Source organism: Leptolyngbya sp. CCNP1308, from assembly GCF_034932455.1.
Lineage (GTDB): Bacteria > Cyanobacteriota > Cyanobacteriia > Phormidesmidales > Phormidesmidaceae > Nodosilinea.
Genome location: NZ_JAYGIH010000037.1, coordinates 57,045 through 100,764, shown reverse-complemented (window position 1 = coordinate 100,764; position 43,720 = coordinate 57,045). Strand labels below are relative to the sequence as shown.

At 58.5% G+C, this 43,720-nt stretch carries 45 protein-coding genes (1 of these 45 running past the window's edge); 21 read left to right on the top strand and 24 right to left on the bottom strand.

The window, feature by feature from the left end; translation table 11 throughout:
• Together VB780_RS11600 and VB780_RS11595 are read left to right on the top strand one after the other, a co-directional pair.
• A partial coding sequence (locus VB780_RS11600) for a transposase (protein ID WP_323351313.1) occupies nucleotides 1–111 on the top strand: 111 nt, incomplete at its 5' end.
• A 478-nt stretch (nucleotides 112–589) separates the two neighbouring features.
• On the top strand, nucleotides 590–1,888 hold the full coding sequence (locus VB780_RS11595; protein ID WP_323351312.1) for a glycosyltransferase family 4 protein: 1,299 nt from the start codon (nucleotides 590–592) through the stop codon (nucleotides 1,886–1,888).
• Here VB780_RS11595 and VB780_RS11590 read toward each other — a convergent pair.
• The 4 genes from VB780_RS11590 to VB780_RS11575 form a co-directional block, all read right to left on the bottom strand.
• Nucleotides 1,885–2,106, bottom strand: coding sequence for a hypothetical protein (locus tag VB780_RS11590; RefSeq protein ID WP_323351311.1), 222 nt, complete (start codon nucleotides 2,104–2,106; stop codon nucleotides 1,885–1,887). The two genes, VB780_RS11595 and VB780_RS11590, sit on opposite strands and share 4 nt — an antisense overlap.
• A 355-nt stretch (nucleotides 2,107–2,461) precedes the next feature.
• Complete coding sequence (locus VB780_RS11585; RefSeq protein WP_323351310.1) at nucleotides 2,462–4,153, bottom strand: transglutaminase family protein; 1,692 nt, start codon at nucleotides 4,151–4,153, stop codon at nucleotides 2,462–2,464.
• Between the two features lie 242 nt (nucleotides 4,154–4,395).
• Complete coding sequence (locus VB780_RS11580; RefSeq protein ID WP_323351309.1) at nucleotides 4,396–4,563, bottom strand: hypothetical protein; 168 nt, start codon at nucleotides 4,561–4,563, stop codon at nucleotides 4,396–4,398.
• Between the two features lie 198 nt (nucleotides 4,564–4,761).
• Nucleotides 4,762–4,902, bottom strand: coding sequence for a hypothetical protein (locus VB780_RS11575; RefSeq protein ID WP_323351308.1), 141 nt, complete (start codon nucleotides 4,900–4,902; stop codon nucleotides 4,762–4,764).
• 196 nt (nucleotides 4,903–5,098) lie between these two features.
• On the opposite strand from VB780_RS11575, the gene VB780_RS11570 reads away from it, so the two are divergent.
• A complete protein-coding gene (locus tag VB780_RS11570) occupies nucleotides 5,099–6,634 on the top strand; it encodes an alpha-amylase family protein (RefSeq protein ID WP_323351307.1) in 1,536 nt (511 codons plus the stop codon).
• 48 nt (nucleotides 6,635–6,682) lie between these two features.
• Here VB780_RS11570 and VB780_RS11565 read toward each other — a convergent pair whose 3' ends face one another.
• The 4 genes from VB780_RS11565 to VB780_RS11550 all read right to left on the bottom strand — a co-directional run bounded on the left by VB780_RS11565 (nucleotide 6,683) and on the right by VB780_RS11550 (nucleotide 10,944).
• Nucleotides 6,683–7,285: a DUF4126 domain-containing protein gene (locus tag VB780_RS11565; protein ID WP_323351306.1), complete on the bottom strand. Its 603-nt coding sequence runs from the start codon at nucleotides 7,283–7,285 to the stop codon at nucleotides 6,683–6,685.
• A 99-nt stretch (nucleotides 7,286–7,384) separates the two neighbouring features.
• Nucleotides 7,385–8,155 carry an SDR family NAD(P)-dependent oxidoreductase gene (locus VB780_RS11560; RefSeq protein ID WP_323351305.1) on the bottom strand — a complete coding sequence of 257 codons (771 nt, stop codon included), beginning with the start codon at nucleotides 8,153–8,155 and terminating at the stop codon, nucleotides 7,385–7,387.
• Between the two features lie 36 nt (nucleotides 8,156–8,191).
• Entirely contained in the window at nucleotides 8,192–9,622 is a 1,431-nt protein-coding gene (locus VB780_RS11555; RefSeq protein WP_323351304.1) for a 1-acyl-sn-glycerol-3-phosphate acyltransferase, read from the bottom strand.
• A 428-nt stretch (nucleotides 9,623–10,050) separates the two neighbouring features.
• Nucleotides 10,051–10,944, bottom strand: coding sequence for a type II CAAX endopeptidase family protein (locus tag VB780_RS11550; protein WP_323351303.1), 894 nt, complete (start codon nucleotides 10,942–10,944; stop codon nucleotides 10,051–10,053).
• Between the two features lie 281 nt (nucleotides 10,945–11,225).
• Here VB780_RS11550 and VB780_RS11545 point away from each other — a divergent pair, with 281 nt between their 5' ends.
• The 4 genes from VB780_RS11545 (at nucleotide 11,226) to VB780_RS11530 (ending at nucleotide 17,390) form a co-directional block, all read left to right on the top strand.
• A complete protein-coding gene (locus VB780_RS11545; RefSeq protein WP_323351302.1) occupies nucleotides 11,226–12,455 on the top strand; it encodes an adenylate/guanylate cyclase domain-containing protein in 1,230 nt (409 codons plus the stop codon).
• Nucleotides 12,456–12,607: 152 nt separating this feature from the next.
• Nucleotides 12,608–14,770, top strand: a complete 2,163-nt coding sequence (gene glyS / locus VB780_RS11540; RefSeq protein WP_323351301.1) for a glycine--tRNA ligase subunit beta — start codon at nucleotides 12,608–12,610, stop codon at nucleotides 14,768–14,770.
• Nucleotides 14,771–14,777: 7 nt separating this feature from the next.
• Nucleotides 14,778–16,124 carry a UDP-N-acetylmuramoyl-L-alanine--D-glutamate ligase gene (gene murD, locus VB780_RS11535; protein ID WP_323351300.1) on the top strand — a complete coding sequence of 449 codons (1,347 nt, stop codon included), beginning with the start codon at nucleotides 14,778–14,780 and terminating at the stop codon, nucleotides 16,122–16,124.
• A gap of 459 nt (nucleotides 16,125–16,583) precedes the next feature.
• The gene (locus VB780_RS11530) at nucleotides 16,584–17,390 is read left to right on the top strand and encodes a hypothetical protein (RefSeq protein WP_323351299.1); all 807 of its coding nucleotides are present in this window, start codon (nucleotides 16,584–16,586) and stop codon (nucleotides 17,388–17,390) included.
• A gap of 61 nt (nucleotides 17,391–17,451) precedes the next feature.
• Here VB780_RS11530 and VB780_RS11525 read toward each other — a convergent pair whose 3' ends face one another.
• Nucleotides 17,452–17,952, bottom strand: a complete 501-nt coding sequence (locus VB780_RS11525; RefSeq protein WP_323351298.1) for a DUF427 domain-containing protein — start codon at nucleotides 17,950–17,952, stop codon at nucleotides 17,452–17,454.
• 60 nt (nucleotides 17,953–18,012) lie between these two features.
• A complete protein-coding gene (locus tag VB780_RS11520; protein WP_323351297.1) occupies nucleotides 18,013–19,959 on the bottom strand; it encodes a caspase family protein in 1,947 nt (648 codons plus the stop codon).
• A 241-nt stretch (nucleotides 19,960–20,200) separates the two neighbouring features.
• On the opposite strand from VB780_RS11520, the gene VB780_RS11515 reads away from it, so the two are divergent.
• The 3 genes from VB780_RS11515 to VB780_RS11505 all read left to right on the top strand — a co-directional run bounded on the left by VB780_RS11515 (nucleotide 20,201) and on the right by VB780_RS11505 (nucleotide 21,394).
• Entirely contained in the window at nucleotides 20,201–20,602 is a 402-nt protein-coding gene (locus VB780_RS11515) for a hypothetical protein (RefSeq protein WP_323351296.1), read from the top strand.
• A 116-nt stretch (nucleotides 20,603–20,718) separates the two neighbouring features.
• Nucleotides 20,719–20,895, top strand: coding sequence for a 50S ribosomal protein L32 (gene rpmF, locus VB780_RS11510; protein WP_190698029.1), 177 nt, complete (start codon nucleotides 20,719–20,721; stop codon nucleotides 20,893–20,895).
• Nucleotides 20,896–21,040: 145 nt separating this feature from the next.
• Nucleotides 21,041–21,394: a DUF4870 domain-containing protein gene (locus tag VB780_RS11505; RefSeq protein ID WP_323351295.1), complete on the top strand. Its 354-nt coding sequence runs from the start codon at nucleotides 21,041–21,043 to the stop codon at nucleotides 21,392–21,394.
• A 4-nt stretch (nucleotides 21,395–21,398) separates the two neighbouring features.
• Here VB780_RS11505 and VB780_RS11500 read toward each other — a convergent pair whose 3' ends face one another.
• Nucleotides 21,399–23,267 carry a hypothetical protein gene (locus VB780_RS11500; RefSeq protein WP_323351294.1) on the bottom strand — a complete coding sequence of 623 codons (1,869 nt, stop codon included), beginning with the start codon at nucleotides 23,265–23,267 and terminating at the stop codon, nucleotides 21,399–21,401.
• Nucleotides 23,268–23,405: 138 nt separating this feature from the next.
• Here VB780_RS11500 and VB780_RS11495 point away from each other — a divergent pair, with 138 nt between their 5' ends.
• A complete protein-coding gene (locus VB780_RS11495) occupies nucleotides 23,406–24,113 on the top strand; it encodes a hypothetical protein (RefSeq protein WP_323351293.1) in 708 nt (235 codons plus the stop codon).
• 9 nt (nucleotides 24,114–24,122) lie between these two features.
• On the opposite strand, the gene trxA is transcribed toward VB780_RS11495, so the two are convergent.
• The 3 genes from trxA to VB780_RS11480 form a co-directional block, all read right to left on the bottom strand.
• Nucleotides 24,123–24,473 carry a thioredoxin gene (trxA, locus tag VB780_RS11490; protein ID WP_323351292.1) on the bottom strand — a complete coding sequence of 117 codons (351 nt, stop codon included), beginning with the start codon at nucleotides 24,471–24,473 and terminating at the stop codon, nucleotides 24,123–24,125.
• Nucleotides 24,474–24,595: 122 nt separating this feature from the next.
• The gene (locus tag VB780_RS11485) at nucleotides 24,596–24,967 is read right to left on the bottom strand and encodes an alr0857 family protein (RefSeq protein ID WP_323351291.1); all 372 of its coding nucleotides are present in this window, start codon (nucleotides 24,965–24,967) and stop codon (nucleotides 24,596–24,598) included.
• Nucleotides 24,968–25,254: 287 nt separating this feature from the next.
• Nucleotides 25,255–25,590 (bottom strand): hypothetical protein, encoded by a 336-nt coding sequence (locus tag VB780_RS11480; RefSeq protein ID WP_323351290.1) that lies wholly within the window; start codon nucleotides 25,588–25,590, stop codon nucleotides 25,255–25,257.
• 249 nt (nucleotides 25,591–25,839) lie between these two features.
• Between VB780_RS11480 and VB780_RS11475 the strand changes: the two genes are divergently transcribed.
• The 3 genes from VB780_RS11475 to era all read left to right on the top strand — a co-directional run bounded on the left by VB780_RS11475 (nucleotide 25,840) and on the right by era (nucleotide 27,627).
• On the top strand, nucleotides 25,840–26,163 hold the full coding sequence (locus VB780_RS11475) for a hypothetical protein (protein WP_323351289.1): 324 nt from the start codon (nucleotides 25,840–25,842) through the stop codon (nucleotides 26,161–26,163).
• 71 nt (nucleotides 26,164–26,234) lie between these two features.
• Nucleotides 26,235–26,672 (top strand): secondary thiamine-phosphate synthase enzyme YjbQ, encoded by a 438-nt coding sequence (locus tag VB780_RS11470; RefSeq protein WP_323351288.1) that lies wholly within the window; start codon nucleotides 26,235–26,237, stop codon nucleotides 26,670–26,672.
• Between the two features lies 1 nt (nucleotide 26,673).
• Entirely contained in the window at nucleotides 26,674–27,627 is a 954-nt protein-coding gene (gene era / locus VB780_RS11465) for a GTPase Era (protein ID WP_323351287.1), read from the top strand.
• 160 nt (nucleotides 27,628–27,787) lie between these two features.
• Here era and VB780_RS11460 read toward each other — a convergent pair whose 3' ends face one another.
• Nucleotides 27,788–28,807 carry an AI-2E family transporter gene (locus VB780_RS11460; RefSeq protein ID WP_323351286.1) on the bottom strand — a complete coding sequence of 340 codons (1,020 nt, stop codon included), beginning with the start codon at nucleotides 28,805–28,807 and terminating at the stop codon, nucleotides 27,788–27,790.
• Nucleotides 28,808–29,355: 548 nt separating this feature from the next.
• On the opposite strand from VB780_RS11460, the gene VB780_RS11455 reads away from it, so the two are divergent.
• The 3 genes from VB780_RS11455 (at nucleotide 29,356) to VB780_RS11445 (ending at nucleotide 31,547) form a co-directional block, all read left to right on the top strand.
• A complete protein-coding gene (locus VB780_RS11455; protein ID WP_323351285.1) occupies nucleotides 29,356–29,514 on the top strand; it encodes a YqaE/Pmp3 family membrane protein in 159 nt (52 codons plus the stop codon).
• 399 nt (nucleotides 29,515–29,913) lie between these two features.
• Complete coding sequence (locus VB780_RS11450) at nucleotides 29,914–30,738, top strand: DUF1206 domain-containing protein (protein WP_323351284.1); 825 nt, start codon at nucleotides 29,914–29,916, stop codon at nucleotides 30,736–30,738.
• Nucleotides 30,739–30,893: 155 nt separating this feature from the next.
• Complete coding sequence (locus tag VB780_RS11445; protein WP_323351283.1) at nucleotides 30,894–31,547, top strand: phosphatase PAP2 family protein; 654 nt, start codon at nucleotides 30,894–30,896, stop codon at nucleotides 31,545–31,547.
• A 157-nt stretch (nucleotides 31,548–31,704) separates the two neighbouring features.
• On the opposite strand, the gene VB780_RS11440 is transcribed toward VB780_RS11445, so the two are convergent.
• The 3 genes from VB780_RS11440 to VB780_RS11430 all read right to left on the bottom strand — a co-directional run bounded on the left by VB780_RS11440 (nucleotide 31,705) and on the right by VB780_RS11430 (nucleotide 34,414).
• Entirely contained in the window at nucleotides 31,705–32,949 is a 1,245-nt protein-coding gene (locus VB780_RS11440) for a DUF445 domain-containing protein (protein WP_323351282.1), read from the bottom strand.
• Nucleotides 32,936–33,676 (bottom strand): bifunctional demethylmenaquinone methyltransferase/2-methoxy-6-polyprenyl-1,4-benzoquinol methylase UbiE, encoded by a 741-nt coding sequence (gene ubiE / locus VB780_RS11435; protein WP_323351281.1) that lies wholly within the window; start codon nucleotides 33,674–33,676, stop codon nucleotides 32,936–32,938. The genes VB780_RS11440 and ubiE overlap by 14 nt, the downstream gene beginning before the upstream one ends.
• A 213-nt stretch (nucleotides 33,677–33,889) precedes the next feature.
• A complete protein-coding gene (locus tag VB780_RS11430) occupies nucleotides 33,890–34,414 on the bottom strand; it encodes a type IV pilin protein (protein WP_323351280.1) in 525 nt (174 codons plus the stop codon).
• Between the two features lie 218 nt (nucleotides 34,415–34,632).
• Here VB780_RS11430 and VB780_RS11425 point away from each other — a divergent pair, with 218 nt between their 5' ends.
• A complete protein-coding gene (locus tag VB780_RS11425) occupies nucleotides 34,633–35,658 on the top strand; it encodes an NAD(P)-dependent oxidoreductase (protein ID WP_323351279.1) in 1,026 nt (341 codons plus the stop codon).
• Nucleotides 35,659–35,722: 64 nt separating this feature from the next.
• Here VB780_RS11425 and sppA read toward each other — a convergent pair whose 3' ends face one another.
• From sppA to VB780_RS11395, 6 genes are all read right to left on the bottom strand, one after another.
• The gene (gene sppA / locus VB780_RS11420) at nucleotides 35,723–37,558 is read right to left on the bottom strand and encodes a signal peptide peptidase SppA (protein WP_323351278.1); all 1,836 of its coding nucleotides are present in this window, start codon (nucleotides 37,556–37,558) and stop codon (nucleotides 35,723–35,725) included.
• A 30-nt stretch (nucleotides 37,559–37,588) separates the two neighbouring features.
• Entirely contained in the window at nucleotides 37,589–37,786 is a 198-nt protein-coding gene (locus VB780_RS11415; RefSeq protein ID WP_323351277.1) for a Sec-independent protein translocase subunit TatA/TatB, read from the bottom strand.
• 109 nt (nucleotides 37,787–37,895) lie between these two features.
• Entirely contained in the window at nucleotides 37,896–39,101 is a 1,206-nt protein-coding gene (locus VB780_RS11410; protein ID WP_323351276.1) for an aspartate aminotransferase, read from the bottom strand.
• Nucleotides 39,098–40,285, bottom strand: a complete 1,188-nt coding sequence (locus tag VB780_RS11405) for an iron-containing alcohol dehydrogenase family protein (protein WP_323351275.1) — start codon at nucleotides 40,283–40,285, stop codon at nucleotides 39,098–39,100. The genes VB780_RS11410 and VB780_RS11405 overlap by 4 nt, the downstream gene beginning before the upstream one ends.
• A 42-nt stretch (nucleotides 40,286–40,327) precedes the next feature.
• Entirely contained in the window at nucleotides 40,328–40,840 is a 513-nt protein-coding gene (locus VB780_RS11400; protein WP_323351274.1) for a Ycf51 family protein, read from the bottom strand.
• A gap of 177 nt (nucleotides 40,841–41,017) precedes the next feature.
• Nucleotides 41,018–41,146 carry a hypothetical protein gene (locus VB780_RS11395; protein WP_323351273.1) on the bottom strand — a complete coding sequence of 43 codons (129 nt, stop codon included), beginning with the start codon at nucleotides 41,144–41,146 and terminating at the stop codon, nucleotides 41,018–41,020.
• Nucleotides 41,147–41,268: 122 nt separating this feature from the next.
• Here VB780_RS11395 and VB780_RS11390 point away from each other — a divergent pair, with 122 nt between their 5' ends.
• From VB780_RS11390 to crtD, 3 genes are all read left to right on the top strand, one after another.
• Entirely contained in the window at nucleotides 41,269–41,850 is a 582-nt protein-coding gene (locus VB780_RS11390; protein WP_323351272.1) for a hypothetical protein, read from the top strand.
• A 600-nt stretch (nucleotides 41,851–42,450) separates the two neighbouring features.
• Nucleotides 42,451–43,380, top strand: coding sequence for a heterocyst differentiation control protein (hetR, locus tag VB780_RS11385; protein ID WP_323351271.1), 930 nt, complete (start codon nucleotides 42,451–42,453; stop codon nucleotides 43,378–43,380).
• 167 nt (nucleotides 43,381–43,547) lie between these two features.
• Nucleotides 43,548–43,720: the 5' end (the start) of a C-3',4' desaturase CrtD gene (gene crtD, locus VB780_RS11380; protein ID WP_323351270.1), read on the top strand. The gene runs 1,357 nt beyond the window's last position; the window shows 173 of its 1,530 coding nt (coding positions 1–173); its start codon is at nucleotides 43,548–43,550; the stop codon falls past the right edge of the window.

Genomic DNA, 43,720 nt, shown 5'->3' with positions numbered 1-43,720 from the left:
ATCAACAATCGCTTGAAGCTCATCAAACGCTCTGGCTACGGGTTCAGAAATTTTGAGCGATTCAAATTACGCTGCCTCATTAGCTGGCATTTTCCTACTGCAACTGCATAATCAACCCGGTAGAGCCGATTTTTCTCAAGCATTCACTACAGGTAGCGTTGTGCCAACGCACCATTGCCTCGGCGTTAGCTACCGTTCAGTTTGTGGCGACGGGGCAAATTTAGGGAGCTATCAAAGCCAACACCGGGGCGAACTGCCTCACTACTGCCGTGCCAACATTGCTGTCTTTAGCTTGTCTTTACAAGAAAGAGGGTAGCTACATTCAAACTAGACGCCAAACCCTATCTAAAGGCATAGGATTCGGTCTTAGAGTTCATATATTCTTAATTCAGTTCATAACTCCTCTAGGCAGGCCACATTTAAATATTTATCTCGTCACAGTAAAAATAGAGTTCTAGCGTTAAAAGCTGTATCTGTCAATCTATAGGTCGCTACGCTAGAACCAAATGTTGCATGGCTAACATACAAGACAATGTGTAACCAGTAGCATAAAATTCCCCGGCTAAAACTCGTCATTACTATTGCTACCATGAGCCCTAATAAGCAGTTGAAAATAGTATATTCTTCAGCGCCTGTAGATGCCACGAGCGTTTATATGCATTGGGTTTCAGGTCAAGACGATCCTTCCCACTTTGCCATCACCTACGCCCAGCATTTTTATGAACTAGCCAAAAAATTTAATGCAAAGTCTTGGCTGATCTCGGCAAGAGACAAAAAGGGTTTTATACGAGATGGTGACTTTAAAGTTGAATTTAGATCCCTGAAACATCAGTTTAGAAGCAGCATTGCTTTCTTTGCTGGTCAGTTTTGGTCAGGCTTAAGGCTAATTTTTTCAGCAATTTTTTTCAAGACTGATATTTTAATTGTTACCGAGGACAGAACCTTTTGGTTTCTGCTAAGTGTTCTTCCTTTGTTTGGCGTTAAGATTATTCCTACAATTCACTGCACCCTATGGCCAAAATATAAGCGGCCCACTACTGTGCAGGGAATCATTCAAAAACTAAACAGCTGGTTTTTTCGGTATGGCTGCGTAGAAATTTGCGTCGTATCTGAAGACATCAAAAATCAGATCATTAAGATCACCAATGGCCGAAGTCGCCCCATCCGAACTTTTGTCCCCGCCTATAGAGAAGATTTTCTTGACGATATCAAGGTTCAGGATTACGATGCCGGAACTGAAAAATTCCAGGTTCTATTTGCTGGCAGAGTGGAAGTAAGTAAAGGGGTTTACTTACTTTTAGAGGTCGCCAAGAGATTTGTATCTGTCAAACCCAACTGTGTTTTCAACATTTGCGGTACTGGTAGTGAAGTAGAAAATCTTAAGGCGGCTGCGCTTAAGGCTGGCATGGAAAAACAGTTCATTGTGCACGGCCACTGTCAGCGCGATCAGCTGCGCGAAATGTATGAAGCATCCCATGTAGTTGCTGTCCCAACAACCAAAGATTTTGTTGAAGGATTTAACAAGGTTGTTGCTGAGGGTGTAATTATGGGAAAACCAATCGTTACATCTCCTGTTTGCCCCGCTCTATCGATAGTCAAAGATGCAGCGGTGGAAGTTACTCCTGACGACGTAGATGATTACTTCAACGCTATTTTGAAGCTGGCAACAGACGGAGATTTTTATCGACAGAAGCAGAAAAATGCTGTAGCCCTGAGAAAACAATTTTTCACATATTCAAAAAGTTGGGAAGCCCAGGTAGAAGATGTTATTCGAAAAATATGTCGAAACAATCCAGAACTCAGGAAATGCGGACAGGAAGCAACTCATTATCCTGCTTTGACCGATAATTTAAGACCCATTTTTGTGCCGAAAGAGATAGACGGCTAAAATTCTAGCTGATCTCGATACAGTCCCTTGATTAGGTTGTCGAGCTGCTCCTCGGGGCAGCAATCGATGAGGATGTAGAAAGCCTCTAGAAGCTTGGCGGCGCTGTCGCCCATCAGAGGGCTGAGGCCCCAGACGTCTTGCACCCAGTCTTGAGGCGCGGTGGCGTCAAAAATCATGCGCTCCAGCAGCTGCTTGGCTTCGTCTTTGGAAATAGACATGAAGGTAAAAGGGATATAACTGGTCTGGCCTATCTTAGCGATAATTGAACAGCGAGATTGACTCACATCAGTTCAATTTGGGCTTGCAACTAATACTGCCTTGCAGGTCAAGGATTTCAGCCCTTTATTGGGTGCAATTTCCTCAGAGATTGGTATAACTTGGCGGCATACATTTACTCACTATGTGTCGGCTCAGGTAAGGGGCTTAATACTAGATCCTGCTTAGCTAACCCCAATTCCTCTGGGCAAATGTCATTTGCCCCTTACGGTTTCGCCCGTTGGAAATCGGGGTTGTGGGATTCGGATTTGGTATAAGTCTTTGGTCTATCGGTGGCTGAATTTTTGCTATGGATTGCTAGGGAGTTAGCTCACCTAAAATTTTGAACCGCATATGGTTGACGGCTAGATCACCCAGGCGGGCCTCTGGGCTACCGGCAGGGCGAATCAGCTTCTCGAAGGGAATGCCTTTGGCCATTTCCACGTGCCACCAGGGGAGGCCCATGAAAAAGCGAGTGGGGTAAGGGCCGCCCTCCTGCACGTCATCGGGGTTAGACTCCATGGGCACCCAACCAAAGCCGGGAACGTAGAACTCAATCCACACGTGGTTGAAGTCGGGCTCTAGGTAGATGCCGATCTGGTCGGCGTGGGCTGGGCATTTGTAGCGACCCACCGTGCGGCAGGCAATGCCGTTGAGGCGCATCAGGGCCAGCAGTAGGCCGACGTATTCGCCGCAGGAGCCACGCCCCCGCTGGAGCACGACGTCGGGGGTTTCGATCGCAGGCGTCACCGCATAGGACAACTTGTCGTAGACGTAGTTGCGAATGCTGAGCACCTGGCGCAGCAGGTTAGTTTCGGTGCCTACGCTCTCGCGGGCCGCAGCCTGGATTAGGGGAGTATCCATGGCCAGTTCGTCGTCGTCGATTAGGTAGCGGGGGCCATAGTCTTGGGGCAGGGGCGGGGCCGACTCAACCTGGCGGGGGGTGAGCTGGTACTTAATGCCGTAGACCTCGACGAGGGCTTTCCAGCCGAAGAGGTGGCGCTGGTTGGGGTCGATGCGGGCGAACTTAAAGCTGGCGACGCGATCGCCCGCCTGCTGCACCTCGGTAAAGGGCAACCCCACCGGCTCGACCGATTTCACTCGCTGGCGATCGGTGGTGGTGGGAAAGGCGATGCGCCACTCGATGTTTTCGAGGGGCTGGGCATCTTCAAGGGTGTCGATCTCTTCGACGTAGGTCATTTCGACCAGGTAGCCGGTGGTGCGGCAGTAGTTGGCCTCTTTGTACCAGCGGTAGCTGAGGGGATGGATCAGGGTGCGATCGCGAAAGGTCAGCACAAAGGGCTCGGCACCGTTGGGGTCTTCGCGCACGGAGGGCTCTTCGTTGGCGTAGGCCACCCACAGGGTGCCGCTGTCGGGGGTAGTGCCGGGCGGCACCGCTAGCCCCGTAGGGTTATCGAACGGGGTGAGCATTTTTACGACTAGCTGGCCCGTGGCGCGATCGAGGCAGTAGACGGTTTGCTCGGCCTGGTCGCAGGCCCACAGGTAGTCGCCCCAGACCGAGAGGTTCTCAACCCCAATGCCCGGTGCGGGAAACTGGGTAATGCGCTGCCCTGAGGTGCGATCGCAGACAAAAATGCAGCCCCCCTTTTTGCAGCTGATGTAGAGGGTATTTTCCCACACGGCCACGCCGTCAGCGGGGTAGGGCAGGGTCAGCACCGGCTCGGGCTGCATAGTGCTGAGGGCCGTAGTATAAACCGTATGATCGCGGCTAAACCACAGCTGATCTTGCCAACAGGCAATGCCTGTAGCACCGTAGAAGGCTTCGGCCTGGGACGTGTTGAGTACCTCCACCTGTTCGGTTTTGGGGTCAATGCGCAACAGGTAGCCGCGAAACGGGTCTACCGCCAGCAGGCGATTCGCGGAGCGGTCTGTGCCGGAATCGCCCTGCAGAGTCAGGCCGTAGAGCGCCTTGACGCCAATCGGCTGAAGCATCGAAACAGCACCCGCCAGGGGCAGGGCCGGGGATATAGGCGAAGGAGAATCAGGCATAACCAGCGGAACAACCCAAAACGAAGATAGCTAGCGAAGCCGCGACAGCCGCATCCGCTAAGGTCATATCCTAGGGGACTAAGACGGCAAAAAGTGTAGTTTTCCTAGCCCAACGTCGGAAAACTGTGGTTAATCCCCTTGATTGGAGAGGTGAGGGGGTGAGGAGATGAGAAAGATGAGGCGGGAAGAGAATGACAAAAATTTCCTTATCTCCCCCATCTTCTCTATCACCCCATCTTTTCCTACTCCCCTTCCTGACCAATCTGCTGCTCAACGGTACTGATCGCGGCATTGAGGGCGGCTAGGTGAGCTTCTAGGGAGTCGCGCCAGTATTTCATCATCTCTAGCTTGTGGCGCTGGTACTGACGGCGCGATTCGGCGGACGGCGGGGCACAGAAGGGTAAAAACATGGGGATAGGGGAGTTAGAGGATGGTGAAAGACGTACCTTTTAGCCAACGGAGAGGCTACGCCAAGAACCTTTCCAGAGGGCAAGACCGGAGGCCTACAGACCTGTTACCTTAGGCTTACTTTGAATTTAGCTCAGCTAGAAAAAGATCGCTTCCTCCAGGGGGGAGACCACCGGTTTCAGTGGCCCATGAGACATGGTCTAGCGGGCACCAGCAGAGCCGCCCACAGGGCCAGCACCAGCCCCCGGTAGCGGTGAGCCCACCGCCCGATGGTCGTAAATATCGATTCCTTTAGGCGATCGCCCCCTCTGTCGCTGGCCCACAGCCCCCTCCGAAGGCATCCTCCAGCTCCATAATGTCTATTAAATGAACGCACCTATCTGGATGACAGCCCTAGGCCAAATTCCCTTTAGCCAGGTAGGGCCTTGGCTGAGAAGGGTTATTTTTACAGGTCGGCGGTGCATGATAGCGGTGACAATGGCCAACGCTATGGCTCAAAATTGTTGATTTTTATACTGTTTTAGGCCAAACACCGCTATGTGGAAAATCGTCTTGGGTGCAGTCTCAGCCAGCAGCCTATTGGGCCTGGTGATGCTGTCAACCTCCAGTGCTTTAGTTCCAGCACTGTCTTCTGAAATCTCGCTGACCCCGGCTCCCGTTACACCTGCTCCGCCCACAGCCCTGGTGCACCTGTTTGAATGGACCTGGAGTGACATTGCCACCGAGTGCGAAACCTACCTCGGCCCCAGTGGCTATCGAGCCGTGCAAATTTCGCCCCCCCACGAGCATATTGTTCTGCCCGACTACGACTATCCCTGGTGGCAGCGCTACCAGGTGGTTAGCTATGAGCTAGAAAGCCGCAGCGGCAGCCGCGCTGACCTGCAAGCCATGATCGATCGCTGTCGGAATGCCGGGGTCGCCATCTACGCCGACGCCGTCATTAACCACATGACCGGGTTTGAAAATGGCGTGGGCAGCGCCGGTACCCGGTTCAGCAAGTACGACTATCCTGACCTCTATGCCCCCGAAGACTTTAACGACTGCCACCAACCCGTTACCAACTACGGCGACGCTGAAAACGTTACCCAGTGCGAACTGGTCGGCCTGGCAGACCTCAACACCAGCTCGAGTGCCGTGCAGACGACCATTGTTGACTACATGAGCGAACTGGTCGATATGGGGGTAGCGGGCTTTCGTATTGACGCCGCCAAACACATTCGTAACGAAGAGCTGGGGCAAATTTTGAAGCAACTGCGCGATCGCCACCCCGAAACCAATCTCTATATCTACCAAGAAGTGATTGACCCCGGCACCGAGGCCATTCGCAAGCAAGACTTCTACGACAGCGGCACCGTGCTCGACTTTAAATATGGCCGCTTTATGGGGGAGGCCTTTTTGGGGTTAGAGGGCCAAACCCTGGCTAACCTACAAACCCTGGGCGAGGGCTGGGGCTTGGCCCCCTCTAACCAGGCGGTGGTTTTTATCGACAACCACGACAAACAGCGGGGCCACGGCGGCGGCGGCGACTACCTCACCTACAAAAATGGCGACCTCTACGCCCTGGCCAACGTGTTTATGCTGGCCTTTCCCTACGGCAAGCCCCAGGTGATGTCGAGCTTTGCCTTTGACGACTCCGAACAGGGGCCACCCGCCTACGAGGACGGTACCACCCGCCCCGTCTACCAAAATGGCCAGTCCACCTGCTTTGGCGAATGGGTCTGTGAGCATCGCTGGCCCGCAATTACAGGCATGGTCGGCTTTCGCAACGCTACCCAGCCCGTGGCTGAAGTCACCGACTGGTGGAGCAACCAGGCCAACCAGATCGCCTTTGGCCGGGGCGACCTGGGCTTTGTAGCCATCAACCGCGAGGCTCAACCACTGACCCACACCTTTCAAACCCAGCTGCCTCAGGGCCGCTACTGCAACGTTATCCAAGGCGGGCTCAGCGCCGACGGCACCGCCTGCGCCAACGATGCCAACGTCGTGCTGGTCAACCGCGCCGGGCAGTTTACCGCCACGCTGCCCGAAATGACCGCCGTGGCTATCCATGTGGAGGCAAAGCTCCGCCGCTAGCTCAATAGCTAATGATTGGCAGCAAACGTAAATCTGTTAGGCAGTCTCTTATTCAGCTTCGGGAGCGGTTTTTTTCGAGCGATAAAAGGCTTTGATCGCAAACCGCACCAGCAGAATAAAGAAGGCTAGCACCAGCACAAACATGACGATTGGAGCAAACAGGGCCAGCAGGGAAATGACTACGGCTCCGATTAGCTCTACCCCGGCAATCACTAGATTTGTAGCCCCCCCGGTGGTGGCTGTGGAGACGAGCCGGGTCAAACCATTGAGTCCTTTTACCGTGGCGGCGGCTCCGCCCCCGGCTACGATCGCAATGCTCCACTGGGCAAAGGGGTCGAGCTGGTTAGCCGCGATCGCCATCAGCAGCGTGCCCGCCACCGCCGCCACCGGCAGCGCTACCGTATCGATTACGTTATCGAGCCAGGGCACGCTATAGGCCAAAATTTCGACCACTAGGGCAATGGAAAGGCTGACAAAGGCAGTGGAGCTACCGAGCCAGGTCATATTGCTGGTCAGCGTCAGGTGGCCAAACAGCGCAGCGGCACTTAGCACCCAGAAGGGCACCACTACCCGAAACCCAGCGGCAACCCCCAAACCCAGGCCCAGGCCAATGCTCTCCAACAGTTGCAGATCCACAAGGCTTAGATCCATTGCGCGTCCCTCACCAACGATTCCTAAATGCCGGTCATTGGCCTAAGAATAGCCCCCGAGTTAGCCTGCAACAACCCCAGGAGTCTGTAAAAGACCCCCTTACCACGGCAGGCGGGTACCATCCCAGCTAAAAAACTCGCCGCTGTCGGCGGGGGTGAGGCCATCTATCACCGCCATCAGCTGCGCCACCGTGCGCTCCACCGAGAACAACTTCTCCGGCGGCACCCCGCGCTGAAAGGGCTCCGACAGGCGGGTGTCGGTGGTGCCGGGGTGTAGCAGCGCCAGAATAGTGTTGGGGCTGCGGCGGGCGTACTCCAACGAGGCCGTTTTTATGAACATATTCAGCGCTGCCTTGGAAGCTCGGTAGCCGTACCAGCCCCCCAGGCGGTTGTCGCTGATGCTGCCCACCTTGGCCGACACGGCGGCGAAAACGCTGGGCTGGTCGTGTTTCAGCAGCGGCAGCAGGTGCTTGGCCAACAGCACCGCCCCAAAGGCATTGGTCTGAAACGATCGCATCAAGTTTTCGCTGGTGAGCTGCCGCAGGCTCTTTTCGGGCTGAAAGTCACCATCGTGGAGCACGCCCACGCAATACACCACCCGGTGCAGCTGAGGGGTATGGGCTTGGATGTGGGCGATCGCCCCCTCAATCGCGCCCTCGTCGGTTACATCCACCGGCAGGCAGATGAGCTGGGGAAATTGCTCTGCCAACGCCAGCAGCCCCTGGGCCGTCTCAGGCCGACGGTAGGTGCCATACACCCGCTCAAAGCGCCCGTCGGTCAGCAGCTGCCGCACAAAGCCTAGGCCAATGCCCTGGCTAGCACCAACTACCAGGGCAGTTTGGCGATCGCTTTGGAACAATTCAGTGGTCATGGCGGCTTAACCATCCCCCAGCGTTGAATTTCTGGATCATGATGCCTCTTCCCTAGCGGCATCAGCTGTCAGAATCAGCTCCTCTAGGGCGGCTTGAATATCTGCCGTCAGGGTCTCCACCGCCGCCTTGGCCGATCGCCGCGACTCGGCGTAGTCAGACCAGCGATCGCTAATGTTCATCGGCTCCCCCAGGCCAATCACCGCCTGACGGGTGCCCAACTGGGGACGTTTGGGCACCCTTGTCCCCTTCACTCGTTCCACCAGGTCAAAGAGAATTAGGGTGGTTTCGGCAAAGCGCTCAAAGGTGGGTTTGTCTTTGACGTAGGTGCCCGTCACCGCCACAAAGCTCTCCACCAGGCGCATGTGCCGCAGGTTCAAGGTGGCTTCCTCCGCCATCCAGTTGGCCAGGCCGCGATCGAAGGCCGAGAGCTGCTCCAGGTCAGCAATGTCTTCGCGGTAAATGTAGGCCCACCCTGCTTCCTCTAGGCGGCGGCAGCGGGTCACCAGCGACCCGGTGTGGGGCAGAGCAAAGAACCGCTCCCCGATCTTGAGGGAGCCATCTAACAGGGGGCTCAACCGCTGGGCGATCGCCACCACATCATCAGCTTGGGGATTGTCGGCATCAGATTTCACCCCATAGAACCGCTGGTAGAACTGCTCTAAGCGGCCCAGCAGGTGCTGCCCTAACGCTAAAAGGCGGGGATAGTAGTCCTCTGGCCCCATAGCCGTCGGCTCACTGAACAACTGCACCGGCAGACCACAGTCGGCCTCAAGCTGGGCCAGCAGCCGGTTGAGGGCCGCCCAGTCGGGGCGGGGGTAAATGTAGCGTAGGCCCACTGGCAACAGCACCACCTGCTCCGATCGCCCCGCCTTTTGCAGATCTTCCACCGCCCAAAAGGCTAGCTGGGCTGTGCCCGGCTCCAGATCGCTGATTACTTCGCCGTGGCCGTTGGTGGCCCCCTCGGGGGCAATGGTCACCGGCAGGGGCGCATTCATCATCCGTTCGCGCACCGCTTTCAGGGCTTTGAGATCGAGCCGCCGACCCCGATGCACTGGGATGCCCCCAATGGCGGCAAAAAACCAGCCCAGCCACCGCCCGGCCCACAGGGGCATACCCCGGTCGTACATAAAAAAGCTGTGCAGCGGGCGCTTGAGGCTAAAGCCTTTCTGCCGGGCCGCCCGAGGCACCAGCCGCGAAAACAGGTACGACAGACACAGCGGGTCGTCTACCTGGCTGTGGCGAAAGGCCATCATCAGCCGAATTTCACCCGCCTGAAACCGGCGAAAGCACTCGGCCAGTACCTCGGGGTTGTGGCAGGTCACCGGCCAAATGCCCGCCGGCAGCCAGGGCCGCAGCCGCAGCCGCAGCATCAGGGGCAGCACAATGTAGCATCCCTGCACCACCCATGGCTTGTAGCGAGGGGGAATAAAGCCCAAAGGCGGCTGGGCGCGATTCAGCTTAGGCAACGGCAGACTCCAAGGCAGTAGGCGGGTTTTCCATAGCCCACTGTAGGGCAGATTTTCCCCCACGGCGTTGGCCTTTGGCTAGTCTTTGGCGATCGCAGAACCGCCCCAAAACAGCAGCGCCCCCCTCCCGAAGGAGAAGGGCGCTGCTAGGGAACCACACAACCGAGGCGTTCACCGCTGTGAACTACCCCAAAAATAAAAGTGTCTGACCCCTGAAAGCCCCCTGGAGTCAGACACATTTACCTGTAAGGACGCTTCTCAAACAGACCAGCTCTCAGGTTCAAATGCCCCCAAGTGAGCCGCCGAGCTGAGCTGCATGCGTTCTTCAGAATTAAATTTATTCTCTTCGGTTTCGCCGCCAACGCCGTCCCGAGAATTACTGAACCCTGCCGACTTTCTACCAGCAGGCCATGGTGAGATCGGTGGTACTACCCAGGACGGCGGCGGCAGCCCTGGTTGGCGAAGTAGGGCAGCAGCGCCCGCCGCTCCGGCCAGTGGTAGACCACGTAGCGCAGCACCCAGGGGGCCGACACCAGCAGGCAAATCACCCCCAGCCACCAGCTGGCGCGGAACTCCGCCAGGGTGTCGATGGTGTTGGCGGCAGGCTGGTTGGCCAGAATGTCGATGCCCGAGGCGATCGCATTGTTGATGGCGTGGGCCGCCATGGGCACCAGCAGCGATCGCGTACTCAGGTACAGCAGCGACATCACCACCCCAAACACAAACAGCCCAATCAAGTTAGAGTGCAGCACCCCAAACAGCACCGAGGTCAGCACAATGGCCGGGCGCACCCCCCACTTCACCCCCCAGCGGTGCAGCAGCACGCCGCGAAAGATAAACTCCTCGGTAATGGGGGCCACCACTAGTACCGAAAACAGCATCAGCCCGTTGTAGAGACTTGGATCCGTCGCCTGGTCGGCAGACAGCAGCAGCGACTGCCGCAGTGTGGCCTCCACCAGCCCTGGGGCCACCACAGATAGGCCCAGGTACGACACCTGAAATGCCCCCAGCGAAAACAAAAATACCCCCCCTACCAGCCACAGCAGCTGCACCCAGGCCAGCCGTCTGGGCCAAGAACCGAGTAGAGCTGCCAGGTTGAGGGGCGATCGCCGCGTCACCAGCAAAATCGATCCGCACAGGCCCAAAAAAATTAGGCTGTAGAGAATGGGCGCCAAAATAGGGTCATCCCCCTCTAAGGGCAGCAGTTCTAGAGCACCCAGAGTGCCAAACACCAGAGCCAGGCCCGTGGAAATCGCAAAAAATGCCACCACCACTAGTCGGGCTTTAAGGGCCAAAAACGGATTGTTATCACACGCAGCCATAGACCCAAGCCCGTTCTAGGAACCGCAGATCAGCGCTATAAGCCCTCAGGCTAACCCAGTGATGCCGTTGATCCGGTTTTTCCCGATTCAACCATGAATTGCTTAGGGAGCGCTATAACTGAGGCACTATGCCCTTATTGCAAGGGCAACAGGGTTGGGTTAGACCCAACTAGGGTTTCAATCCTTTGCCCTACCGCAGGGTGCTTATCAAGGGTGACTGTTCTGCGCCTCCGGGTCAGCACCTATAGTGATGGGGGCTGTCATTCTTGCTCCAGGGCTCCATGACTAACGCTTCGCCAGATTCCGGCGCAATTCCCGGCATCGTTTTAGTGGCACCAGTGGCCGATAGCTCCCTGGGGCCTCTGGTGGAATTATTAGATGTCCTGCGAACAGCGGGCTATGAGGTACACCAGGTCAGCGGCGAAGACGACATCATTGCGGCGGCTGAAGCCAACCCCCCCGACCTGATTGTGCTAGCCGTAGAGCAATTCGACACGGCCGCCATGCGGCTGTGCCACCGCCTCAAAAAACGGCCCCTCACCCGCCAGGTAGCCATAGCCGTCATCGGCCAAGACAAAGCCCTGGCCCGACGGCTGCGGGCCTTTGAATTCGGCGTGGTTGACTACATAGACCAGGCCCTCTGGGTTGAAGAGGCCGCCGCCCGCATTAAAGCCCAGGTGTCTATCCACCGGATGCAGCGACGACTGCGACAGCAGGCTCTTCGGGCGGTATCGGCGGGCAGCGCCACCAATCTGCTGGCCGATCTGCAAAAGGCTCTGCGCCGCCAGGCCCAGCTTTTGCAGGCCCAAAACCTACAGCTTCAGCAAGAGATGCAAGAGCGCGAACAGGCCCAGCAGGCCCTGCGCCTAGAGCAGCAAAAGTCTGAGCAGCTATTGTTGAACATTTTGCCGAGGGCGGTGGTTGACAAGCTCAAGCAGCTAGAGGGATCGCTGGCGGAACGCTTTGACGATGTCACGATTCTGTTTGCCGACATCGTCAACTTCACCCCCCTGGCCGCTCAGATTAGCCCCCTGGAGTTGGTCAACTGGCTCAACCAGATCTTCTCCGCCTTCGATCGCCTAGCCGAACGTTACCAATTGGAGAAAATTAAGACGATTGGCGATGCCTACATGGTGGTGGGGGGGCTGCCCCTGCCCCGCTCTGACCACGCCGAGACCATTATGGAAATGGCCCTGGCCATGCAGGAGGCCGCCGCCCACATCACCCGCAACGATGGGCAAAAGTTTCAGCTGCGCATTGGCATCAATACCGGGCCTGTAGTGGCCGGGGTAATCGGCATTAAAAAATTTAGCTATGACCTTTGGGGTGATGCCGTCAATATCGCCAGCCGTATGGAGTCCCAGGGGGTGCCGGGCAAAATTCAAATTACCGAGGCGACCCACCAGCGCCTTAAGCACCGCTATGACTTCAAAGAAGTGGGTCAGGTGATGGTCAAAGGTCATGGCTATTTGACCACCTACCAATACAGCGGCCCTGGGCAAAAAGCTTGATAGACTAGGGAGGCTAAAAATTCGGGCAGCTGAGCTAGCTATCCTGTAGACACAACCTGTGGATACAGCTGGATATAGAGCAGCCCGGCTCAGCCCAAGGCTCAGACAACGGCCCCTAGGGGCACTACACGGTTAACTCACCCCTCTACTCTATGGCGACATTTTTGCTGGAAGTTGGCACCGAAGAGCTGCCCGCCAGTTTCGTTAGCGATGCCCTCCACCAGTGGCAGACGCGCATTCCGGCCGAACTGGCAGAGCAGGCTCTGACCCCCGAGGCGGTGCGCTTCTACGGTACCCCCCGCCGCTTGGCGGTGATGCTCGACGGGCTACCCCTGCGCCAGCCCGATCGCCAGGAAGAGGTCAAAGGCCCCCCGGCCCAGGCGGCCTTTAAGGATGGTCAGCCAACCAAGGCCGCCGAGGGGTTTGCCAAATCGCGAGGTGTAGAGGTCTCTGCCCTGGAGGTGCGCGACACCGACAAGGGCTCGTTTGTGTTTGTCAATCAAGACATTCCGGGGCGGGCCGCCACCGACATCTTGACCGAGCTGATTCCCCAGTGGATTTTGGGGTTAGAGGGCAAGCGGTTTATGCGCTGGGGCGACGGCGACCTGCGGTTTCCGCGCCCGATTCGCTGGCTGGTGGCGCTGATGGACAGCGAGGTGCTGCCCCTCACCCTAGAAAATGGGTCGCTGGTCTGTACGAGCGATCGCATCTCCCAGGGCCACCGCGTGCTGCACCCTGCCCCGGTTCCCCTGCGCCGTGCCCAAGACTACGTCGAGGCGCTGCGCAACGCCTACGTCGAGATCGACCCCGCCGCCCGCCGCCTGCTGATCCAGCACCAGGTCGAGGCGACGGCCAAGACCCTGGGGGGCGTGCCGATGATTTCGCCTGCCCTGCTCGACGAAGTCACCAACCTGGTGGAGTGGCCCACCGCCATAGTCGGCAAGTTCGACCCCGAGTTTCTCGATCTGCCGCCGGAGGTCGCCATCATCGAAATGGAGAGCCACCAGCGCTACTTTCCGCTAAAGCAGAAAGCCGACGGTTTGGCGCTGATGCCCAGCTTTATCACCATCTCCAACGGCGACCCCATCAAAGAGGCGATTATCACCGAGGGCAACGCTCGGGTGATTCGCGCCCGCCTGTCGGATGGCAAGTTTTTCTTTGACGCCGATCGCGCCCAGCCCCTCGACGCCTTTGTCGCCAAGCTCGAAACCGTCACCTTTGAGGAACGGCTGGGGTCGATGGCCGCCAAAGTGAAGCGCATTGGCACCGTGGCCGACCACCTCTGCGACCAGCTCAACCTGGGGGCGCAATCCCGCCAACACATTCGCCGCGCCGCTTACCTGTGCAAAGCCGACCTGGTCACCCAGATGGTGGGCGAATTCCCTGAACTTCAGGGGGTGATGGGGCAAAAGTACGCCCTCCACAGCGGCGAGCCCGAGGCCGTAGCCACCGCCATCGTCGAGCACTACCTGCCAAAGGGCGCGCAAGATAGCCTGCCTCAAACCCTGGCGGGTCAGGTGGTAGGCATCGCCGATCGCCTCGATACGCTAGTCGGCATTTTTAGCACTGGCCAGTTGCCCACAGGTTCCTCTGACCCCTTTGCCCTGCGGCGGGCTGCCAACGCGGTGCTAAATATTATTTGGGCGGCGGGGCTGCCCCTGAATCTGGCAAAACTCCTGGATACCGTTGTGCAAGACTTTGCTCAGGATTCAACCTTGGCGATCAATGCCTCTGAAGCGCTGCGCACCCAGCTCCATGACTTTTTCTTGCAGCGGGTGCAGACGCTGCTGCAAGACGAGCAGGGCATCGACTACGACCTGGTGAATGCGGTGCTGAGCGATGGCCCTAAGGGGCCGGCCCTTGGCCATCGCGCCCTCAGCGATCCGCTGGATGTCAAAGACCGCGCCCTGTTCTTGCAGGAGATGCGCCGCAATGGCCGCATGGACAAGGTCTACGAAACCGTAAACCGGGCCACCCGCCTGGCCGCTCAGGGCACCCTCGACACCGATGTGCTCGACCCCGAGGGTGTAATTGACGCGGTCAAGCTGGAGGCCAAGGCAGAGCAGGCCTTCTTGGCGGCGCTCAAAACCCTGCTGCCCCAGACCCAGGCCGCCCAGGCCAGCCGCGACTACGACCAGCTGGTGGCGGGCCTAGAGCAGGTGGCCCCGGTGGTCAGCGGCTTCTTTGACGGCCCCGACAGCGTGCTGGTGATGGCCGACGAACCGGCGGTGCGGCAAAACCGTCTCAACCTGCTGGGGCTACTGCGCAACCACGCCCTGGTACTGGGCGACTTTGGCGACATCGTTAAGGGATAGCGATGCCATGAAAAATGCCCATGTGATTGGTCTGGGAAAGTCTGGGGTAGCGGCAGCGCGGCTGCTGCACCGGGATGGCTGGCAGGTGGTGCTGAGCGATCGCGGCTCCAGCCCCGCCCTAGTCACCCAGCAGGAGTCCCTGCGCCAGGACGGCATCACCGTGCTGCTCGACTACAGCTTTGTGCCCGACAGCCGCACCAACCTGCTGGTGGTCAGCCCCGGCGTTCCGTGGGATAGCCCCGCCCTGGTGGCTGCCCGCGAGAATGGTCTAGAGGTGATTGGCGAAACCGAGCTGGCCTGGCGGTTTCTGCAAGATCGCCCCTGGGTTGGCATTACCGGCACCAACGGCAAAACTACCACCACGGCCCTCACCGCCGCCATCTTCCAGGCCGCCGGGCTCAACGCGCCCGCCTGTGGCAACATTGGCTATGCCGCCTGCGAGCTGGCCTTAGAGCCCACAGTGCCCGACTGGGTGATCGCCGAGCTGAGCAGCTACCAGATTGAGGCTTCGGCCACCCTGGCTCCGCAAATTGGCCTTTGGACGACGCTCACCCCCGACCACCTCCAGCGCCACGGCACCGTCGAGAACTATGCCCAGATCAAGGCCACGCTGATGCATCGCTCAGAACTGACGGTGTTTAACGGCGACGACCCCTACCTGCGTCAGCATCTGCCCGAGGAATTTCCCTCCGCCTACTGGACAAGCGTCGGGGGGAAGCGGGCGATCGCGCCCCTGCGGCCCAGCGCCTATATCAAAGACGGTTGGGTAAAGTTTGAAGGCATCCCCATTGTGCGGGCCGATGCCCTGCGCATGGTGGGCGACCACAATCAGCAAAACCTGCTGCTGGCGGTCACGGCGGCTTGTTTGGCAGAGCTGGATGCGGAGGCGATCGCAGCGGGAGTAGCCGCCTTCCCCGGCGTGCCCCATCGCCTAGAGCACATCTGCACCTGGCAGGGAATTGATTTCATCAATGACTCGAAGGCCACCAACTACGACGCGGCTGAGGTGGGGTTGCGATCGGTAGAAGCCCCAGCCGTGCTAATTGCCGGGGGCGAAGCCAAGGAAGGCGACGATGCCGGCTGGGTGCAGCGCATTCACGAACGGGCCGCCACCGTGCTGCTGATTGGCGATGCCGCCCCCCAGTTCGCCCAGCGGCTAGAGACCGCAGGCTATCGTAATTACACCATCGTTGAAAACATGGAGCGAGCGGTGGAGCGGGGCGCTGAGGTGGCTCCATCCCTAGGAGCCTCAGTCGTGCTGCTCTCCCCCGCCTGTGCCAGCTTTGACCAGTATCCCAATTTTGAGCAGCGGGGCGAGCACTTCCGCCGACTCTGCCAGGAGCGATTTTCGTAAGGCCTTAAACGTCAAATTGGGCTGAGAGTGTTCCAACTAATACGAATTCCGATTGATAAGACCCGATTCATAATCAGGAACCCCGTAGGGGCGTAGCATGCTACGCCCCTACAAATCGGGGGTATTCATTCGAGATTTGGTATAAATACTTATCTGGGAACTCACCGCGATCGGTCCAGCGGGGCGAGTTCACGTCTTTGGGAAAAATATTCTTTTAGTGGGGATAATCTGAGGAAACGTTCAAAAGCTAGAACAATTATCTGTAAGGTTTGCAGTTTGAAAGTTGAGAAACTTTATAACCTGCAAACCTTTTTGCTGGTCTAACCCTAAACTATTCAGGTATAAATTGAGGCAGATGGTGCCTAGCGCTGCCCTTCAAACCATTTGATCCAGGGCAATCATCCCCCAGTCAGTTCCTGATCTGCCTTCATCCGCCTGACTCAGTTTCTCTCACGCCCTATGGATACCTCGCCTGATTCTGCTGAATTTTCCGCAGCGCCCTCCCCTACCGTGGGTAATGGGGAAGGACGGTCTGCTCGACGGCCCGTTTCGTTCACCATTGGCGCTAGCCAGCCCTCTAGCGCTGACAGTACCCCGGCTAGCAGTTCTGAGTCCGAACCGGTGACTCAGACTGGGGGTGCCCCGGCCCATCTGGCTCCCTTTCCGGTACAGGCGCAGCCCTCGCATTTGCCCATGCTGCCGCGGCGCAAGCTGCCGACCTTTAGCCGCCATCGCCACGACGCCAACCCAGCCCTGGCGGTCAAGGTGCTGCAAGACATTCAAATGGCGGTGGAAGCCTGGCACCAAGACCTCAAACAGACGGTGCATCGTATTCAGGCTCTCTACATGGAAGGGCCCATTGTCGATGGCTGGCTGGAGACCCTAGACGAGCACCCTAACCAAGCCGCTGCCCGTGACGCTGCCCTACTGCGCCACGGCGATCCCCAGGCGCTGTCGGGCTACGTCGAGCAGCTCTGCCAATCATTAGAGTCTCCTACAGAGCCCGCTCCTGCTGGAACCGATCTGGGTCGTCCCGGCTATCGTCTGTGCAGCCTTGACTCTGATGGACGGGTGCAGTACTTCCCCTGCCCGCCCGAGCAGCTGTCTACGATTAGTTTGGCGATCGCCCGCCACCAAAAGCTGCGCCAGCTGCTCGACCACAAGCAGTTTTTAGAGGCCAAGCTCAAACGCACGGTGGATATCATGACCACCAGCCGCGACAACTTGGGGATTGCGCCGACGTGCAGTTCGGAGCCTGGGGAGTAAGGGGGAGGGAATCGGTGAGCAGGGAGTGATGAGTGGGTGGGTGGTTTGCCTAAGACTTGAACTACCAGCCCCAGGTGCCGGGGTCGCCTTTGAAGGGGCCAACGATGTCTGAGGTAATCCAGCCGCCGTAGAAATCGCCGGGCTGAGACTGCACCAGCTCATCGTCGACGTAGCAGGCCTCCATGCGGCTGGGGTAGAGGGCGATGTAGTTGACAATGCCCTCAAACGCCTCTGTCGGCTGAGGATAGGCCCAGGCAACCTGCTCGGCAACTTGTTCGCCCACCGCTACCGTAAAGTACACCGCTGCCCCTTTCCATTCGCATAGGGTTGAGCGGGGCACCGGCTGAAAATACTGCATCTGCACATCCTCGGGGGGAATGTAATAGGTCGGCGGATGGCTGGTCTCTAGCACCCGCTTGGTGCGCCGCGAGTCGGCAATCACCACGCCGTTAAACACCACGCGAATGTGACGAGTCGAGTCTTCTAACCGGGGCGGACGCGGATAATCCCAGACGGATTCTTGGCCGGGGCCGGGGGTAATGTGCTTGGGGGGAGAAAACATACAGCAACAAACCAATTAATGACGTGGTGGCCGCAGCCACCACGTCATTAATTGTCTCACCTACTGCCCTTGCCACTGCTGGATCTCCTGCTGGGCCTGGTCGTAGGCGCTGGTACCTGGAGGCACTAGGCCAGCGGCGGAGATCGCACCGGGGATCTGTCCAGAGGCGGCACGGGCGCGGGCGATCGCCAAAATATCTCGGCTCCACTGGTCGATGCGCTCCTGGGCGATCGCTGACTCGGGGTAGTCGGGGGGAATTTGCTGGGCGATCGCGATCGCCGCTTGAAACGAGGCGGCCTGGTCGGGCTGAAGTAGGCTCTGGGCCTCTTGCAGCAGCTGCCGGTTGACCCGGCTCTGCTCCCAGTTTTGAATTTGGGCCTGGGCCTGACCCCAGGTTTCGCCCTGGTCTTTGGGCACCAGGCGAGCCGCCGAAATGGCGGCATCTAAATCACCGGAGGCGGCTCGGCCCTCAGCGAGGTCTAAAATTACCAAACTCCAGCGCTCAATGTCGGCCTGGGCCTGATCGTAGGCCGGATCTCCAACAGGCACCTGGCGGGCCTGCTCAATGGCGTCGTTAAACAGTGAGGCCGAAACCGGCTCAATCAGACGGCGGGCCTGGTTGAGGGCGGCCCCCCCAGACAGCTCGGCATTGGTATAGCCGGTCTCGGCCTGGTTGACAAGGGCCTGATAGTCTACGGGGCGCTCATCCTCAGGAATTTGGGTCAACCAGCTCAATGCTTCGCCAAACTGACGCTGGTTGAGAGCGTTTCTGGCCCGCTGTAGAGCCTCGGCACCACTCGCCGCCGTCCCCGGAAACAGGGGTTCACCCACGGGTTCGGCAGGGGGCGCGGCAGGGGGCGCTTCTGCGGGAGGATTGCCCACGGACGGCGGCGTGGTGGCCTCAGGAGATGAGCCAGACCCCCACAGGCTATCTTGGTTGCGCCACAGCACACCAAGCAGCAGCAGTCCCGCCGCTAAAATTCCCCAGCGCTGCCAGGGTACCGGGGGAGTAGCGGGCGCACTTGTCCTTGGGGGCTTGGTCACCTCGGGTAGCCCCCCCGGCGGCAGCTCAGGCTCAGGCTGCTCGGTCGGGGGCCAGGGCTTAGCAGAACCGCCGTTGGGGAGATCCGCAGGCGTTGGTATCGGGTGACTGGGCCAGCCTGGGTTGGGCTCCACCGGCAGAGAAATCTCTGGACTGGGCGGGGGTGCTGGAAAAATCTCTGGCTCTGGAGACACGCCAACGGGCATTTGGCCCACCAGGCTGGAGGGCACCAGCATGATGTACTGCTGCCCAAGGGGCACCACCGCCACGGGGTTTTGCACCGGACGCCAGTGGTGCTGGCACAGCTCAGGGACGCGATCGCGCAGATACGCCACTAGCTGCGCCAGAGTCAAACAGCCGTGGAACCGCATTCCTTCGACTAAGGCTTCGGTAAACAGCCCGTGGCGCACCGCCAGCGTCTCCTGAGAAAACTGGTCGGGCTGGCAGGAGAGCACCAGGGGAATCCCTAGATTTTTAGCCAAAGCCAGGGTTTGGTCGCCCAGGTGGCCGCCCCCAGGGGCAGGGCTGAGGGCGCTCTGGGGCCGGTTCATATCGAGCATGACGATCGACTGGCGCTGATTGCCCTGGGCCAGTTGATTCAGCAGGGTTTCTACCAAAATGCCGGTTTGTTCAATGCGGTTGGGGTCGGCGTCGATGGGCAGCAGGTAGTCTTGCCCCTGCCACTGCACCCCGTAGCCGCTAAAGAAAAACCACACGGTATCTTCGGGGCCGGCGCGATCGCAGCTCTGGGCCAGCCGTTGCAGCATCACCTCGCGGGTCGGCGCAGCCGCCCCCTCGTACACCACCGCCGAAACATCCGTCAGCAGCGAGCAGTACTGGGCAGGCAGCCCCACCTCATTGACCAAAAAGTCCCGCAGTTCGAGGGCATCGAACTGGGCATACATCAAGGGCTGAAGCGATTGATATTGATTGATGCCAACGATCACGGGCCAGTGGCTTACCATGCCTTTGGGATGCCTCTCGTACTGTAAAATTGAAGAATGAAAAATCCCCTGCCATAGTAGCGCCTGCGGGGCTAAACGGAACTCAGACCGACCCTACCCAACGGCGACAATTCTTAATTGACGATTGGCGGCTCTATCGCTAGAGTTAAGGCACTTTTTGGGCATCCTGCGGGGATGTGTGGAGCAGCAGGCCATGACACTAATATCTCTTCTCAAGACTGGGCGCGCCAAAAGGCACAGCATGGCCACCATTGCGTCTCTCGGGGCACGACTCACCCTGGCCGCGCTGGTGGGATTGGGGGGCGTGGCCCTGCCGTCGCTCGTTACCCCGCCTGCGGCCCAAGCTTACACGTCACGAGTCAACCTCTACCTAGTGCGCGAGCAGGGCGAAAGTTTTGAAACCCTAGTGCAGCGCTCAGAAATCATCGCCCGAGCCGCCGTTCAGCGCAGCTTCGATGCCGACGTGCTAATGACCGATGTCATCGTCACCGTGATTGGCGATAATCAGGGCATTTCTGTCCCCATTCTTACGGTGCCGGTGAGCCGCAGCGAGTGGCAGCTCCGGCCCGATGTACCCCAGTGGGCCAACTACTTCGAGGCGGCTAGAGCCTTAGTCTACGATGTCGAGTCAGCGGCCCCCTAGATTGAGTAATACCATCTCGGGCATCCAAATAGCGCCGAGCCGACAAAATAAAATTGCATAGAATGGCACTCTTGCCCTATGCTTGGAAGGTTGTGAAGTCTTAAAGTATTGCTGTCATGGCGGTTCCCAAGAAGAAAACCTCCAAACAAAAGCGTGACCAGCGTCGCGCCACCTGGAAGCGCACCGCAGCGCTCCAGGCTAAGAAAGCGATGTCCCTGGGCAAGTCTGTGCTTACCGGGCGGTCTACTAGCTTTGTGTATCCCACCGATGATGAGGATGACGACGAAGAGTAAATCGCCGGGACAGCCCTATTGTCCCGAGGATTTTTCATCGTCTGCACTTCAGCAGTTGGAATACTACATTTTGTAAGCAGGATAGAGGCTCTATCCTGCTTTTTAAGTTAGCTTGGCGGCAGGTTATTCTAATTCTGCCACCACCATGAACCAGCTCGACTCCAACCCAGAATCACGCATGTGGGCCATGCTGGCCCATCTCAGCGCCTTGTCTGGATTCGTTATTCCCTTCGGGAATATTATTGGCCCTCTCGTCATCTGGCTAGTCAAACGCGACGAAATGTCCTTTGTCAACGACCAGGCTAAGGAAGCGCTTAACTTCAATATCTCTATGACCATCTATATGGTGGTTGCCGGGGTACTAATTTTTGTGCTGATTGGGATTCCCCTAATGATTGTTTTGGGTATCGCCTGGCTGGTTTTAGTCATTCTAGCGGCAGTTAAAGCCAATGAAGGGACGGCCTATCGCTATCCCTTGACGCTGCGGTTGGTAAACTAACAATCTAAATAAACGGACGAACTTCTGGGGCGAGGGGCGATCGCGGCCCACTCCTAGGCTGCTCAATGCCAGGCTGCTCTACGGATTCATCAGGCTCAGCCTCTGAAGGTTTTTCTTCAGGGGCTTTTTCAGGATTTGGCGAGCTTTGTGGGTCTTGCTCCTCATTCAGAGGGGCTGTGTAGGGCTCGACCACTTCGGGCTGTATGCGGGGCAATTCAGGTGCTATATCGGTTTCTGGACTAGTCGAGCGATCGGAGTCAGGCGCGACGACCTCGGGCAGATTCCCAAACGTATCCTCTGGGGTGGCCTCTGGCAATTGTGGATTAGCGGGTGCTGGCGCTACTGGCTGACTAACCTGGTCGCGCCACTGCTTAAAGCGATTGAGCATCCCCTTAGAAGCAGGCTCTTTAGCCGTAGGCTGTTTGGGGGCAGGCTGCGCGTCTGGCTGGGGAAGCACGGGGGGCACAAAGGGCTCTGCCGGGGGCGATATGTCCTCATCCTTGGCCCTGGGCTCTAGGAAAGTGGGTTCTTCTGTAGAGGGCTGGTAATCCTCAATGGCCTTTTCCGCCGCACTGCCAGCATCGGGGGTAATTTCATCTTCTCCAGAAGCCTCTGGCTCGGTAGATTTCTCAGGCAGTAGGAAGGGGTTAGCTGGGGTTTCATCGTCGGGTTCCGCTGGGTCTGGAGTATCCAACGGGGTTTGGGGTTCAGGAAGTTCTACCTCAGGTGGCTCCTGGGCAGGCTTTGGTACCACAATCTCGGGCTGGACGATGTCCGGCTCAGCGGCGTTTTGATCGGGTTGATCGGATGGTGCTAAGTCAGCCCCAGGCAGTTCTGGTTCCTGCGCGGGGATCTCAGCCTCTGGCTCTGGTTCTGGAACCGGGGGCGCAGGGGGGACATAGGTGGGGTCGATAATGCCTGCAACATCCTTCAGACCCAGTTCACCGCGCACTAGGCGAGAGAGGGTGTCGCTGCCGCCGGGCTGGTAGTCGATGATGCGCACGGTGTTGTTAAAACGGTTATCGATGGGGTTGCCGCTTTCGTCGATGAGTTCGAGCTGTACCCAGTTGCGGCCCGGCTTAAAGCCCTTGAGCCAGATGGGTTGCCACTGGTCGAACACAAAGCTCTGGTCGTTGACGGTGCAGCGAATGCGCCAGTCGTGCAGGTCGTCGTTAGTCTCGGCTTGGGCGCTCATGTGTAGGGGCGCGTTGGTGAGATAGAAGTCGAGCATGATCGGCTCGGCCCCGTAGGCCGCCTGGGGGCGGCTGTAGGTGAGCAGCGGCGCCTTGGCGTTGAGTTCGTTTTGGGGTGTGGGGGCGACCACATGGAAGGTGCGCTGGTCGAAGGCACCCTGGTTTTTGAAGCTTTCGTGCCAGGGGCGTGAGGCAAACACGCGCAGGGTGTGGGTTCCGGGGGAGAGATCGTCAAAGGTAATCGGTTCGGCCAGATCGTAGACAGCTTTGTAGGGTTCGTTGTCTAGGAACAGGTGCAGGTGGGGGCCGAGTTCGTAGGCGTCGTCTTTAAATAGCGGCAGGCCGCGCACCTGGAGCCGCACCGTCACGGCGGTATCGTCTAGCACTTCGCCAGGGCGGGGGCTGAGAATGCGCACTTGGGGGGTATACGCGTCGATAATTTGCTTCAGGGTTTCTAGGGTTTCGGGGGGAGAAACCTCGGCAATTTGCCCGGTGAGGCGGTTGGGCTGGGGGGTCGGCTCAGACAGCAGCTCGGTGGGCTGAACGGGTTTGGCGCAGCTGGCCGTGGTGACGAGGAGGAGGGCGATCGCCCCCAACGTTACAACCTGGGGCGCAACTCGGGCCACAAGCCGCCGTCCCAGTCCCATGACCTCGCGGATGAACCCTTGTGTCGTGCCCATGCTGCTGTTCTCTACGTCGTTGCACCTATTACCATAGGCCACTTTAGGGTCTTTACAGCAATCGCCACACAGCTTTTTGCGCGGGTGGGAGAGCTGAGCTACACTGGCTCGACGGTACCCAAGGGAGGGTTGTCTGACATGCGAACCAAACAGGCGGTTGTACTGGCATTGTCGCTGCTGATCGGCCTTTCGGCAGGGGTCGCCGCCGCCACTGCCTTTTATTGGAACCGGGCAACGGCATTGCCCACCTGGTACAGCACCAGCGGTGCCGATACCGTCGTAGCCGATGTCAGCACCAGCGGCAATCTGCTAGAGAGCAAGCTGGCCAGCGGCCAGGGAGTACGCTACAGCGGCAATAACCGCATCGAAATTTCTCTCACCGAGGCTGAGCTGACGCAGCTACTTGCTGAGGGCATAGCTCAGACTCCCCAGGTGGCCCAGTTTTTGCCCGCCACAGAAACGCTTAACGCTACTATTCGTGGCGATCGCGTAGCCGGGGGCATTGTGGTCAACCCCGCCGACCTGCCCACCCAATCGCTGCCGCCCCAGGCACAGCAGGCTTTAGACACCGCCCTAAGCACGGTGCCCATGCTGGGCGATCGCCCCCTCTACATCGGTATCGAAGGCAGCCCCCGCGTAGACAATGGCTGCCTGGTGCTGGGCAACGACACCCGCATTCAAATTGGCCGGGTCAACCTATCGCTAGACGATGTGGCTCGCCTCACCGGCCTCGACCCGGCCCAAATCACCGAGCGCATTAACCTCGCCCTACCCCAGGCCGGGCTGACCCTCGACGGCCTAGAATTTGTCAACGGCGAGGCGGTGCTGCGCGGCGTAACCCAGTAGCTAGAAACTCTAAACCGCCGAGTTGGCCGTTACCAGCGCCTCTAGGCGAGCCACCAAGTCATCCTTTGCCACCACCCCTTCGACGGTGTCAACCCGCTCCCCATTCTGGAAAAAGATCAGGGTGGGAATGGCCATCACATGAAATTGCAGGGCCAGGGCATCTTCTTCATCGACGTTGAGCTTGGCGACCTTGGCCCGCCCGGCAAAGGTTTCAGCCAGCTCTTCCACAATCGGGTTCATGATGCGGCAGGGGCCGCACCAGGCGGCCCAAAAATCCACCAGCACCGGCACATCGCTTTGCATCACCTCGGCCTCAAAGTTGTCGGCGGTGAGGGTGAGGTAGGTTGCATCGTCAGCCATTATTTTTTATCTCCTTGTCTGCGTCGAATTTTGAGGTGCGAATTCGGGATGCACAGCAGCGATTCGGCCCTTGTGTCTACGGTACTGCAAAGGCCGGACGATGGGAGCATGGCAGCCCAATTTCAGCCCCCCTGGGAGCAGGGGGCCGCTACCCAGCACAGGCTGCGCTGCCACAGGGCGACGATTTGCCGCTCTAGGGCGAAGCCGAGTTCGACCACCAAAATGCCCTCAGCGCTGCTGGCGCAGTCGGTTAGCCAGGTACCCCGCAGGGTGACCTCTAGCCAACCGTGGTCACAGGGGGCAATCTCTAGGCCGCTGCTGTCTAAATCTGTGGCCAGGTCGGCGGGTAGGGCAAAGGCTCCATAACCCGGCTGCACCACCAGGGGCTGCCCAGCGCGCAGGGCTACTAGGCTGCGCTGGGTCACCATCGCTTCTACGGTGAGTTCTAAATGCTCAATCAATAAATCTGCATCGGAATAGGTCAGCTTCAACATGATCCCTCATGCCTTAATACTTATGAACTAGTTTCGTCGCTTAAGTTTGTTGTGTCGAGGCGGCAGCGGCCCTAAAACGGTGGCCCAGCCCCAGGATCGCGCGGCGGGCCACGGGCAACCTGGGTAGCTTTTAGCGACCAAGCCGTGGGCGAATACCGGTGCGAACCCCTGGTCTGACAAAAGACCAACGGCGGCAGTACTGCTGCAACCCCAAATTTGGAACCCGATCGAAACAGAATTAGCCGAGAACGGCCATTCCTAGGCGCTGGGCCAGATCGGGGGTCGGGTTAATGCTGGTACACAGAATGCTGGGAGAAATAGTGGGGATAGGGCCGGCCGAGGCGATCGCCCCCAGTGAGGCATCCTACAAGCCCCAGGAATCGCCATAACGACAGCAAGAGATCTCCCCAAAGGCGATCGCCCCTCAAGGCATCCCCTTTAAGTAGATCGCTTGGATCGTCCCCATCAGAATCACCAAGGACTAACCCATCCATGGGGTGAATTAGTCGGGTAATTAGGCCATTAAAATACCCATCGAACCCCGCCACCATGCCTAGCTGGCCAGCGTCGCCCGTGGTGACGGCGATATTCATTGCGGTGCCAGTAGACAAGATGTTTACCATAGCGGAGTTCCTCAAGCGTAAAACAGCAAGGCTTAGGAAGGCATGAGGGCATCCGTTAGCTCAAAACCCCTCGCTCAGCGATGAGGCTTGACGGATACGCTCGAATAACGTTAATACTACACGTGTAATACAAACGTGTCTAGTCTGTCTAAACTGTTAGTTAGACACAACTCATTAGTGACAACCACAACTGAGCTGTGACACGTTCCAGAAACTATCTTTATGTTCCCCTTGGAGGTGTGCCCGCCGATGCCAACCCTAACTCGCGTATCGACCACTGATATGGAAGTTACCAGCATTCGCCTAGAGCGATCGCTGAAGGAAAAACTCAAATCCCTGGCTGGTAACCGGGGCTATCAGGCGTTGATTCGTGACATTCTTTGGCAGTACGTGGAGCAAGGGCCTAGCGAATGTACGACCCAGGTACAGCCTGAAGACATTTGCGCCAGCTTTGGGGCTGTGGCTGAGCGCGAGCAGGTGTGCGCCCTGACCGGCAATCCCATTCTGGCTAACGCGCCCATGCGGCTGGGTCTCACCGCCCAAGGTCGCCTCGTGCCCCTCTGTGTTGAGTAAAGAGCAACAAATTTCCCCGAGGGGGATTAATTCTGACAGAATAGAGAACGGTCTATTCTAATTATTTGCCGATGACACCCTCTACCGCCACCACCCGTCACCACCAGCAGGTGCTGACCCTGCGATCGCGGGGCAAATCGCTCCAGCGGTTTACCGCTGAAGTCGAACAGGTGGTGCGCGCCTCCGGCGTTGAGACCGGGCTGTGTACGGTGTTTTTGCGCCACACCTCCGCTAGCCTGATCATTCAAGAAAACGCCGACCCCGACGTGCTGGTGGATTTGGAGAACTTTCTTTCCAAGCTGGTGCCCGAGGGCAACCACTACATCCACAGCACCGAAGGCCCCGACGATATGCCCGCCCACATTCGCACGGTGCTGACCCACACCAGCGAGACCATCCCGGTGATGCAGGGGCGGCTAGCCCTGGGCACCTGGCAAGGAATTTACCTGTGGGAGCACCGGGCGCGGGGTGCAGCCCGCGAGGTTGTCGTCCACGTCACAGGCTATTAGCATGGTCGATATTTTTGACCCAGTTGGCTACAGCGCTATCCCCACCCCGCCGGAGGGGTTTAAGTCTGGGTTTGTGGGCATTGTGGGCCGCCCCAACGTGGGCAAATCGACCCTGATGAATGCGCTGGTGGGCCAGAAGGTGGCGATCACCTCCCCCACTGCCCAGACCACCCGCAACCGCCTGCGGGGCATTTTGACCAACGACCAGGCGCAAATTATTTTTGTCGATACCCCCGGCATTCACAAGCCCCACCACGAGCTGGGCAAAATTTTGGTCAAAAACGCCCGTATGGCCATCGACTCGGTAGATGCCACCCTGCTGGTAGTGGATGGCAGCGTAGACATGGGGCGCGGCGACCAGTTTGTGGCCGAGCTGCTGGTCCACAGCAGCGGCCCAGTTATCCTGGGTGTGAACAAAGTTGACCAGCAGCCGGAGGATGGAAATGCGATCGCCTCCCTCGACGCCAGCTACCAGGGTTTAGCCGACGCCCACGGCTGGCCCCTAGTGAAGTTTTCGGCCCTGCACGAAACTAGCCTCGACACCCTGCTGGCCAAACTGATTGACCAGATTGACCCTGGCCCCTATTACTACCCGCCCGATCTGGTCACCGACCAGCCCGAGCGGTTCATCATGGGCGAGCTGATTCGCGAGCAGATTTTGCTGAATACGCGGGAAGAGGTGCCGCACTCGGTTGCGATCGCCGTCGATCGGGTCGAAGAAGATACCAATATCACCCGCATTCTCGCCACCATCCACGTCGAGCGCGAGTCGCAAAAGGGCATTCTCATCGGCAAAAAGGGCAGCATGCTCAAGGTGATTGGCTCCGACGCCCGCCAGCAGATTCAAAAGCTGGTGATGGGTCAGGTCTACCTAGAGCTATTCGTCAAAGTGGTGCCCAAGTGGCGACAGTCCCGCAGCCGCCTCGAAGACTTTGGCTATCGGATAGAAGAGTAGTTCTAAGGCTTACCATTCAGCTGTTTGATTGAGGCTGCAAAGAAGGCTTAAGCCCGAAATTAGGTAGAGTTGCTGCTGCTAGGCCATCCTAAGATAAACAAACAGTCCAAGATTATAGGGTCTTTGGGGCTGCGGTTGCCTGTTGAATATAGGCAATTGGCTAATGCTGATCTAGAAAGCCTCTCACCCAAAATTCGTCTAGCCATTTTTGCATAATCAACGTTAGAGGTAGGGCCAACAGCAGTCCCAAAAAACCAAAGAATGCGGCAAAAATAACTTGAGATAGCAGCGTTACGGCTGGCAGCAGAGAAACCTGCTTTTTCATGACCAGCGGGGTCAAAATATTACTTTCAATCTGCTGAATCACAACATAGAGCACGACTACAGCGATCGCTTTCCAGGGGGCTTCGAGTAGCGCGATCGCAGCAGGGGGCAGCACGCTGATAAAAGGGCCTAGGTTAGGGATAAATGCTAGTAGCCCTGCCAATAGCCCGTTGGCAAAGGCTAGGGGAATGCCCAAAATCCAGAGGCCAATCATACTCGTAATGGCGATAACCGTCATGTTGAAGAGAATGCCGATAAACCAGCCTGCGAGCGCCTCTTCACAGTCATCGAGTACATGACTGACCTGTTTTTGGCGAGACGAGGGAAAGATAGCTAGAAAGAGTCTGCGGTAGGCGGCTGGGTTGAGCAGCACCATAATAATAACGATCGAGACTAGCAGTAGGTTAAAGGCAACGGTCAAAGTGCTTGAGAACCACGCTAAAAAATGCCCAAAAATCATCTCCAGATCTAGCGCCTGAAGTTGGCCTACGATAGTTTCGAGGCTTTGAAGATCTTGGAGAGCAAAACCGGGCACAAGGTCGCCCAGGTTACTAATCCAAGTCTGCGATCGCTCAATAACTTCGCCTGCAAACCCCATCAGATCCTGTAGTTGATCAATGAAGGGAGGAATAATAATGATCCCCAACGATCCCGCCACGAGCGCAACACCACCGGTCAAAAGAAACACAGCGACTCTGCGATCGGGAATTTTTTTTTGCAGCAGCCTGACGGCGCGATTAAGCACTACGGCAAAAGTAACAGCGGCCAATGCCAGCAGCAATACCGTGCGAATTTGCCAGAAAATGTACAGGCAAATTCCTAAGATTACTAGGCTTAGCCCCTGACTGAAGCTCAACGAAGGACTCCTACTATATAAACGCGGCGAGAGTTATTGGGGTGGGTTTCATTGCCCGTGCTAAGCATAAATTTATTGCCTGGCAGGCTAAACGTGTCAAAAAATGATTTTGCTGATGAGAGTTTTGGCAACCGTCCCTTAGGCAGAATCATAAAAAAGTCACTCTACAGAGACTGGAAAACGTGTCAGATTGGGCTTGGCTTTTTCTCTCTGGGAGACGCTTTACGTTGGCGCAACCCGTTTGCAAAACAGGCAATCCTAATTGCCAGCATAGAGCCGAGGCCGTCATAGGAGCTTTGTTATCGGTTGCCAATCGATTCTTAGATCAAAATGCTAGGTGAACCAGGCCTCAAGCACCTACGTAAAGCATTACTGCTTTGATAGCTTATTCAGAATGTATCCTCATCAAGATAAAAGATCATCCCTCTGAGGATTCATGTCGCTAGATTATGCCTTTCTATAGATAGGCATACTGTCGATAGACAGATGTTGCATCTGTCAGCCATGACCTTTAATCAGAGACTGACCAAGTTTTTTTAGGAGATTTTATGGATCTTTTGAGGATTATAGCGGCTATTTTTCTGCCACCCCTTGGCGTTTTTCTCCAGGAAGGGATAGGCACTCAGTTCTGGATTAATATCTTGCTAACCCTTTTGGGTTATATCCCCGGCATTATTCATGCTGTTTGGATCATCGTCAAGCGATGAGTTGACTGGGCCTATCTTGGCTCTACGTTGGATCCTGTTTTCGAAAGACGGGATCTTTTTTGTCTGTTTGTTTGACCGTTTTTCATGGCCTTGCGATTCTGGCTGTATCGTCAGAACAAGCCTTAATTTGCTTTCCGCTTGTAAGTGTACCTGTCAATACACTGGCTGAGCAAAGTCCTGGCTATTTTTCAGGTATCAAAAGATAGAGGTACGTCCTTAAAGAAATCTAACGGTGGAGGGATGGTTTGATTTGGTTTAAGGGCTATAAAACTACTACCTTCAGCAGAATTGTGTTCGCGTCAGTTTAGCCAAATCTTCATGCCGCTATCAATGCAATATACATCTGTTGGCAGATTCGTTTAATGCCAAAAAGCCAGCTAACCACAATAGGCAACATCAATGAACATTCAAGAGTTAACGCCCCAAGGACAAGAACCTGAGAAGTGGATCGAACGCCTAGCGCGGTTTGGCTACGCGGCTAAGGGGATCGTCTACATAATTGTTGGATTGCTGGCGGTGATGGCTGCCTTTAACTGGGGTGGAAGAATAACGGGCACCGAGGGCGCTTTCCAATCGATCGCATCTCAACCCTTCGGCAAAAGCATGCTTTTTTTAGTTGCCATCGGGCTGTTGGGCTATGTTCTCTGGCAGTTTGTGCAGGCAATTAAAGATCCAGAGCATCGAGACAGTGGTGCAGCCGCCATTGGCAGACGTCTCACCTACGCGGTTAGCGGTCTGATTTATGCAGGGCTGGCTTTCTCTGCCCTCAAGCTGGTCTTTGGCAATTCGTCGGGTGGTGGTGGGTCTGGCAGTGAACAGCAAACGGCCACGCTGCTTTCTCAGCCCTTTGGTCGGTGGCTAGTGGCTGCCGTTGGCGTAGCCAGTGTGGCCTACGGCTTTTATTCGTTTTACCGGGCCTATTCCACCAAGTTTCGCAGCAAGCTTAAGCTGTCTCAGATGAGCGCGCGCACCGAGAAGTGGATTACTCGCATTGGCCGATTTGGGCTTACCGCTAAGGGAGTTGTCGCTGTCATCATTGGCTATTTCTTTATTCAGGCGGCCCGTGCGGCGGATGCCAGCCAAGCCGGAAGCACCGAGGAAGCGCTGCAAGCCATTCAGCAGCAGCCTTACGGAGCGTGGCTAATGGGGATTGTCGCCCTCGGCCTCGTTGCCTACGGCATTCATCTTGGGGTGCAGGCGCGCTATCGCCGCATTTCCCCCTAGACATTCGCTGCTAGCATTAAACCTGCGTAGAGGTGCCACCACACGCCTCCTAAACCTGCTTGTGGCTAGGAATAGTTGAACTCGGCATGGCGCGTTGGGTAACGGCTCGAACTTTTAGATGGGGTTGGTATAGGTTTTGGCAAGACTGCCGCAAGGTGCCTTCAACCCACTGGCGACGGTGGACTGGCACCCTGGCGATTGGTCTAGGGCTGTGTGCGGTGGTCACGTTTGCGCTCACCGTTTGGGCCAAGAGCCATGTTGACCAGGGGCTTCAGGACTGGGATGCTCGGCTGCTGCCAGTGTTGGCCGAAGGTTTGCCGCTGAGTTTCTCTCGGTCTATTACCTGGGAATCGCCTGGCAACCTGCTCGGTATGTTGCCCATCGTTGGCGGATTTGTGGGAATTATGGTGGCGCGATCGCGTCCCCTGCTCGCCGCCACCATGATGGCCGCCTACGGGCTGCAATTTGCTCTGGTGTGGATTGGCTGGGGCTACTGGAACCGAGAGCGCCCCGATTTAGTAGCGGGCGGGGTGGCGGCTTCGGGCCTGCATTCGTTTCCGTCGGGGCATACGGTGGTGGTGATTACGGTCTACGGGCTGCTGGCCTACCTGTGGTGCCAAGCTTCGCGCAGCTGGGTTGAAAGGCTATTGATCGTTCTGGGCGTTGCGTTTTGGATTGGCATGATTGTCAGCTCACGCCTGGTGCTGGGAGCCCACTGGCCCAGCGATGTGATCATGGGCGTTGTCATTGGCCTGCTCTGGCTGGGGACGGTGATCGTGGCCCTCAAGCGGGTTGAGGATGCGGCGTAGGGCCATAGAGGGCAGGGGTTAGGGCCGGAGTAGATTGGCAGCTTCCACCGGGTTAGCAATGTACCGCTGAAACCTGGCGGCGGGGGATTTCTGCCGTAGGCGGTCAGGGCGATCGCCGCCCTCCTAGGAAGGTTTTCCAGCCAGGGTGTAGCCCTCCTTACGGCCCACCCGATCGCTGCCAGAAGAAAAAAGCCGCCTGCACAATGCCAATGGTAAAGCCCAAAATGCCCCCCAGGTTGACGATCGCTTGCAACTCGTTGCGCACAATGCCCTGAATCGCCAGTTCCAGCTCCTTGGCCGAGGTGCCCCGCACCCGGTCGATAATCACCTGGTCAATATTCAAAATCGGGATCACCTGGGCCACTAGCGACTCAAGGTCGCGCTCCAGGTAACGCTCTAAAATTAGCGCTAGCTCTTCGCTCACCGGGTCGAGCGACTGGGTGATCACCGCTGAGTTTTGCAGGCGGTTGAGCAGCTGGGTGGCCAGGGTGTCCCAGTTGACCGAGTTGCCCAGGTTTCTGACAAACTCTGGCCCCAGGGTGCGAATGTAGCCCTGAATCGACTCGCGCAGGTTGCGGCGCACCTGGCGCACCGTAGACACCGGCAAGTTTTGCAGCGATACCCGCTGTAGCGACTCTTGCAGGCGCTTTTTGAGCTGGAGGGCCACCACTAGTTCGGCGATGCGGGCGTTGCTCACCTCGCGTTCGTCGAGGCAAAAGGCCCGCAGGCGACCCAGGGCGTTGCGCACGCCAAACAGGTTGGCCACCACCCAGTAGGTGCCGCTAGTGCGCTCTCGAAAGATGGTGTCGATCACTTGAATGTTGCGATCGGTGAGAAAGTCCACCACCAGCTGCCGCAGCTTGTCGGGCGGAAACACCCCGCTCAGCAGCCAGGTGGCGATCTGGTCAGCCTGCTCAGCGGTGAGCCGAAAGTCGAGCAGCACCTGGTCAAACAGCTGGTTGAGCTGGGGCTCTAAAAAGTCGTCGCGCCGCGCCCAGACGCGGATCAGGCGGGGCAAAGACTTGCCAAACAGGTCTTGCAGAATTGCCCCGGCAATTTTGGCGGTGCGCTCCTGGGCGCGGCTCTGCACTTGGTCGAGGGCGAGCTGCAAGAGCCACTTGATCGCCGCCTGGGTGCGATCGGTCTGCAACAGCCGCCGAGCCAGGTTTTGTAACTCTTCGGGGGTGAGCAGCGACCCCATAATCGTGTCAGAAATGCGCTTGGCCAGCCGCTCCTGGTTGCTGGGGATCAATCCTGGGGTAAAGGGCAGTCGCCGCTTGCCCAGGTAGAGGGGGCGGTAGGGGCGAAACAGCATTTTGATGGCGATGTCATTGGTGAAATAACCAATGATGCCGCCCACAACGGGCGGTGCCAGCAGTAGCCACAGCTCAGACCCGGTCATAGCGACTCACCACCAGCACTCCCATCAGCCCCCCGGCAATGGGGTAGTGAACGGCCTGCCCAAACCCCGCCTGGAGAGCCAGCGCCACCTGTTCTGGCCCGGTCGGGAAGCGATCGACGCTGGGACCGATGTAGGCGTATTCGTCGGTCAGGCCCATATCTTTTGCGGTAGGCACCACCAGGGCGTCTAGGTACCAGCGCTGAAACTGCTCGGCCACCCAGCCCTGGGGCCGATGAAAGTCGAGGATGGCGGCGCTGGCCCCCGGCTTAAGCACCCGCCGCAGCTCGGCTAGCCCCTGGGGAATGTCGGTGAGGTTGCGCAGGCCGTAGCCCATGGTGGCCGCGTCAAAGGTATTGCCCTCGAAGGGCAGAGCCAGGGCATCGCCCTGTACCCAGTGAATGGGCGACACAGAATAGGTCTGGCCTGCTCGCTCCTCAGCTACCGCCAGCAGTTCCGCCGAGAAGTCTACGCCATAGACCGTGCCTGCGGCCCCCACCTGGCGGGCCAGCATCAGGGCCAAATCGCCGCTGCCGCAACAGACATCCAGTACCTGCTGCCCCGGTGCGGCACCGCTCCAGCGTACGGCCATGCGCTTCCACACCCGGTGCAGCCCAAAGCTGAGGCGTTCGTTCAGGCTGTCGTATACCGGGGCAATGCGGTCAAACAGGCCCTGAATGTCGGTAGCGGACGGGGGGGCGGTTGGCGGTGATGGCTGGGCGAGTCCCACGGCGGGTACAGCAGAGAAGGGCAACCTTTACTGTAGCGCTGCCCCTGACCCTCAGCCACGGCAATTCGTAGTGTTTGTTACATCTGCGATCGCAATTGGGTTAGCCATAGCAGCTTTGGCGTTCAAGGTTGAGGTCTGGAGGGACAAGACTCTGTCTCGCACCTCGAACTTTCTGCCTTTCCCCGCCTACCCTCACCGCCTTTTAGCGAAGCCCTACAGGGTATTGCAATTGCCAATCTGCACCTGCCCACCCACCGCTACCGGCGTTGGGACGGGAACATCGGCGGTGCCACCCTGGCAAATTACCGTTCCTAGCCTGGCCTGGCCGCTAGGGTCAACGGTGGCAAAGACGACCCCGGCGTAGCCCCGCAGCGCTGGGTTAGTCGGAGTGGCCCGGGTGCTGGTGATCTCTAGCCCGCCGCCCCCGGCGGTCACACTATAGGTGTAGTCGGGGGGAGCGTGGTTGTCGGCAAAGCCCAGCTCGTCGGTAGAGGCAGCGAAGCGCGAGTGTTCGACAAAAAACGCCTGTTGGGCTCGGTTCACCATACCGATGTACTTCAGTGCTCTAGCCTGTTTGGAGCGGGTCGCCTGGTTCAAAACGCTGGGAATAGCCACGATCGCCAACACGCCCATGATCGCGATCGCCACCATCAGCTCGATTAGGGTAAAACCTCGTTTACGCCGGACGGTAGGGGAGGACAGGTGGCGGGCAACCTTGGGGTTGTGGAGGTCAGCCATGGCAACGAGAATTACTGTAGAGAACGCAATAGGGTCTACGCAATTTCTCGGAGAAAACCGGGGAACTTAGCTGAACTTTATCTGACCTTTAAAGCATCGGCGAGCGGCTGCGAGGGTAAACCCAGAGGCAGAAATTGTTCTCTGGCGAGCCCCTCAGCTCTCAACAAACGCCTAGCTCGGCCAAAACCGTCTAAACTGTCTGACTATAGCTGTTGACCTTGAGCGATTTGGACACCTTTCCCCCGACTTCCCAAAGCCCCGATAGCCTGCGCGTATTTATGACGGGGGCCAGCGGTTGCATTGGCCACTACATTCTGGAGCTGCTGCTAGAGAGCGATCGCTACGAGTTATTCTTGCTGCTGCGCCACCCTGAGAAGCTGCGCCTGCCGGTGCAGGACAATCCTCGGGTTCACATTCTGCTAGGCGGACTGGAAAATATTGATCCCTTTATTGACCTGCTGCCCACCATCGACATCGCCATTTTGACCGCTGCGGCCTGGGGGGGAGATCCCGGCTACGTGGACGCCATCAACGTCGATGCCAACCTGGGGCTGATGGCCCACCTCAATCCTCAGCGTTGCCAGCAGGTGATCTATTTTTCCACCGCCAGCATTTTGAACCAGCAGAGCGCCCCGCTACCCGAGGCGGGTGAGCTTGGCACCGAGTACATTAGCAGCAAGTATGAGTGCCATCACCGTCTCCACGAGCTGCCGGTATACGACAAGATCACCACGGTGTTTCCCACCCTGGTGTTTGGCGGCGACAAAGAAAAGCCCTACTCCTTTATTTCGGCGGGGCTTCAGGATGTCACCCGCTGGGTGGGCCTGGTGCGCTTCTTTAAGGCCGATGCCGGGTTCCACTTTGCCCATGCCCAAGACATTGCCACGGTGATCAACTATCTGGTCGAGCATCCTTCGACCGAGGGCTACCGCGAGTATGTGCTGGGCAACCCGCCCCTCACCGTCAACCAGGCCGTGGAGCAGATCTGCGACTACTTTGGCCAGCGCATCTGGTTTCGCATTCCCCTCTCTATGTGGCTGACCGATGTGCTGATTAAGCTGTTTCGGGTGCAGATGGCCCCCTGGGACTATTTCTGCCTGCACTACCGCCACTTTGTCTACGCCGGAGCCGTCAGCCCCGCCAGCTTTGGCATGGAACCCTACTGCTCGACCCTGGCCGATCTAATGCGGGTGCACGGTCTGCCGGGGGCGGGGGTGAAGCGGAGGAAGAAGTTGAGGAGATGAGGAAGGTGATGTAGGTGGGGAAGGTAAGGAAGTAAGTTAAGTTCACCCTCATCTCTCCACAGTGCTACTTCACCACAAACCGATAGGGCATGAGCATATAGACGCCGCGAGGGTCGTTGAGGGCGCGCAGAACCTGGGCGTCGTCAACGAACTGGAGCACTTGGGTCGTCAGCGGGTCGTGGGCCTGGGTCTGGACGGCTTCGGCGCTGAGAAAGGTGCGCAGGAACTGCTGCCACTCGCTGGGTTCAGGATATTCTTGCAGATGCCAGTCGTCGCCCAGTTCGGCTAGCTCGGCGGCGGTGGCGATCGCATCGTTCACCCCTCCCAGCTCGTCCACCAGACCCAGATCGAGGGCCGCCTGACCCGACCACACCCGCCCCTGGGCCAGCTCGGCTACTGCTGGCCGCGTCAGGTCGCGCCCCTCCGCCACCCGGTCGAGAAAGCTGTCGTAGATGGCATCGACGGAGCGCTGCAAAATCGCCAGCTCAGCCTCGGTTTTGGGTCGTGTACTGGAGAAAATATCGGCCAGCTCTGAGGTTTTGACCCCATCCCAATTGACTCCTACCTTGGTGCCCAGCTCTTCGAGGTTGAGAAAGATGCCGAATACCCCAATGGAGCCGGTAATCGTCGTGGGCTGGGCCAGAATGGCGTCGGCCTGGGAGGCAATCCAGTAGCCGCCGGAGGCCGCCACGTTGCCCATCGACACCACCACGGGCTTACCCGCCTCGCGCACCAGCTGCATCTCGCGCAGAATTACTTCCGAGGCGGTAGCGCTGCCGCCGGGGCTGTTGACCCGCAGCACTACGGCTTTGACTTCGTCATCCTGGCGCAGCTGGCGCAGCTGCCGGGCCAGAGCGTTGCCCTCGATAATGCCGGTCTGGCTAAAATCACCGTCGCCGCCATCGACGATCGGGCCTTCGGCGTAGACCAGGGCCACCTGGTTGTCGGATCGGCGGCTGGTGAGGGGGTCGTCCACGGTGGCGGCGTAGCCTGCCAGGCTAATCTGGCGAAAGTCGAGGTCGCTGTCTTCGGCTTCCTGCTCTCCCTCGCCGGTCAGCTCCCGCAGGGCGGTGATCACTTCGTCTTCGTAGGCGATCGCATCGGCCAGATTCTGAGTTTCGGCCTCGGCCCCAAACAAAAACCCCTGGGTGTTGGCGATGGTTTGCAGCTGCTGGGGCGACAGGTCGCGGGGGGCGGCGGCGGCGGTCAGCAGGTTTTGCCACACATCCCCCAGCAGGCGCTGGGTTTGCTCGCGCTCCTCGGGGCTCATGGTGTCGCGAATCAGCGGCTCCACCGCCGACTTGTAGCGGCCCACGCGGGTGACCTGCACCCCTACCCCCAGTTTCTCTAGAGCCTCGGCCTGGTACATGGTTTCGGCGTAGAGGCCGTTCATCTCGATCTCGCCGAAGGGGTTGAGATACACCGTATCGGCCAGGGAAGCTACGGCGTACTCCCGCTCGGTCCAGGAGATGTCGTAGGCCAAAATTGGCTTGCCCGCCGCCTGAAAGGCCGCGATCGCCGGCTGAATTTCGCTCTGACTGGCCAGCCCGGTACCCAGATCCCCGCTGCCCTTGAGGTAGAGGGCAGTGATGCGATCGTCGGTGGCCGCCTCTTCAAGAGCTAGCACCGCCTGGCGCAGGGTCAGCTCGCTGGGAGCCTCGGAGCCAAACACAATGGCGCTGGGGTCGATCGCTTCTGGCGAGTCAGGAATTACCGTGGCCAGGTCGTAGACCAGCACCGTGTCTTTCTCGACGGTGGGTGCATCGCCTTCCTTGCCCAAGCCCGCCACAATCACGCCCACCAGCCCCACTGCCCCCAGGGTGAGCAAAAAGCCCAGCAGCAAACAAAACAAAATCGTCCCGGTCAGACTGGCCAGGGTGTACTTCAAAAATTGCCGCATGGGGATAATGCTAGGGGGGTAAAGGCAAACTTATCGATATACGTCAGCGTCTTCGGCGTCTTCGTAGGTGTCTATGGCCGCGTCGTCGGGGGCCTGACTCATCTCTTCTTTGAAGCCGCGCAGGGTTTTGCCCAGGGCGCTGCCCAGTTCAGGAATTTTCTTGGGGCCGAAGATCAGCACGGCCACTCCGATGACGAGAACGACTTCAGTCCAGCCGAGGTTAAACATGGCGCTAGGGGGGTGGAGGTTTGTCTAACTATACAGCCTGGGGCTAGGGGCCGGGGTGAGGCGGCGATTCCCCGAGGGAACGCTGCGCGAATCGTCCCGGCCTCTGGCCCTACACCGCTGCGGTTTCAGGGGCAAAGCGGAAGCCCGCCTGGCGAATGCGATCCATGGCGACGGCGAGGCGATCGCAGTCGGCGATTAAACTGACGCGAATGTAGCCCTCGCCGCCGGGGCCAAAGGCGTTGCCGGGGGTGACTACCACGCCGGTTTCTTGCAGCACCGCCAGGGCAAAATCCGTGGACGATGGCATATCGGGCGGGCACTGCACCCACAGGTACATGGTGGCCTGGGGTTTCTCCACCGTCCAGCCCAGGGAGGCAAACTCGTCGATCAAAAAGTCGCGGCGCGACGAGTAGCGCTGCTGCACCTCGTCCAGGTAGCGATCGGGCAGCGATAGAGCCGTTTCTGCCGCCCGCTGCAGGGCCGCAAAAATGCCGTAGTCGAGGTTGGTCTTGAGGGTGCGCAGCCCCTGGATAATGTGGGAGTTGCCCACCACGAAGCCCACCCGCCAGCCCGCCATGTTGTAGGTCTTCGACAGGGTGTGAAACTCCACGCCGACCTCCTTGCCGCCCGGAATTTCCAGCAGGCTGGTGGGCTGGTAGCCGTCGAAGGCCAGCTCGGCGTAGCAGAGATCGTGCACTAGCAAAATCTGGTAGCGGTGGGCAAACTCCACCGCCGCCTCAAAAAACTCGCGGGGGGCGGTGGCGGCGGTGGGGTTATTGGGGTAGTTAAAGAACAGCGCCTTGGCCCGCTGGGCCACCTCTACTGGAATGGCGTCAAAGTCGATCAGCCAGTTGTTGGCGGCGGTGAGGTGCAGGTTGTAGATCTCGGCTCCGGCGATCGCAGGCCCGCGAAAGTGAGCCGGGTAGGCCGGGGTCGGCACCAACACCAGATCGCCGGGGTTAATAAACGCCATGGCCAGGTGGGTAATGCCCTCCTTAGAACCCAGCAGGGGCAGAGCCTCGGCGGTGGGGTCGAGGGCCACCCCGTAGCGGCGGCCATACCAGTCGGTAATGGCGGTACGGAAGCTGGCGGTGCCCTCAAAGGGCGGGTAGCCGTGGGTCGAGGAATCGCCAATCGCTGCGCGGGCGGCCTCTACCACCGGGGCGGGGGTGGGGCCGTCGGGGTTGCCCATGCCCAGGTCAATCAGATCGAGGCCCTGCTCGCGGGCACGGGCCTTGAGTTCATCTAGGCGGGCGAACACATAGGGGGGCAGGGCGCTGAGGCGGTGGGCGGTGGGCATCCAGTCGAGGGTCATGGCTGCACCTCCGGGGCAACACTAGAGGACGAACGGGCAGGGGCAGAGGCGCGGGGTTTTTCGCGCAGTTCGGGGCACAGGGGCGACACCATGGCCGCCATCACCGCCTCGGGAGCCACCGTAAAGGGCAGGTGGTGAATGTCGGAGCCTTCTCGGCAGGCAAACTCGGCCACCTGCTGAAGCTGGTTCAGGGTAATGTCTCCCAGGCCCAGGTCTACCAGGCTTTGCGGCAACCCTGCCGCTTTGTAGAACGGCAGCAGCTGCTGACGGGCGGCTCGGGCCAGGGCGGCGTTGCCCCCCATTTCCTCCAGGCGCAGCTGCACCAAAATGCCGTAGGCCACCTTCTCCCCGTGGAGAATGCCGTGGCAGTTGGGCAGCTGGGTGAGGCCGTTGTGCACGGCGTGGGCCGCCACCGTTCGGCACTGGGCACCGCCGATGCCGCCCACGACGCCGGCCAGCAGCACTGTGGCATCCACCACCTCCTGCCAGTCGGGGCCGCCCCACTGAGCCAGGGCCGCCGGAGTCTTTTGCAGCAAAATGTCGCGCAGCACCCGCGCCTGCTGCACCGCCGCCACCATTAGGGTCTGCTGGCTGGTACCGCTGCTGATCGCCGCCTCGTACCACTTGGCCAAGCCGTCGCCAATGCCCGCCACCAAAGTGCGCCGGGGGGCCGTGCGAATCAGAGCGTAGTCGAGAATGAGCAGGCTGGGGCAGGTATCCAGAGCGACGTCGTAACGAAAGGCTCCCTGGTCAGAGTAGACGTTCGACAGCGCTGTCCAAGCCGCGCAGGTAGCCCCGGATGTGGGCACCGTCACCACTGGCTGATTGATCTGGTGGGCCAGCAGCTTGGCGGCATCGATCGCCTTGCCGCCGCCCATGCCAATCACCACATCGGCCTGGTGTTCGGTCGCCTCTGCCCGCAGGTGGTCCAGGGCCGCTTCGCTACAGTCGCGGCCATAGGTGGTGGTCTGAGGCTTCAAGCCCGCCTCTGCCAGGGCGTGGACCAGAGGTGCGGCTAGCTGGAGGCTGTGGCTGCCGCCCACAATTAAAGGACGTTGGCCCAATCGGGCAATTTGCGCCGCGACCCTGCCGGGAATCGCAGCCCCCTGGGCCGTCAAAATACCGTCTCCCCGAACAACCTGGGCCGGGGAGATGGCAAGGATGGGTAGTTGAGCGGTGGTCATAGGCGGGGAGAGGGTGGATGAGTAGGTGGGTAGAGTAGTGGCCTAGCTCTGGATGGGGAGCTTAGACCAGGAGTCGCGGTTGATCTGAACCTGAAACGGTTCTTCTGAGCCCTTGGGGGTGGGCTGAATTTGGCCAAGATACAGCAGCCGAGAGATGCCATCGGCGTCGTGGACGACGGTGCGGGCTCGAATGGTCGCCACCTGCCCCGGCAGGCCCAGACGATAGGGCTTAAACAGGTTGCTGGCGGCCTGGTGCAGGGTGGCATCCAGGGTTTCGGGGGTAATGGTGGGGGGCACCGTAATCACAACCTGGCTGGCCCCGGAGTCGTAGACCGTCGTGTAGGGGATGGCACCGGGCACAGCGGTGCTGCTAAAGGGCTCAAAGCTCAGGCCCAGCAGGCCCACGGTGAGCACGGCGGCAAACCCCGTGGCCCCCACCAGGCGAAACCGCAGACCCCACTTTAGGCCAAAGGCCAGTACCGTCAGCGCGGCCAGGGCCAGGGTGCCCAGGCCAGCCCACTGGGTGGCGGTTAAAAAATCAGCGGGGCTGAGCATGGTGCGATCGCATCCTATAAACTAAGGCGGCCAGAGTATTTGCCAGATTCTTCAAGATATCGCAGAAGCCCAGGCCCAATCTGAAACAGCCTCCCCCTGTGGCGATGCCGCCCAGACCTGAGGCCATTCCAAAACACAGCTCTGGTATCTAGCCATACCCTTCAATACTTGATCCTATCAGCAGTTTTCCAGTCTTTGCGGGGCGGGGGAAGAACTGGGGGCGGCGGCGGTGACTGAGGGGCGGTGGCGCAGCCTCTCCGGAGGAGAATCGCGATCGCCCCAGCAAGGCTCAATCCAGATGCCCATATGTCTCTCTAAGCCCTCCGTTTGTCGCTGTAACCCCCTGTCAAAACTCAATAAATTAGGTTGTAAACCTACCCAAGACAGGGTAAAACTTGAAGCCGTAGCAATAAATAACGGCGGCAGCGATGACACAGGTAGCAGCGACGGGCATGGGCAAATGGCGACGGGGCATGGGCAGGGCAGTGCTAGTGCTACCGCTGCTGCTGCTGGGCTGCGGGTCATCTAAAGTCGCTCAGTGCAACCAGCTGGCCGAAGTGGTCAACCAGACCCAGGGCTTTATGCAGGAGTTTGAAGCCGAGATTCAAACCTTTAGCGAAAGCGCTGCCCAGGTCAAAAATCTCGACGACATCAAGCTAGCCGCCAGCCAGTACACCACCGCCGTCGATAAAGTGGTCACCAATCTCGACGGGCTGGTGGGCGACCTCCAGGCCACTACCCTGCGGGACGAAGACCTCAGCACGTTTAGGGACGAGTATGTAGTGGTTGTGCAGGGCTTTAGCACCGCCCTCACCGACGCCCGAGAGGCCATGGATCTCGTCGTGCAGGTCGAGTCAGAGGCCGAGCTGCCCGCCAAAATCGAAGAGTCTCAGCAGCAGACCATGACGGCGGTGTCTTCCATTGAAACCCTCTCCCAAACTGAATCTCAGCTCATTACCGAGGTCAATGGCTACTGCGGTGCCGCCCAGCCCGCCGACACCGGGTCGTAGCAGTAGCGACTCGTGAATTGCGGCGAGTATCCGCTCCAGAGTTGCCCATCCTCCCGCCTTAGGTTAGAAGCGGTCGGGTTAGAAGCGGTCGGGGCGCACATAGACCACATTGGGCTGGTCTATGCCCCAAGCCGTCTCAGTCTTGCGACCCTAGTTTTTTCAGTTGGGCGCTGCCCAAGGCCAATCAGCCTGGCCTCAACTCTAATTTCCTGGTCGAAGAAGATTAACTTCTGAAGGTTTTGCTCCCCAACGTGAAGCATTTTCTCTAACTAAACCTATACTTTGAATTCTGATTAAACCTCCTGATGTAGAAAGCCTCAGAAACTGTGAGCTTGGGCTATGTTAGGGACATAGTATCGGTCTATAGCAGGGGCTGCGGCTGTAGAGACTAACTGTGTCTCCCTGGCCAGGTCAGTGGTCGGCAAGGGCGATCGCTGCCCCAGAGCCTCAGCTAACTTCTAAAGTTCTAGGTGCGCTTGTTTTATGCAACTCAAATGCGATTGTTTTGCCCCAATGGCTATTACCGTCATCTTAGTGTTCTCGGTAAGTTACCAAGGCTAAAAATTCTGTAACTTACCTAGTCTGAGTAATTTTTATCCTGTGACCCACCAGTCTCAAGTTCCGCCCGACCTCAAAGATGATCTGCTGCGAGCCGTAGACAATAGCCCCGCAGACTGGATTTTGCTAAACCTAGCCCTCAGCACCATGAAAATGGGCGGCCACCGCTACGGAGCCTTTCTAGACGCCGCCACCACCGCCGCCAAGCTGGCGATCTACAGCACCTTTGTCGAACAGGGCAACAATATTCGCAAGACGGGCTTTTTGTATCACGTTGAGCCCAAGCGGGTCAAAGCCATTGTGCAGGAGATTCAGGTTGCCCTGGCGGCGGGGCAAAGCCTAAAGGTGCTCAACTCAAAGGAGCCCTACTATCTCATTGCCCTGCCGTTTCTCTGGCAAGAGCAATTTCCCTGTGACCCAGGCGCGGCGCGGGTGCGCCTGCAAGGGCTGACCCCCGGCGAGCGCAAAACCATCGAAGAAAGTCTCCCCTCCAGCGCTCCGCGAGCCCGAATTTTAGACCAGGTCGAGTTTACCGAGTTGATGGAACTGCTCCACCAGATGTCGCAGGAGGAGCTGCCGTCCAGTCAGCGCATGCCCTTTAGCGATGCCCTCCTGTCGCACATCAAGTTTCGGCTGCTGCACTCCGGCACTGTCATTCAGATTGACTCGCCCCTGGTCGATATTCCGCTCTATGCCCTGGCCAGCGGCTCCTACTCACCCAAGGGCGAGCAGGAGCGGGTCTTCGCCATGATCGACGACGTGGCCCGATTCTTTAGTCTGCTGCAGGCCTGGGTGCGAGAAGACGAGGGGGTGCTGCGGGGGGTAGAGGTGTTTGATGTCGCCCCCCAAGACCGCAAAGCAGCCCTAGAAGAACTCGACGAAATGCTGCGGGCCTGGGCCGACAAGTACCACCAGGATGGCGGCCTGCCCATGGTGCTTCAGTTCGCGGCAGGCCGCCGCGAGTACGACTAGCGGGAGAGGGGTTAGCAGTCAGCAGGCGACGCTGGGTGGAGGCCAGGGCAGAGGCGATGAAACTGGCCATCATTCCCATCGATTGCCCCGGCGACGTATCTCTGGAATGTAGCGATCGCATCCTCCAGCTGAGTTAAGCTGAGAATATCGTAAAGAAATGTAACGCTATGGGCCGTGCTTCGTCGTCTGGCAACCGGGTAGTCGTGGTTGGCGCTGGCATTGGTGGCCTGACGGCAGCGGCTCTGCTGGCTCGCCGAGGCTATGCCGTGCGGGTGTTTGACCAGGCCCGCGTGGCCGGGGGCTGTGCCTCCACCTTTAAGCGGCGAGGCTTTACCTTTGA

Excerpts from the sequence above, each read along its gene's own strand:
- VB780_RS11595 (WP_323351312.1), top strand. The coding sequence starts at position 590 with ATGAGCCCTAATAAGCAGTTGAAAATAGTATATTCTTCAGCGCCTGTA.
- VB780_RS11590 (WP_323351311.1), bottom strand. The coding sequence starts at position 2,106 with ATGTCTATTTCCAAAGACGAAGCCAAGCAGCTGCTGGAGCGCATGATT.
- VB780_RS11585 (WP_323351310.1), bottom strand. The coding sequence starts at position 4,153 with ATGCCTGATTCTCCTTCGCCTATATCCCCGGCCCTGCCCCTGGCGGGT.
- VB780_RS11580 (WP_323351309.1), bottom strand. The coding sequence starts at position 4,563 with ATGTTTTTACCCTTCTGTGCCCCGCCGTCCGCCGAATCGCGCCGTCAG.
- VB780_RS11575 (WP_323351308.1), bottom strand. The coding sequence starts at position 4,902 with ATGCCTTCGGAGGGGGCTGTGGGCCAGCGACAGAGGGGGCGATCGCCT.
- VB780_RS11570 (WP_323351307.1), top strand. The coding sequence starts at position 5,099 with ATGTGGAAAATCGTCTTGGGTGCAGTCTCAGCCAGCAGCCTATTGGGC.
- VB780_RS11565 (WP_323351306.1), bottom strand. The coding sequence starts at position 7,285 with ATGGATCTAAGCCTTGTGGATCTGCAACTGTTGGAGAGCATTGGCCTG.
- VB780_RS11560 (WP_323351305.1), bottom strand. The coding sequence starts at position 8,155 with ATGACCACTGAATTGTTCCAAAGCGATCGCCAAACTGCCCTGGTAGTT.
- VB780_RS11550 (WP_323351303.1), bottom strand. The coding sequence starts at position 10,944 with ATGGCTGCGTGTGATAACAATCCGTTTTTGGCCCTTAAAGCCCGACTA.
- VB780_RS11545 (WP_323351302.1), top strand. The coding sequence starts at position 11,226 with ATGACTAACGCTTCGCCAGATTCCGGCGCAATTCCCGGCATCGTTTTA.
- glyS (WP_323351301.1), top strand. The coding sequence starts at position 12,608 with ATGGCGACATTTTTGCTGGAAGTTGGCACCGAAGAGCTGCCCGCCAGT.
- murD (WP_323351300.1), top strand. The coding sequence starts at position 14,778 with ATGAAAAATGCCCATGTGATTGGTCTGGGAAAGTCTGGGGTAGCGGCA.
- VB780_RS11530 (WP_323351299.1), top strand. The coding sequence starts at position 16,584 with ATGGATACCTCGCCTGATTCTGCTGAATTTTCCGCAGCGCCCTCCCCT.
- VB780_RS11525 (WP_323351298.1), bottom strand. The coding sequence starts at position 17,952 with ATGTTTTCTCCCCCCAAGCACATTACCCCCGGCCCCGGCCAAGAATCC.
- VB780_RS11520 (WP_323351297.1), bottom strand. The coding sequence starts at position 19,959 with ATGGTAAGCCACTGGCCCGTGATCGTTGGCATCAATCAATATCAATCG.
- VB780_RS11515 (WP_323351296.1), top strand. The coding sequence starts at position 20,201 with ATGGCCACCATTGCGTCTCTCGGGGCACGACTCACCCTGGCCGCGCTG.
- rpmF (WP_190698029.1), top strand. The coding sequence starts at position 20,719 with ATGGCGGTTCCCAAGAAGAAAACCTCCAAACAAAAGCGTGACCAGCGT.
- VB780_RS11505 (WP_323351295.1), top strand. The coding sequence starts at position 21,041 with ATGAACCAGCTCGACTCCAACCCAGAATCACGCATGTGGGCCATGCTG.
- VB780_RS11500 (WP_323351294.1), bottom strand. The coding sequence starts at position 23,267 with ATGGGCACGACACAAGGGTTCATCCGCGAGGTCATGGGACTGGGACGG.
- VB780_RS11495 (WP_323351293.1), top strand. The coding sequence starts at position 23,406 with ATGCGAACCAAACAGGCGGTTGTACTGGCATTGTCGCTGCTGATCGGC.
- trxA (WP_323351292.1), bottom strand. The coding sequence starts at position 24,473 with ATGGCTGACGATGCAACCTACCTCACCCTCACCGCCGACAACTTTGAG.
- VB780_RS11485 (WP_323351291.1), bottom strand. The coding sequence starts at position 24,967 with ATGTTGAAGCTGACCTATTCCGATGCAGATTTATTGATTGAGCATTTA.
- VB780_RS11480 (WP_323351290.1), bottom strand. The coding sequence starts at position 25,590 with ATGGTAAACATCTTGTCTACTGGCACCGCAATGAATATCGCCGTCACC.
- VB780_RS11475 (WP_323351289.1), top strand. The coding sequence starts at position 25,840 with ATGCCAACCCTAACTCGCGTATCGACCACTGATATGGAAGTTACCAGC.
- VB780_RS11470 (WP_323351288.1), top strand. The coding sequence starts at position 26,235 with ATGACACCCTCTACCGCCACCACCCGTCACCACCAGCAGGTGCTGACC.
- era (WP_323351287.1), top strand. The coding sequence starts at position 26,674 with ATGGTCGATATTTTTGACCCAGTTGGCTACAGCGCTATCCCCACCCCG.
- VB780_RS11455 (WP_323351285.1), top strand. The coding sequence starts at position 29,356 with ATGGATCTTTTGAGGATTATAGCGGCTATTTTTCTGCCACCCCTTGGC.
- VB780_RS11450 (WP_323351284.1), top strand. The coding sequence starts at position 29,914 with ATGAACATTCAAGAGTTAACGCCCCAAGGACAAGAACCTGAGAAGTGG.
- VB780_RS11440 (WP_323351282.1), bottom strand. The coding sequence starts at position 32,949 with ATGACCGGGTCTGAGCTGTGGCTACTGCTGGCACCGCCCGTTGTGGGC.
- VB780_RS11430 (WP_323351280.1), bottom strand. The coding sequence starts at position 34,414 with ATGGCTGACCTCCACAACCCCAAGGTTGCCCGCCACCTGTCCTCCCCT.
- sppA (WP_323351278.1), bottom strand. The coding sequence starts at position 37,558 with ATGCGGCAATTTTTGAAGTACACCCTGGCCAGTCTGACCGGGACGATT.
- VB780_RS11415 (WP_323351277.1), bottom strand. The coding sequence starts at position 37,786 with ATGTTTAACCTCGGCTGGACTGAAGTCGTTCTCGTCATCGGAGTGGCC.
- VB780_RS11410 (WP_323351276.1), bottom strand. The coding sequence starts at position 39,101 with ATGACCCTCGACTGGATGCCCACCGCCCACCGCCTCAGCGCCCTGCCC.
- VB780_RS11405 (WP_323351275.1), bottom strand. The coding sequence starts at position 40,285 with ATGACCACCGCTCAACTACCCATCCTTGCCATCTCCCCGGCCCAGGTT.
- VB780_RS11400 (WP_323351274.1), bottom strand. The coding sequence starts at position 40,840 with ATGCTCAGCCCCGCTGATTTTTTAACCGCCACCCAGTGGGCTGGCCTG.
- VB780_RS11395 (WP_323351273.1), bottom strand. The coding sequence starts at position 41,146 with ATGGGCATCTGGATTGAGCCTTGCTGGGGCGATCGCGATTCTCCTCCG.
- VB780_RS11390 (WP_323351272.1), top strand. The coding sequence starts at position 41,269 with ATGACACAGGTAGCAGCGACGGGCATGGGCAAATGGCGACGGGGCATG.